General features: G+C 64.1%; 58 protein-coding genes (1 of these 58 cut by a window edge). 29 read left to right on the top strand and 29 right to left on the bottom strand.

The window, feature by feature from the left end; translation table 11 throughout:
• On the top strand, positions 1–548 hold the 3' portion of the coding sequence (locus AB4068_RS08125; RefSeq protein ID WP_441433115.1) for an ArsR/SmtB family transcription factor. The gene continues 37 nt to the left of window position 1, outside the view; 548 of the gene's 585 nt are visible here — the last part of the coding sequence; its start codon lies off the left edge, out of view; the stop codon is at positions 546–548.
• Positions 549–920: 372 nt separating this feature from the next.
• The gene (gdhA, locus tag AB4068_RS08120; RefSeq protein WP_441433114.1) at positions 921–2,258 is read left to right on the top strand and encodes an NADP-specific glutamate dehydrogenase; all 1,338 of its coding nucleotides are present in this window, start codon (positions 921–923) and stop codon (positions 2,256–2,258) included.
• A gap of 41 nt (positions 2,259–2,299) precedes the next feature.
• On the opposite strand, the gene AB4068_RS08115 is transcribed toward gdhA, so the two are convergent.
• Positions 2,300–3,604 (bottom strand): alpha-hydroxy acid oxidase, encoded by a 1,305-nt coding sequence (locus tag AB4068_RS08115; RefSeq protein ID WP_441433113.1) that lies wholly within the window; start codon positions 3,602–3,604, stop codon positions 2,300–2,302.
• A 79-nt stretch (positions 3,605–3,683) separates the two neighbouring features.
• Between AB4068_RS08115 and AB4068_RS08110 the strand changes: the two genes are divergently transcribed.
• Positions 3,684–4,388 (top strand): FadR/GntR family transcriptional regulator, encoded by a 705-nt coding sequence (locus AB4068_RS08110; RefSeq protein ID WP_307054566.1) that lies wholly within the window; start codon positions 3,684–3,686, stop codon positions 4,386–4,388.
• Here AB4068_RS08110 and AB4068_RS08105 read toward each other — a convergent pair.
• Positions 4,378–5,391, bottom strand: a complete 1,014-nt coding sequence (locus AB4068_RS08105; protein WP_284990089.1) for a LacI family DNA-binding transcriptional regulator — start codon at positions 5,389–5,391, stop codon at positions 4,378–4,380. The two genes, AB4068_RS08110 and AB4068_RS08105, sit on opposite strands and share 11 nt — an antisense overlap.
• A 324-nt stretch (positions 5,392–5,715) precedes the next feature.
• On the opposite strand from AB4068_RS08105, the gene AB4068_RS08100 reads away from it, so the two are divergent.
• From AB4068_RS08100 to AB4068_RS08090, 3 genes are all read left to right on the top strand, one after another.
• On the top strand, positions 5,716–6,858 hold the full coding sequence (locus tag AB4068_RS08100; protein ID WP_284990088.1) for a 3-deoxy-7-phosphoheptulonate synthase: 1,143 nt from the start codon (positions 5,716–5,718) through the stop codon (positions 6,856–6,858).
• 158 nt (positions 6,859–7,016) lie between these two features.
• The gene (locus AB4068_RS08095; RefSeq protein ID WP_059389516.1) at positions 7,017–7,229 is read left to right on the top strand and encodes a helix-turn-helix domain-containing protein; all 213 of its coding nucleotides are present in this window, start codon (positions 7,017–7,019) and stop codon (positions 7,227–7,229) included.
• Positions 7,230–7,402: 173 nt separating this feature from the next.
• Positions 7,403–7,501, top strand: a complete 99-nt coding sequence (locus AB4068_RS08090) for a 30S ribosomal protein bS22 (RefSeq protein WP_003792170.1) — start codon at positions 7,403–7,405, stop codon at positions 7,499–7,501.
• A gap of 237 nt (positions 7,502–7,738) precedes the next feature.
• On the opposite strand, the gene AB4068_RS08085 is transcribed toward AB4068_RS08090, so the two are convergent.
• The gene (locus AB4068_RS08085; protein WP_284990086.1) at positions 7,739–8,557 is read right to left on the bottom strand and encodes an HAD family hydrolase; all 819 of its coding nucleotides are present in this window, start codon (positions 8,555–8,557) and stop codon (positions 7,739–7,741) included.
• A gap of 77 nt (positions 8,558–8,634) precedes the next feature.
• Between AB4068_RS08085 and AB4068_RS08080 the strand changes: the two genes are divergently transcribed.
• Both AB4068_RS08080 and AB4068_RS08075 read left to right on the top strand, forming a co-directional pair.
• Complete coding sequence (locus AB4068_RS08080; protein ID WP_059389517.1) at positions 8,635–8,889, top strand: glutaredoxin family protein; 255 nt, start codon at positions 8,635–8,637, stop codon at positions 8,887–8,889.
• Positions 8,890–8,940: 51 nt separating this feature from the next.
• Positions 8,941–9,648: a redox-sensing transcriptional repressor Rex gene (locus AB4068_RS08075; protein ID WP_059389518.1), complete on the top strand. Its 708-nt coding sequence runs from the start codon at positions 8,941–8,943 to the stop codon at positions 9,646–9,648.
• A gap of 46 nt (positions 9,649–9,694) precedes the next feature.
• Here the strand turns inward: AB4068_RS08075 and AB4068_RS08070 are convergent, their stop codons facing one another.
• The 3 genes from AB4068_RS08070 to AB4068_RS08060 form a co-directional block, all read right to left on the bottom strand.
• Positions 9,695–10,504: a hypothetical protein gene (locus tag AB4068_RS08070; RefSeq protein WP_332602656.1), complete on the bottom strand. Its 810-nt coding sequence runs from the start codon at positions 10,502–10,504 to the stop codon at positions 9,695–9,697.
• Between the two features lie 243 nt (positions 10,505–10,747).
• The gene (locus AB4068_RS08065; protein ID WP_441433112.1) at positions 10,748–11,422 is read right to left on the bottom strand and encodes a hypothetical protein; all 675 of its coding nucleotides are present in this window, start codon (positions 11,420–11,422) and stop codon (positions 10,748–10,750) included.
• Positions 11,423–11,621: 199 nt separating this feature from the next.
• A complete protein-coding gene (locus AB4068_RS08060; protein WP_284990081.1) occupies positions 11,622–12,170 on the bottom strand; it encodes a YceI family protein in 549 nt (182 codons plus the stop codon).
• A 203-nt stretch (positions 12,171–12,373) separates the two neighbouring features.
• Between AB4068_RS08060 and AB4068_RS08055 the strand changes: the two genes are divergently transcribed.
• From AB4068_RS08055 to ccsB, 5 genes are read left to right on the top strand one after another with little or no spacing between them, the layout of a single operon-like run.
• Complete coding sequence (locus tag AB4068_RS08055; protein ID WP_332602657.1) at positions 12,374–13,036, top strand: histidine phosphatase family protein; 663 nt, start codon at positions 12,374–12,376, stop codon at positions 13,034–13,036.
• A gap of 2 nt (positions 13,037–13,038) precedes the next feature.
• Positions 13,039–13,689 carry a TlpA family protein disulfide reductase gene (locus AB4068_RS08050; RefSeq protein ID WP_113990710.1) on the top strand — a complete coding sequence of 217 codons (651 nt, stop codon included), beginning with the start codon at positions 13,039–13,041 and terminating at the stop codon, positions 13,687–13,689.
• A gap of 14 nt (positions 13,690–13,703) precedes the next feature.
• A complete protein-coding gene (locus AB4068_RS08045; RefSeq protein ID WP_059389523.1) occupies positions 13,704–14,459 on the top strand; it encodes a cytochrome c biogenesis CcdA family protein in 756 nt (251 codons plus the stop codon).
• Positions 14,459–16,198 carry a cytochrome c biogenesis protein ResB gene (gene resB, locus AB4068_RS08040; RefSeq protein WP_441433111.1) on the top strand — a complete coding sequence of 580 codons (1,740 nt, stop codon included), beginning with the start codon at positions 14,459–14,461 and terminating at the stop codon, positions 16,196–16,198. The genes AB4068_RS08045 and resB overlap by 1 nt, the downstream gene beginning before the upstream one ends.
• Entirely contained in the window at positions 16,198–17,262 is a 1,065-nt protein-coding gene (ccsB, locus tag AB4068_RS08035) for a c-type cytochrome biogenesis protein CcsB (RefSeq protein ID WP_332602659.1), read from the top strand. Before resB ends, ccsB begins: the two co-directional genes overlap by 1 nt.
• 152 nt (positions 17,263–17,414) lie before the next feature.
• On the opposite strand, the gene AB4068_RS08030 is transcribed toward ccsB, so the two are convergent.
• Positions 17,415–17,792: a PLD nuclease N-terminal domain-containing protein gene (locus AB4068_RS08030; protein ID WP_059389527.1), complete on the bottom strand. Its 378-nt coding sequence runs from the start codon at positions 17,790–17,792 to the stop codon at positions 17,415–17,417.
• Positions 17,793–17,873: 81 nt separating this feature from the next.
• On the opposite strand from AB4068_RS08030, the gene AB4068_RS08025 reads away from it, so the two are divergent.
• On the top strand, positions 17,874–18,182 hold the full coding sequence (locus AB4068_RS08025) for a DUF4229 domain-containing protein (RefSeq protein WP_059389528.1): 309 nt from the start codon (positions 17,874–17,876) through the stop codon (positions 18,180–18,182).
• A gap of 196 nt (positions 18,183–18,378) precedes the next feature.
• Here the strand turns inward: AB4068_RS08025 and AB4068_RS08020 are convergent, their stop codons facing one another.
• From AB4068_RS08020 to AB4068_RS08000, 5 genes are all read right to left on the bottom strand, one after another.
• Complete coding sequence (locus AB4068_RS08020) at positions 18,379–19,260, bottom strand: 1,4-dihydroxy-2-naphthoate polyprenyltransferase (protein WP_441433110.1); 882 nt, start codon at positions 19,258–19,260, stop codon at positions 18,379–18,381.
• A gap of 61 nt (positions 19,261–19,321) precedes the next feature.
• A complete protein-coding gene (locus AB4068_RS08015; protein WP_441433109.1) occupies positions 19,322–20,455 on the bottom strand; it encodes an AMP-binding protein in 1,134 nt (377 codons plus the stop codon).
• Positions 20,456–20,464: 9 nt separating this feature from the next.
• Positions 20,465–21,418: a 1,4-dihydroxy-2-naphthoyl-CoA synthase gene (locus tag AB4068_RS08010; RefSeq protein ID WP_059389529.1), complete on the bottom strand. Its 954-nt coding sequence runs from the start codon at positions 21,416–21,418 to the stop codon at positions 20,465–20,467.
• A gap of 21 nt (positions 21,419–21,439) precedes the next feature.
• Positions 21,440–21,877, bottom strand: a complete 438-nt coding sequence (locus tag AB4068_RS08005) for a VOC family protein (RefSeq protein WP_059389530.1) — start codon at positions 21,875–21,877, stop codon at positions 21,440–21,442.
• Between the two features lie 67 nt (positions 21,878–21,944).
• Positions 21,945–22,673 carry a CPBP family intramembrane glutamic endopeptidase gene (locus tag AB4068_RS08000; protein WP_441433108.1) on the bottom strand — a complete coding sequence of 243 codons (729 nt, stop codon included), beginning with the start codon at positions 22,671–22,673 and terminating at the stop codon, positions 21,945–21,947.
• Between the two features lie 201 nt (positions 22,674–22,874).
• On the opposite strand from AB4068_RS08000, the gene AB4068_RS07995 reads away from it, so the two are divergent.
• On the top strand, positions 22,875–24,353 hold the full coding sequence (locus AB4068_RS07995; protein ID WP_284990072.1) for an amino acid permease: 1,479 nt from the start codon (positions 22,875–22,877) through the stop codon (positions 24,351–24,353).
• A gap of 62 nt (positions 24,354–24,415) precedes the next feature.
• Here AB4068_RS07995 and AB4068_RS07990 read toward each other — a convergent pair whose 3' ends face one another.
• Positions 24,416–25,141, bottom strand: a complete 726-nt coding sequence (locus AB4068_RS07990; protein WP_441433107.1) for a dienelactone hydrolase family protein — start codon at positions 25,139–25,141, stop codon at positions 24,416–24,418.
• A gap of 73 nt (positions 25,142–25,214) precedes the next feature.
• On the opposite strand from AB4068_RS07990, the gene AB4068_RS07985 reads away from it, so the two are divergent.
• From AB4068_RS07985 to AB4068_RS07965, 5 genes are all read left to right on the top strand, one after another.
• Positions 25,215–25,673 (top strand): SRPBCC family protein, encoded by a 459-nt coding sequence (locus AB4068_RS07985; protein WP_059389532.1) that lies wholly within the window; start codon positions 25,215–25,217, stop codon positions 25,671–25,673.
• The gene (locus AB4068_RS07980) at positions 25,673–26,332 is read left to right on the top strand and encodes a pentapeptide repeat-containing protein (protein WP_284990070.1); all 660 of its coding nucleotides are present in this window, start codon (positions 25,673–25,675) and stop codon (positions 26,330–26,332) included. The genes AB4068_RS07985 and AB4068_RS07980 overlap by 1 nt, the downstream gene beginning before the upstream one ends.
• 130 nt (positions 26,333–26,462) lie before the next feature.
• Positions 26,463–27,686 (top strand): thiolase family protein, encoded by a 1,224-nt coding sequence (locus tag AB4068_RS07975; RefSeq protein WP_059389534.1) that lies wholly within the window; start codon positions 26,463–26,465, stop codon positions 27,684–27,686.
• Entirely contained in the window at positions 27,686–28,486 is an 801-nt protein-coding gene (locus AB4068_RS07970; protein ID WP_306959175.1) for an enoyl-CoA hydratase/isomerase family protein, read from the top strand. Before AB4068_RS07975 ends, AB4068_RS07970 begins: the two co-directional genes overlap by 1 nt.
• Before the next feature lie 2 nt (positions 28,487–28,488).
• A complete protein-coding gene (locus tag AB4068_RS07965; protein WP_441433106.1) occupies positions 28,489–29,352 on the top strand; it encodes a 3-hydroxyacyl-CoA dehydrogenase family protein in 864 nt (287 codons plus the stop codon).
• A gap of 89 nt (positions 29,353–29,441) precedes the next feature.
• On the opposite strand, the gene AB4068_RS07960 is transcribed toward AB4068_RS07965, so the two are convergent.
• Positions 29,442–30,386 (bottom strand): endonuclease domain-containing protein, encoded by a 945-nt coding sequence (locus AB4068_RS07960; RefSeq protein WP_441433105.1) that lies wholly within the window; start codon positions 30,384–30,386, stop codon positions 29,442–29,444.
• A gap of 146 nt (positions 30,387–30,532) precedes the next feature.
• Between AB4068_RS07960 and AB4068_RS07955 the strand changes: the two genes are divergently transcribed.
• A complete protein-coding gene (locus AB4068_RS07955) occupies positions 30,533–31,126 on the top strand; it encodes a GNAT family N-acetyltransferase (RefSeq protein WP_441433104.1) in 594 nt (197 codons plus the stop codon).
• 49 nt (positions 31,127–31,175) lie between these two features.
• Here AB4068_RS07955 and AB4068_RS07950 read toward each other — a convergent pair whose 3' ends face one another.
• The 7 genes from AB4068_RS07950 to AB4068_RS07920 form a co-directional block, all read right to left on the bottom strand.
• Positions 31,176–32,021, bottom strand: coding sequence for an SGNH/GDSL hydrolase family protein (locus AB4068_RS07950; protein WP_441433103.1), 846 nt, complete (start codon positions 32,019–32,021; stop codon positions 31,176–31,178).
• A 192-nt stretch (positions 32,022–32,213) separates the two neighbouring features.
• Positions 32,214–33,347 (bottom strand): Gfo/Idh/MocA family protein, encoded by a 1,134-nt coding sequence (locus tag AB4068_RS07945; RefSeq protein WP_441433102.1) that lies wholly within the window; start codon positions 33,345–33,347, stop codon positions 32,214–32,216.
• Positions 33,344–34,111 (bottom strand): ThuA domain-containing protein, encoded by a 768-nt coding sequence (locus AB4068_RS07940; protein ID WP_307054594.1) that lies wholly within the window; start codon positions 34,109–34,111, stop codon positions 33,344–33,346. The genes AB4068_RS07945 and AB4068_RS07940 overlap by 4 nt, the downstream gene beginning before the upstream one ends.
• A gap of 101 nt (positions 34,112–34,212) precedes the next feature.
• On the bottom strand, positions 34,213–34,965 hold the full coding sequence (locus AB4068_RS07935) for a carbohydrate ABC transporter permease (RefSeq protein WP_441433143.1): 753 nt from the start codon (positions 34,963–34,965) through the stop codon (positions 34,213–34,215).
• Positions 34,966–35,140: 175 nt separating this feature from the next.
• Entirely contained in the window at positions 35,141–36,175 is a 1,035-nt protein-coding gene (locus tag AB4068_RS07930) for a carbohydrate ABC transporter permease (RefSeq protein WP_441433101.1), read from the bottom strand.
• 10 nt (positions 36,176–36,185) lie between these two features.
• Positions 36,186–37,421, bottom strand: a complete 1,236-nt coding sequence (locus AB4068_RS07925) for a sugar ABC transporter substrate-binding protein (protein WP_441433100.1) — start codon at positions 37,419–37,421, stop codon at positions 36,186–36,188.
• A gap of 159 nt (positions 37,422–37,580) precedes the next feature.
• Positions 37,581–38,594: a LacI family DNA-binding transcriptional regulator gene (locus tag AB4068_RS07920; RefSeq protein WP_059389543.1), complete on the bottom strand. Its 1,014-nt coding sequence runs from the start codon at positions 38,592–38,594 to the stop codon at positions 37,581–37,583.
• Between the two features lie 261 nt (positions 38,595–38,855).
• On the opposite strand from AB4068_RS07920, the gene AB4068_RS07915 reads away from it, so the two are divergent.
• Both AB4068_RS07915 and paaZ read left to right on the top strand, forming a co-directional pair.
• Positions 38,856–39,581 (top strand): tyrosine-protein phosphatase, encoded by a 726-nt coding sequence (locus AB4068_RS07915; RefSeq protein ID WP_441433099.1) that lies wholly within the window; start codon positions 38,856–38,858, stop codon positions 39,579–39,581.
• Positions 39,582–39,727: 146 nt separating this feature from the next.
• Positions 39,728–41,830: a phenylacetic acid degradation bifunctional protein PaaZ gene (paaZ, locus tag AB4068_RS07910; protein ID WP_441433098.1), complete on the top strand. Its 2,103-nt coding sequence runs from the start codon at positions 39,728–39,730 to the stop codon at positions 41,828–41,830.
• A 180-nt stretch (positions 41,831–42,010) separates the two neighbouring features.
• Here the strand turns inward: paaZ and AB4068_RS07905 are convergent, their stop codons facing one another.
• Positions 42,011–42,331, bottom strand: coding sequence for a GYD domain-containing protein (locus AB4068_RS07905; protein WP_284753769.1), 321 nt, complete (start codon positions 42,329–42,331; stop codon positions 42,011–42,013).
• Positions 42,332–42,541: 210 nt separating this feature from the next.
• Here AB4068_RS07905 and AB4068_RS07900 point away from each other — a divergent pair, with 210 nt between their 5' ends.
• Complete coding sequence (locus tag AB4068_RS07900) at positions 42,542–42,949, top strand: VOC family protein (protein ID WP_059389546.1); 408 nt, start codon at positions 42,542–42,544, stop codon at positions 42,947–42,949.
• Between the two features lie 179 nt (positions 42,950–43,128).
• Here AB4068_RS07900 and AB4068_RS07895 read toward each other — a convergent pair whose 3' ends face one another.
• Genes AB4068_RS07895 through AB4068_RS07885 form a run of 3 tightly spaced genes read right to left on the bottom strand, consistent with a single transcriptional unit; the run spans position 43,129 to position 45,627 of the window.
• Entirely contained in the window at positions 43,129–43,731 is a 603-nt protein-coding gene (locus AB4068_RS07895) for a TetR/AcrR family transcriptional regulator (protein WP_078107744.1), read from the bottom strand.
• A 53-nt stretch (positions 43,732–43,784) separates the two neighbouring features.
• Positions 43,785–45,137 (bottom strand): phenylacetate--CoA ligase PaaK, encoded by a 1,353-nt coding sequence (gene paaK, locus AB4068_RS07890; RefSeq protein WP_306959145.1) that lies wholly within the window; start codon positions 45,135–45,137, stop codon positions 43,785–43,787.
• A gap of 7 nt (positions 45,138–45,144) precedes the next feature.
• The gene (locus AB4068_RS07885; protein ID WP_059389548.1) at positions 45,145–45,627 is read right to left on the bottom strand and encodes a hotdog fold thioesterase; all 483 of its coding nucleotides are present in this window, start codon (positions 45,625–45,627) and stop codon (positions 45,145–45,147) included.
• Between the two features lie 130 nt (positions 45,628–45,757).
• Here AB4068_RS07885 and AB4068_RS07880 point away from each other — a divergent pair, with 130 nt between their 5' ends.
• Positions 45,758–46,312: a GNAT family N-acetyltransferase gene (locus AB4068_RS07880; RefSeq protein WP_059389549.1), complete on the top strand. Its 555-nt coding sequence runs from the start codon at positions 45,758–45,760 to the stop codon at positions 46,310–46,312.
• 28 nt (positions 46,313–46,340) lie between these two features.
• Here AB4068_RS07880 and AB4068_RS07875 read toward each other — a convergent pair whose 3' ends face one another.
• Positions 46,341–47,234, bottom strand: a complete 894-nt coding sequence (locus AB4068_RS07875) for a DMT family transporter (RefSeq protein ID WP_441433097.1) — start codon at positions 47,232–47,234, stop codon at positions 46,341–46,343.
• A gap of 201 nt (positions 47,235–47,435) precedes the next feature.
• Here AB4068_RS07875 and AB4068_RS07870 point away from each other — a divergent pair, with 201 nt between their 5' ends.
• The 3 genes from AB4068_RS07870 (at position 47,436) to AB4068_RS07860 (ending at position 49,314) form a co-directional block, all read left to right on the top strand.
• Positions 47,436–48,086 carry a TetR/AcrR family transcriptional regulator gene (locus AB4068_RS07870; protein ID WP_441433096.1) on the top strand — a complete coding sequence of 217 codons (651 nt, stop codon included), beginning with the start codon at positions 47,436–47,438 and terminating at the stop codon, positions 48,084–48,086.
• Positions 48,087–48,257: 171 nt separating this feature from the next.
• Positions 48,258–49,058: a response regulator transcription factor gene (locus tag AB4068_RS07865; RefSeq protein ID WP_284990050.1), complete on the top strand. Its 801-nt coding sequence runs from the start codon at positions 48,258–48,260 to the stop codon at positions 49,056–49,058.
• An 82-nt stretch (positions 49,059–49,140) separates the two neighbouring features.
• On the top strand, positions 49,141–49,314 hold the full coding sequence (locus tag AB4068_RS07860) for a hypothetical protein (protein WP_172465637.1): 174 nt from the start codon (positions 49,141–49,143) through the stop codon (positions 49,312–49,314).
• A 260-nt stretch (positions 49,315–49,574) separates the two neighbouring features.
• Here the strand turns inward: AB4068_RS07860 and AB4068_RS07855 are convergent, their stop codons facing one another.
• Positions 49,575–51,206, bottom strand: a complete 1,632-nt coding sequence (locus tag AB4068_RS07855) for a sensor histidine kinase (RefSeq protein WP_441433095.1) — start codon at positions 51,204–51,206, stop codon at positions 49,575–49,577.
• A gap of 55 nt (positions 51,207–51,261) precedes the next feature.
• Positions 51,262–53,472, bottom strand: a complete 2,211-nt coding sequence (locus AB4068_RS07850) for a S9 family peptidase (protein WP_441433094.1) — start codon at positions 53,470–53,472, stop codon at positions 51,262–51,264.
• A gap of 339 nt (positions 53,473–53,811) precedes the next feature.
• Between AB4068_RS07850 and AB4068_RS07845 the strand changes: the two genes are divergently transcribed.
• Positions 53,812–54,030 (top strand): hypothetical protein, encoded by a 219-nt coding sequence (locus AB4068_RS07845; RefSeq protein ID WP_332602679.1) that lies wholly within the window; start codon positions 53,812–53,814, stop codon positions 54,028–54,030.
• Positions 54,031–54,066: 36 nt separating this feature from the next.
• Here the strand turns inward: AB4068_RS07845 and AB4068_RS07840 are convergent, their stop codons facing one another.
• Positions 54,067–55,050 carry a signal peptidase I gene (locus tag AB4068_RS07840; RefSeq protein WP_441433093.1) on the bottom strand — a complete coding sequence of 328 codons (984 nt, stop codon included), beginning with the start codon at positions 55,048–55,050 and terminating at the stop codon, positions 54,067–54,069.
• Between the last annotated feature and the right edge of the window lie 73 nt (positions 55,051–55,123).

Below are 55,123 nucleotides of genomic sequence, written 5' to 3'. Positions count from 1 at the left end.
CAACCCGGCGTGACATTCTGGTTTCCCTCCGCTCTGGGGATAAGGCTGTGGGGGAACTGGTGGAGGAGCTCGCAGCGAGCCAGCCCACCATCTCAAAGCATTTGAAGGTACTCCGCGAGGCGGATCTCGTCAGCATGCGCGCGCAGGGACAGAAACGCTATTACGCGTTGAACCCGAAGCCGCTCGCCGGTGTTGCCAGCTGGCTGGAGACGTTCGACGTCGGACCCGCGAAGCCCGCGGTCGAAGCCGCCACGCCGGCCCGCAGCCCCCGGCCACGTACGGCAGGCCAAGGCGCCACGGGCCAGCCGGGTGCCGCGCGGAACCAGACCGACGGCGAGCCGATCGTCGCTCCTCCGGCGAGCACCGACGTCGAGCGCTCGCCTGAAGCCGCTTCCGCCACCGGAGCTGTTGCCGCCGCCGCCGGAATCGACGACACCAGGCCGCAGCAGATCGGCCGCACGGTTGGCCGTGCCGCAACCAAGGCTGCGGACCTCTTGGCGAACCTGCCGAACCTGCCCAACCTGCCGAAGTTCGGGCGAAAGAAGTAGCGGCAAGTTGGCGTGATCCCGGTCACGCCGCGATTGGCTTCTGCCCGATGTTGGTCCGGGAAGTCCCTGCAACCTTTGTGGCCGTGCGCGATCCCCGCCACTTTCAGAGTCATGGGCCGGGCCGGAGGCCCGCTGGCGCAGCCCTTCGGATCTAGTGTCGCCTTTCTGAAGTTGTGGGACGGCTGGCTTCGCGAGGATCTGTTCCTGGGTCATTGGTCCTTTTCGACAGCAAAAGATGCCGACTTCGGCGGGAAATTGGTCGACGTGCTGCTTGGTCGTAATCGGTTCGGATGGAGATTGGCGCGCGTCTGATGCGAGCATGGCGGGGTCGTTTCAGATCCGCCGTTCGGCGCAGAAGTTGTAGGGAGTCACATGGATTCGAGGCTGGAAGCAGTCCGGGACACCGTCTTGGCGCGGAACCCGGGCGAGCTGGAATTTCACCAAGCCGTCACCGAGGTCTTCGAAAGCCTTGGCCCGGTACATGACCGGCACCCGGAATTCCTCGAGGGCGCCGTCCTTGAGCGCCTGTGCGAACCGGAGCGCCAAATCATCTTCCGCGTCCCGTGGACCGACGACGCCGGACGTGTTCACGTCAACCGCGGTTTCCGCGTCGAGTTCAATTCAGCCTTGGGCCCCTACAAGGGTGGACTGCGCTTCCACCCCTCGGTCTACCTGGGCATCGTCAAGTTCCTCGGCTTCGAGCAGATCTTCAAGAATGCCCTGACAGGCATGCCGATCGGTGGCGGCAAGGGCGGCTCGGATTTCGATCCCCGTGGCCGCTCCGATGCCGAAATCATGCGCTTTTGCCAGTCATTCATGACCGAGTTGTACCGCCACATCGGTGAATACACGGACGTTCCTGCCGGCGACATCGGTGTGGGAGGCCGCGAGATCGGCTACCTGTTCGGCCAGTACAAACGCATCACCAACCGCTATGAGTCCGGTGTGCTGACTGGCAAGGGTATGTCGTGGGGCGGCTCCCTGGTCCGTCCGGAAGCCACTGGTTTCGGCACGGTTATCTTTGCCCAGGAGATGCTCAAGACCCGGGGCCAGTCCTTCGACGGCCAACGCGTCGTGGTCTCCGGTTCGGGAAACGTAGCCATCTACGCGATCGCGAAGGCCCAGGCCCTTGGCGCCACGGTGGTTGCCTGTTCCGATTCCGCGGGCTATGTGGTTGACGAGGCCGGCATCGATGTCGCGCTGCTTCGCCAGATCAAGGAAGTCGAGCGGGGCCGGCTCACTGAATACGCGGAGCGACGCCGGGGCGCCAGTTATGTGGCCGGTGGCTCGGTCTGGGATGTCAACGGTACCGTTGCCCTGCCGTGCGCGACTCAAAACGAGCTCGACGGCGACGCAGCGGCCAAGCTCGTCAGCAACGGCCTGCTGGCAGTCGCCGAAGGCGCCAACATGCCCTCCACCCGTGAAGCCGTTGCCGTTTTCCAGGACGCAGGCATCCTGTTTGCCCCGGGCAAGGCGGCCAACGCCGGTGGCGTAGCAACGTCGGCCTTGGAGATGCAGCAGAACGCCAGCCGCGATTCCTGGTCCTTCGAACACACGGAAGCCCGCCTGACGGAAATCATGGTGGGCATCCACGATCGCTGTGCCGCAACCGCGGAGGAATATGGCGCCCCGGGCAACTATGTCCTGGGTGCCAACATCGGCGGCTTCGTGAAGGTCGCCGACGCCATGCTGGCGCAAGGCCTGATCTAGCGCGCCGCGCCCACCGGACCCACCCTGCCAACCCGCCGGACCTAGTGCTGCAGCAGACGCACGTGGTCCGGGGTGAGTTCTGAAATCTTCGTCACTCCGAGCAGGGCCATGGTGCGGGCCATGTCCTTTTCCAGGATCCGGATGGTGCGGTCCACGCCTGCGCGCCCGCCTGCCATGAGCCCGTACAGGTAGGCGCGGCCGATCAACGTGAAGTCGGCACCGAGGGCCAGGGCCGCCACGATGTCGGCGCCGCTCATGATGCCCGTGTCCAGGATGACGGCCGCGTCGCTGTTGTCCGCCTTCAGCGCCGCGGAGACCTCCGGAACGAGGTGCAGCGGAATCGGTGCCCGGTCCAGTTGGCGCCCGCCGTGGTTGGAGATCACGACGCCGTCCGCGCCGTGGTCCACCACCTTGCGGGCATCGTCCACCGTCTGGATGCCCTTGACCACCAGCTTGCCCTTCCAGGTTTCGCGGAGCCAGTCGAGATCGTCGAAGGTCAGGGTGGGGTCGAACATGGAGTTGATGAGGTCGGCCACGGTTCCGGTGTAGCGGGAGAGCGAGGCGAAGGTTAGCGGCTCGTGCGTGAGGAAGTTGAACCACCATGCGGGCCTGTACGAAGCATCCAGGACGGTCTTTACGGTGAGCGCCGGCGGAATCGTCATGCCGTTGCGGACGTCCCGCAGCCGGGCACCGGCGACGGCGGTGTCCACCGTGACCATCAGGGTGTCGTTTCCGGCCTTGGCGGCGCGCTCGATCAATTCCAGGGAACGGTCGCGGTCCGTCCAGAGGTAGAGCTGGAACCAGTTGCGGCCGTTCGGAGCCGCAGCGGCCACGTCCTCGATGGACGCCGTGCCCATCGTGGACAGCGTGTATGGAATGCCCGCCGCTTCGGCTGCCTGCGAGCCCGCGTACTCACCCTCGGACTGCATCATGCGGGTAAATCCCGTGGGTGCGATGCCGAACGGAAGCCGGGATTCCTTGCCCAGGATCCCGGTCCTGAGGTCGATGTTGGAGACGTCGCGCAGGATCCCCGGCCGGAACTCGATGTCCTGGAAAGCCTGACGGGCCCGGCGAAGGGTGATCTCCGCCTCCGCTGCACCGTCCGTGTAGTCGAACGGCGCCTGGGGAGTGCGCCGCTTGGCCATGTCCCGCAGTTCCCAGATGGTGGATGCTCGGCGCAGCTTCGCCGCGTTGCTGAACTCGGGCTTCTTGAACTTCATGAGCGGCGCCAGGTCTGAGTACTTGGGAACCCGCCGCTTGAGTGCAGCAGGACGCCCGACGGCGGAGGATACGTTCGCGGGCACCTCAAGGGAAGGGGCGTTGCTTGGCTGGACGGTCTGCGTCATGATGCTGTCTCCCGTGGACTTGTGTGGTTAGACCACACTCTATGCCATGTGGTCCAACCACATCAACTACTATTTATCCATGCGAACGCACGAGCTCGTCCTGAGTTGGATCGAAAAGCAATTGTCCGACGGGCATTTGGTGCTTGGTGGACGGCTCCCCGCCGAGCGGGCGCTGGCCGAACAGTTGGAAGTTTCACGGACCTCGGTCCGCGAAGCAATCCGGATCCTGGAAGCCATGGGCTTGGTGCGGGCAGGCGTCGGCTCCGGCAAGGACGCCGGGACAGTGGTTATCGCGGAACCGGCCACGGCACTCGGGTCAGCGCTCCGCCTCCACGTGGCCACACAGCATTTGCCCGTCGCCGACATCGTGGAAACACGGGTCCTGCTCGAATCATGGGCGGTGTCCCGCGCCAGGGCCGACGCCCCCGAACTCAACGAAGCAGCGAGGCTCGTGGACGAGATGGACCTGAGTGCCGCCGTCGACGACTTCCTCGCACTGGACGTCGCCTTCCACCTGGCGCTGGCGGAAGCCGCAGGAAATGCCGTGGTGAGCACCATCATGGGCTCGCTCCGTGAAGCGATCGAGGGTTACGCCGCGGCGCTCACGGCGAACCTGCCGGATTGGGATCGCACCGCCGGTCGCCTGCGGTCCGAGCACCGCGCCATTTTGGCGGCAGTGAACGACGGCGACGGCGGCCGGGCGGCGACGCTCGTGGCCGCGCACATCGAGGGGTACTACCGGGAAGCCGGGCTGGGGAAGGCCCCTGAGGAAACTAGGCCTTGACGGGTCCGGTGCTTCCCCTGAGCTCAATCCGCGGCGGGAAGTAGTTCGTGGGGGAGGCGGCGTCGTTGGTCTGGATCTGCTCCCGCATGCGGCGCCACGCAAGGTCCCCGAGGTCGGAAATCGGTACAGCCGCAGTGGTTAGCGGAGGCATGGTGTACCGGGCGAACGGCATGTCATCGAAACCCGTGAGGGACAAGTCCTCCGGCACGCGGATCCCGCGCTCGCTGAGTCCGCTCAAGAGGCCCATCGCCGCGACGTCGTTGAAGACAAGGATGCCGGTGGCGCCGCAGGCGGCGACGGCATCGCTCGACTCGAATCCGGCGTCGAACGTGTTCCCTCCGGGAATGAACTGCAGTTCGACATCCGGGAATTCGGCCGTAAACTTCTCGAGCCCACGGAGGCGCTGCACGTTGGACGCACTGCGGTCCGGTCCGGTCAGGTAGGCCAGTTTGCGGTGGCCCAATTCCACCAAGTGGGCGGCAAGCTCCTGGATGCCTTGGCCGTAGTCCACTACGAGGCTGGGAGTCGGCACCGACTCGGTGGTGCGGTTGATGAGGACCAGGGGATAGAGCGTGGGGGCGAGCTCTTCCAGGTCGGCGTCGCTCATGCGGGGGGCGCAAAGAACGACGCCGTCGCATCGCCTCCGGGCTTCCCCGGCGAGGATCGCTTCTTCGCTGGAAACTTCGGACGAGTCGGCGATCAACACGCGGTAGCCGTCGCGGGCGGCGGCAATACTCAGCCCGCGAAGGATGGCCTGGAAGGTGGGGTTGGACAGGTCCGGCACCACGATTCCGATAGTGTCCGTTTTCCCCAGGGCCAGGCTTCGGCCTACCGGGTTCGGTTTGTACTTCAGCTCGGAAGCGGCTGCGCGCACGCGGGCGGCAATGTCCGCGTCCACGGTTGTGTTTCCGTTCATGACGCGGGAAACCGTGGCATGCGAAACGCCGGCCATGGATGCCACATCTGCGATGCCCACCCGCCGGGTGTTCCTTCTGCCTGGCATGCTTTCCTTCCTGGAGCTGATGCCGCCCGGTTCCAATGCTGCGGCGACGTGTGTTCTGAGGTGAAGTTTATAGTGAGTGAGGAAACGGTTTCCCTTGATGTCGTTGCATTTCGATTTGCGGGAATCCGGAGCCTGCCGCTATGGTTTCGCTATGACTAACCGTTGGTATGCGTATTTTTCGTTGGCTCTGGAGGGGCCCGCGTCTAACTGACACGCATCCAACTTTCCTTCAGAGCCAACAGGGCAGAGATCATTCTCTGCCCTTCGCCATTTCCAGGCGGGCTCTGAGTAGGGTCCGCTCCTCTCCGGAACAGGACCCCTTTCATGACCAGCATCGCCGCAGAGCCCACCACACTAAATGCCGACGTCGAAAATCCCGGCGCGCAGTCGACGTCGAACCTGCGCGTCAGCCGCTTCGAGCCGCTCCCCACGCCGCAGGAAATCAGCGCGGAACTGCCGCTGGACGCTAAGGCCTCCGCCGTCGTCGAGCGCGGACGCGACGGAGTCCGCGCCATCATGGACGGCGTGGACGATCGCCTCCTGGTGATCGTGGGACCGTGCTCCATCCACGATCCGAAGGCCGGCCTGGAATACGCGCGCAGGCTGGTCAGCCAGGCGGAGAAGCACAAGGAAGACCTGCTCATCGTCATGCGGGCCTACTTCGAGAAGCCGCGCACCACGGTCGGCTGGAAGGGCCTCATCAACGATCCCCACTTGGACGGCAGCCACGACATCGCGGCCGGACTCCGTGCCGCCCGTGGATTCCTCCAGCAAGTCACGGCCCTGGGCCTGCCGACGGCCACCGAGTTCCTGGAACCCATCAGCCCGCAATACATGGCCGACCTCGTGGCATGGGGCGCCATCGGTGCGCGGACCACCGAGAGCCAGATCCACCGCCAGCTCGCCTCCGGACTGTCCATGCCGATCGGTTTCAAGAACGGGACCGACGGCGACCTCCAAGTCGCGATCGATGCCTGCGGCGCCTCTGCGGCACCCCAGGCGTTCCTGGGGATCGACGGCGAGGGCCGCGCCGCCCTCGTGGCGACCTCGGGCAACCCGGACACCCATGTGATCCTGCGCGGCGGCCGCAAGGGACCGAACTACGCCGCGGACCAGGTTGCCGCTGCCTCGGAGAAGCTCTCGGCAAAGGGCTTGAACCCGCGGCTCATCGTTGACGCGAGCCATGCCAACAGCGGCAAGAGCCACCACCGCCAGGCCGAAGTCGCCTTGGAGATCGGCGCGCAGTTGGAAGATGACGTTGCTTCGCCGATCGCCGGCGTCATGCTGGAGAGCTTCCTTGTCGGTGGGGCGCAGAACCTGGATGTGGAGCGGCAGTCGGCCGGCGAACAAGAGCTGGTGTACGGCCAGAGCGTCACCGACGCCTGCATGGAATGGGACGTCACGGTGTCCGTCCTGAACCAGTTGGCGGCCTCGGCCCGAAAGCGTCGGATAGCTGCTTCCAACTAAGTGAAACCTAGTCTCCACTTGGACGAAAGACTTTCACTTTGGTACCAGCAGCCTCTAGAGTATCTAGCACATGGTTGTTTGATGGCTCAGCATCGGCACACCAGGTAATGAATGCTGGGGTTCGCCGCTAACCGCTGAGAGCAAAGGAATATGGAGAAATGTCCGCAGAGACTAACTTCTCGAACGCGCGTTTCATGACAGTGGCTGAAGTTGCCGAAGTCCTCCGGGTTTCCAAAATGACCGTGTACCGTCTGGTCCACTCGGGAGAATTGCCGGCCGTCCGATTTGGACGATCATTCCGGGTCCCCGAAGATGCCGTGAGCCAGTACCTCAAGGGCGCGGTCGTCGACGGACACTCAGAGACGGCCTGAGCCCGGCTTGGTCCCCTCAAGGGCCAGCGGTCATTGGGTGCCCCCGATAAGCGGTACCCTGTTAAGGAACGTTTTACGTCATTGTAAGAATCTGTCAGTTGTAAAGTCTGTTGCTCAGTTCAAGGACCTCACCCAGCAGACAGAATCTCAATCTAGTTTGGTAAGGAACTTACGTGGGTTCAGTTATTAAGAAGCGCCGCAAGCGTATGGCCAAGAAGAAGCACCGCAAACTGCTTCGCAAGACCCGCCACCAGCGTCGCAATAAGAAGTAGAGATACTTCCTACAGCGTGAATGCCCGTTGCCTCTCAAGGCGGCGGGCATTTTTGCGTCCGTCCCCGGTGACGCTCGCTCACCTATGAGCGCTTTTCCCCGGACCCTCGCTCACGTATGTCGGCCGTTTCGACAACGCTCGCTCCCGTATGTGGGCACATGCCGGAACTGCGGTCGTCACATCATGTGAGCGAGGGTTGCCGGGGAGGCGGGTATATGTGAGCGAGGGTTGCTGGGGTTAGGCCCTCGGGCTGCGGAACTTCGAGAAACCCCGCCACAAGCCGTAGACGGCGCCTCCGACGGTCGCGGCCTTGAGGCCGAGCGTGGCTGCCCGGCGGCCGGAACGGAAGTCGTAAACAGGCCAGTTGTTCTCCCGCGCGTGGCGGCGAAGCCCGGCGTCGGGATTGATGCACACGGGGTGGCCCACCAACGTGAGCAGCGGGATATCGTTATGCGAATCGCTGTACGCCCAGCAGCGCTTCAGGTCCAGGCCTTCTTCGTCCGCTACGCGCTGCACGGCCACGGCCTTGGCTGGCCCGTGGAGGATCTCGCCCACCAACCGGCCGGTGTAAGCGCCATCTTCAACCTCACCCACGGTACCCAGGGCGCCGGTCAGGCCGAGCCGCGTGGAAATGACGGTGGCAACTTCGATGGGCGTGGCGGTGACGAGCCAGACCTTCCGGCCAACACGCAGGTGCTGTTCCGCCAGGGCCTTGGTACCGGGCCAGATCCGCGACTCGATCATCTCGTCGTAGACCTCTTCGCCCAGCTCCTTGATATCGGACACCTTGATGCCGGCCGCGAGGATCAGCGCGGAATCCCGGACGGAATGGACGTCCTCCATCTTTTCGCCCCGGAGCACGAACTTGAACTGCTTCCAGGCAAAGCCCGCGGCTTGGGAGAGCGTGAAGGCCCTGCGTTCATACATCTTCCGGGCAACGTGGAAGAGGCTGGCACCCTTCATGAGGGTGTTGTCGACGTCGAAGAATGCGGCTTCGCCGTGTTGCTGCGTTGCAGCCGGCGCGGTGGCCACAACGGCGTTCTTCTCGACGGGCATGCCTCGAGTCTAGTCAATCGTCCGGCCCCCTGCCGTTCGCGACTGCCGTGACGACGCTGAAGCGATACCGTTGAACCATGCCAAATCCCGACGTCGTACTCCTCACCAAAGCTGACTGCCACCTTTGCGCCGCGGCGCGGGACGCCGTCGAACGCGTGACCTCAAGCCTTGGGCTCACGTGGACCGAACAGTCAATCGACACTGACCCGGCACTGCGCGAGCGCTACGCCGAGGAGATCCCGGTGGTATTCGTGGACGGAATCCAGCGGGATTTCTGGAAAATCGATGAGGCACGATTGGTGCGGGTCCTGAAGAAGGCCATCGCCGCCTGAACATGCGTGCAGAGCTTTGTTGGCAATAGAGTGGGAAAACAAAGCGACGCAATGGAGAAGAACGTGACTGCGCTGGAACCGTCCGCCGAGGCTGTACCCGGGGACAAGGAGTCTGCCGCGAAGCAGATACCGCCCGCGGCTGTGGCCCGGATGACGCTTTACCTGCGCGCTCTGAACTCCCTGCTCGGTGAAGGCGTGGAACGGGTTTCCTCCGAGGCGTTGGCTGAGGCGTCCGGAGTCAGTTCGTCCACCTTGCGCAAAGACCTCTCCTACGTCGGCTCCTACGGAACGCGTGGCGTCGGGTACGAGGTCCAATACCTGAGCCGGCACATCGCGGCGGCGCTCGGCCTGACCCACGACTGGAAAGTGGCCATTGTGGGCGCCGGCAACCTGGGCAAGGCCTTGGCACGATACGGCGGCTTCGAGTCGCGCGGTTTCGACGTGGTGGCGATCCTCGATGCCGATCCCATGATTATCGGGAACGAGGTCGGCTGGCTGCGGGTCAGCGACGCCGCCAATCTTGAAACGGTCCTTCAGCGGACCGGAACCAACATGGTTGTCCTGGCCCTCCCGGCCGCGGTGGCACAAGGCGTCTGCGACCGCGTGATTAGCGCGGGTATCCGCAGCATCCTCAGCTTTGCCCCGGTGCTGCTGCAAGTTCCTCCGTACGTGAATCTGCGCAAAGTGGACATGGCCACTGAGCTCCAGATCCTGGCGTATCACGCACAACGGGCACAGACCCCGGGCCAGGCCATTTAGGCCGGACCGGGTCTGCACCCGTTGTTTTGGTTTTAGCGTCTAGCGCCTAGCGGCCGTACGGCGCCTGGCCGTAAGGGTTCGCGAACGGCTGGGCTTTCCGGAAGTACGGCGCCGAGGCCGGCAAATAGAGCATCACGATCGCGGCGATGCCCAAGAGGATGGTGATGGTGCCCATGCCGATCTGGGTCAGGCCCAGCAGGGAAATTCCAGCGAAGACCGTGCCCAGGATGCGGGCCCAGTTCTTCCCCTTCCGGACATTGAACGCAACCAATGCGTAGAGCCCGGCAAAGATCACCGAGAAGATAACCAGGAACGTGATCGCAATGCCGATGAAGGTGCTTGTGTCTATGCCTGAAGCGTTGCTTCCTTGCGCCGACAGGGCCTGGTTGAACATGTTCTTGCCTGCCGGCGAGTTCAGCGTAGCGATAGTGAAGGGAATGCCGATCAAGGTCAGTACCCCTGCGGCAATCATCAGCCAGAAGGAGATGTTGACCAACTGCGGGACTCCGGACGTCGCAGCGGGCTGCTGGCTCGGCCAAGTGACGGGGCCGCCCTGCCCGTACTGCGGGACGGAAGGCTGCCCGTACTGCGGCTGCTGCCCGTACTGGGGAGCCTGTTGTCCATACTGGGGTGCGGACGGCTGCCCGTACTGGGGAGCCTGTTGCCCGTACTGGGGTGCGGACGGCTGCTGGGGCGCCTGCTGGCCGTACTGCGGAGCCGAAGGCTGCCCGAACTGAGGAGCTTGTTGGCCGTATTGCGGCGGCTGACCCTGCTGGGGTGTCTGCTGGCCGTATTTCGGCTCCTCAGGGGTGGGATTCTCGCCCGGAGTGGACGGCGGGTACGGAGGGGTGCTCATGGCATTCCTTTGCGTGTCGACTGCAGATACGGCTGCCGGGTGCAACGTGCCCCGCCCCCAGCTCGGCTTAATTCCACCGTACCCCGACGGCACAGCGCTGGTGATGATTCACGGGAAGAATTCTCGCTGAACAAGCTTCGGCGGAGCTCCCGTGAATCCTGCATGGACAAACGGAAGGCCGCGGGGTCCTTCCGGGACCGGCCGCGGCCTTCAGCTATGAAATTCCGGCTTGTAACGGGTTGGCTAGACGGCGCCCTTCACTGACTTGAACCACGCCTGCGAATTGGGCAGCCACATCAGGACCGTTGCAATGAGGCTGATGACGAAGCTGAACCAGTTGTTGCTCTGTCCATTTGCCATCGCTCCCCCCACGATCGAGAGGATCAGGGAAATTCCCGCAATGACGGTCAGTGCGAGGCGGGCCCACTCCTTGCCTTCCTTCATCTTCATCGCGAAGACGATTTGGGCGGCCGCCACAACCAGCGCTATCAGTACCAGAAGGAGGACGACGACGGCGATTGCCGGCGCGAGCGTGAAGAGCACAATGGAGCCGAAGAGGCCGAGCAGGCCACCCAAGAGGGCCAGGAGTCCGCCAATAAGCCAGATCCAGTAGGAGACCTTCAACTCTGTGGGCATTCCGGTCACTTTGAACATGCCTGAAAAACCGCCCTTGGGAAGGACATCGTTGAAGTTCTTCGGACCGTCGGTAGGCATCTCGAAGTGGAAACCTTCTCCCTGTCCGGGTTGGCCCTGCTGCTGGTATCCGGGGGTTGGCTGCTGGTAAGAGGGAGGCGCTTGGTAAGAAGGAGGTGCTTGGTATCCCTGCGGAGGCTGGTAACCCGCAGGAGGGACATTGCCGGGCTGCGGTGGCTGGGCTCCGGGCTGCTGAGGCTGAGGAGCTTCGTTTGGGTTACTCATGGCATCACTTTAGACCTGAGGTTTAAGGATTCATAGGAAATTCTTGGCTAATTCGCCGCTAAGTATCGGCTTTCACCCGAACAATAGGCGGGTGATACCGCGAGCAAAAAATGGCGCCTCCGGGGCTGCGCACGTGATCGTGTGCAGCCCCGAAGGCGCCATTCCGCCCTTTAACCCGGGGGATTGGGAACCTGGGGGATTAGGCGGCAGGTGCGATGAAGGCCAGTTCGAGGTTAATGACAACCTTGTCGCTGACCAGGACGCCACCGGCCTCGAGCACTGCGTTCCAGGTCAGGCCGAAGTCCTTGCGGCTGATGGTGGTCTCACCGGAAACGCCTGCGCGGGTGTTGCCGAACGGGTCAACGGCTACGCCGTTGAACTCGGTTTCGATGGTGACCTCTTTGGAGACGCCCTTGATGGTCAGATCGCCCACGAGGTCGAAGCTGTCTCCGTTGGCCTTGACGTGGCGGGAGACGAAAGTGATTTCCGGGAACTTCTCCACATCGAAGAAGTCCTCGCCCTTGACGTGGCCGTCGCGGTTGGCGTCGCCGGAGTCGAAGCTGGCGGTCTGGATGCTTGCGGCGACCTTGGAGTCGGCCAGGCTGCCGCCGAGTTCAAGGGTGGCTTCTGCCTCGGTGAACTGGCCGCGGACCTTGCTGATGCCTGCGTGGCGGACGGTGAAGCCGATCTCGCTGTGCGAGTTGTCGAGGGTCCAGACGCCGGTGGTGACGTTTGCGGGAAGAGTCATGGGGTTCTCCTTGGGAAGGTGTGATCGTAGCTTCATCGGTCGTTCGGCCGTACTTAGTTGAAGTGTCAACCGAACCTTGTGTCAAGTATAAACATGCAAATGCATCTTTTATTCCACCTTCAGGGAACATTCTGAAGAAACTTTCAGTTCTACGAAACGTAGAAGATTTCAGATCGCCCGCCTTCTTTGAGAAACTGGTAAACATGCCCCAAGCAACTGTCCATCTGCTCCGCCATGGCGAGGTCTACAATCCCGACGGCATTCTGTACGGCAGACTGCCCGAATTTCACCTCTCCGAACGCGGCCGCGAGATGGCCAAGATGCTCGCGGACCACTTCGCTGCCCGCGTCGCGCAGGGGGCGAACATCGTCTACCTTGTCGCCTCGCCGTTGACCCGCGCGCAGGAAACCGCCCTTCCCACTTCCCAGGCGTTGGACCTCCAGATCCACACGGAACCGCGGATCATCGAGGCGGAGAACCACTTCGAAGGGCTCAAGGCCCACCTCTCCGAATTCATCAAGCCCAAGCATTGGCGTGAGTACCGCAACCCCTTGCGTCCGTCCTGGGGCGAGTCGTACCAGGACCAGGTCGCCCGGATGCGTGCCGCCGTCGAGGACGCCCGGCTGAAGGCAATCGAACTCGGCGGCGATGGCGCCGAAGCCATCCTCGTCAGCCACCAGCTTCCCATCTACGCCACGCGCCTCAGCGCGGAGGGCCGGCCCCTGTGGCACGATCCGCGCAAACGCGAGTGCACGCTGACGTCGCTGACTTCCCTGGTGTTCGACGGCGGCAAGGTTGCGCGGGTGGAGTACAGCGAACCCGCCGCCGTGCTGCTGCCCGGTGCCGCGAAGACGCCCGGAGCATGACCATGGACCGCGATACCACCAGCCGCAAGACCAGCGGCCAGAAAATCAACGCAGCCTTGACCTCACGCCGCAGCTTCCTCGCTGTCGGTGGTGTGGCACTCTCTGCATTGACCATGGGCTTGTCCGCCTGTGCCCAGGAAGACGCCCTGGCCCAGCAAGCCAAAGCCGGCGACAACAAGAACTACGTCGCCGGGGACGGCTCGGTGACGGAATTCGCCAAAGCCGACCGTAAGGCCGCCGTCGGGATCAAGGGCACGTTGTTCGACGGAACTGCCGTGACTCCGCAGGACCTGGTCGGCAAGGTGACCGTCCTCAACTTCTGGTTCGCCGCGTGCGCGCCGTGCCGGGTTGAAGCGCCGATTCTTGAGGAACTGCACCAGGAGTTCAAGAGCAAAGGTGTCCAGTTCTACGGTGTGAACCTCCGGGACGAGAAGGCTACGGCCGACGCCTTCGACCAGACGTTCAAGCTCACGTACCCCAGCTTCAATGACAAAGACGGCGCAGTGCTCCTGTCTGTCTCCGGCATTGTGCCCCCGGGTGCGGTGCCCACCACGCTCGTCCTGGACAAAGAAGGCAAGGTTGCCGCCCGCGTCCTGGGCGAGATCGAGAAGAGCACCCTCAAGGCCCTCATCACCACCGCGGTTGCCGAGTAGGTGGCCCGGACAGCGTGAACAGCCCTTTCGCCGAGACCATCCTGAGTGGTTCCTTGCTGCTGGCCATCCCCGTGGCCCTGCTGGCCGGACTCGTGTCCTTCCTGTCGCCATGCGTCCTGCCGCTGGTGCCTGGCTACCTTGGCTACGTGACCGGGCTGAGCGGCGTCGACCTCCAGAAGCAAAAGCGCGGACGCATGCTCGCGGGAATCGGCCTGTTCGTCCTCGGATTCTCCGCGATTTTCGTCCTGCTCGGTGGCGCGTTCGGCCAATTGGGGACCCTCATCACCGGCCCGCAGAACGCGTGGATCACGCAATTGCTGGGCGTGCTGGTGATCATCATGGGCGTTGTGTTCCTTGGCGGCTTCGGGTGGTTGCAGCGTGACGCCAAAATCCATGCCAAGCCGCCAGCCGGTCTGTGGGGTGCTCCTTTGTTGGGCATAACGTTCGGACTCGGCTGGGCCCCCTGTATTGGCCCTACCTATTCCGCAGTTCAGCTGCTGAGCCTTTCCGGGGGATCGTCCGCGGCGAAGGGGGCGCTCCTGGCGTTTGTCTATAGTCTTGGCCTTGGCATTCCCTTCCTTTTGATAGCCCTCGCAGTCCGCCGGGGGATGGGTGTCATGTCCTTCTTCCGCAAGCATCGCCTCGCGATCCAGCGGATGGGCGGGGGCATCCTGATCCTCTTGGGAATCCTGATGGCCACGGGAGTGTGGGGCGCCTGGGTTACCGGGCTGCAGTACTGGTTCCAAACCGATGTGAAGTTGCCGATCTGATGAGCGAGCCCGTGCAAGGTAAAACGAAGTCCAACAAGTCCGCCAGCGAATCCGCGGAAGCTGACAACGCCTCTGGCAGCGCAGCTGGCAAGGCCGCCGGCAAGGCGATCGACAAGGCCAAGGCCGAGGCGGCACTGCCGGTCCTGGGGATCGTAGGCATGCTGCGATGGGCCTGGACCCAGCTGACCAGCATGCGTACGGCGCTGTTCCTGCTGCTGCTCCTGGCAGTCGCGGCAGTTCCCGGCTCGCTGTTCCCGCAGCGCCCGGCGAACCCTTCGATCGTGACGCAGTACATCAGCGACCACCCGGACTACGGCAAGCTCCTGGACTCCGTGCAGCTCTACGATGTGTACTCCTCTGCCTGGTTCTCGGCGATCTACATCTTGCTGTTCATCTCCCTGATCGGCTGTGTCACGCCACGGGCCATCGCCCACTACAAGGCAATGCGCTCCCAGCCGCCGCGGACCCCGAAGCGTCTCTCCCGCCTCCCGGAGTACGGGACGCTTGTGCTGCCCGCCGACGCCGGGATCCCGGCGTCGAAGGCTATCTCGGACGCCGCTGCGGTCCTGAAGAAGCGCGGCTACCGCGTGGAGGTGCGCGACGTCGACGCCGCCATGCCGTCCTTGGGTGCCGAGCGCGGCTTCCTCAAGGAAGTGGGAAACCTCGTGTTCCACGCTTCGCTGATCGGAGTGCTGGTTTCGGTGGCGGTCGGCGGCCTGTTCGGCTACAGCGGCCAGCGCATCCTGGTGGAAGGCGATACGTTCGTGAACACCTTGGTGGGCTACGACCAATTCAGCCCCGGCACCAACTTCCAGAGCAGCTGGCTGCAGCCGTACTCCATCCAGCTGAACAAGTTCGACGTCAAATTCGACCGTGAATCGTCGGCACACTTCGGCCAGCCCATCGACTTCACGGCGGACGTCACCACCAGGGACACCCCGGACGCGCCCGCCAAGAAGCAGGTCCTCAAGGTCAACGATCCCGTGTCCCTTGGCGACACCAGCATTTACTTGACGGGCAACGGCTACGCTCCCGTGGTCACGGTCCGGGACGGGGCCGGCAACGTCGCGATGCAGGGGCCTGTCGTGGCCAAGCTGCAGGGTGACAACTACTACTCCTCGGTGGTCATCAAGGTTCCCGATGCCAAGCCCGATCAGCTCGGCTTCGCGGGATTCTTCCTGCCGACGGCCATGGTGACGGACAAGGGTGTCGCCTACAGCGGCGATCCCGAACTCTTCAACCCGCAGTTGAACCTCAACTCGTACTACGGCGACCTCGGCCTGAACAAGGGCGCCCCGCAGAACGTCTTCGAGCTCGATGTAGCCAAGCTGACCCCGCTCAATGGCCGCGGCATGGCGGAGAAGGCCATCGCGCTCGCCCCGGGAGGCACCTACACGCTTCCTAACGGCAAGGGCAGCATCACTTTCGACGGCGTCAAGAAGTACGTCGGCGTCGACATCCACCACAATCCGGGCCAGGCCACCGCGCTCGTGTTCGCCTTGCTTGCGGTCGCCGGACTGATTCTCTCCCTCTACCTGAACCGCCGTCGCGTCTGGGTCCGCACCGGAACCCACGACGACGGGCGCACAATGGTGGAGTACGGTCTCCTTGCCCGCGGCGAGGACCACAGGCTGGCCGGCGAAGCTGCCGCGATCCGCGAACTGCTGCAACGAGAATGGCTGCTCCACACAGATCAGTCCACCGACACCGTTTCTTCCTCAACCTCGAAGGACCAGTAATGCTCCCCATCAACGAAACCATGGGCCAGTACAGCGAGCTTTTCATGCTGCTCGCGGCCGGCACCTACACGGTGGCGTTCATCGCTTTCGCGTGGGACCTCGCCAAGAGCAGCAAGATGCTGAAGGCAGTGGACCTGAAGGCAGCCTCTTCCGTGGCAGCCGAGGTCAAGGTTCCGGTCGCCGCCGGGCGTGCCGGTGGAAACGACGTCGGCGGACCGGCCGGCCGTACCGAGCGCCCGACGTCGGCCATCACCTCCGTCAACCAGACGGCCGGCGGTGACATGAAGTACGCCGCCGAGCGCCGCATTCCCGCCCGCGTGGCGGTGGCGGTCGCGATCATCGGCGTGGCAATCCATGGTGCCGGAGTCATCACCCGCGCGATCGGCGCAGGCCGCGTGCCGTGGGGCAACATGTACGAGTTCCTGACCACCGGCGCTTTCCTGGTGGTTGCGGTCTTCCTGCTCTCGCTCATCCGCCGTGACCTGCGCTTCCTGGGCACCTTTGTGCTGGGCCTCGCCGTGATCATGATGGTGGCCGCGTCCGTGACGTACTGGACCCCGGTGGGCCACTTGGTTCCGGCACTGCAAAGCTACTGGCTGGTCATCCACGTCTCCATCGCCGTGATGTCCGCGTCCCTGTTCACTTTGACGTTCGCCATGTCAGCCCTGCAGTTGCTGCAATCGCACCGGCAGAAGACCCTGGCGGCCGGCGGCGTGGACAAACTGGGCTTCATGCGGCTCGTACCGAACGCGTTGAGCCTGGAAAACCTGTCCTACCGCATCAACACCGTGGGATTCGTGGGCTGGACCTTCACCCTCATGTTCGGCGCCATCTGGGCAGAGAAAGCCTGGGGCCGCTTCTGGGGCTGGGACACCAAGGAAGTCTGGACCTTCGTGATTTGGGTGGTCTACGCCGGCTACCTGCACGCGCGCGCCACCCGCGGCTGGACGGGAACCCGCGCTGCCTGGTTGTCGATTGCAGGCTACCTGTGCGTGATCTTCAACTTCACCGTGGTCAACGTGTTCTTCAACGGCCTGCACTCCTACTCGGGGCTGTCGCAGTAGGACTGCCCAGGACGGGTGCCTTACCGTCCTGACCCTTTTTGAATTAACGACGACGGCGACACTCCGCACTTGCGGGCGTGTCGCCGTCGTTCGTGTTTCAAAAGAGGTCAGGAAGGGAGCCCTTTCGTGCCGCAGGTTCAATGGGCGAGGTGTCAGCTGTTGACGTCGCCGCTGTCGTCGGCCTTGGATTCGCCTTTGAGCTTGCGTTCCTTGGCTTCGAGTTCGGCTTTGAGCTTTTTCAGCCGTTCGGCTTCGGCCTGGTTGCGACGGCGGACCTCCAGGTTGCGGAGAAAGTCGGGGTCGTCGTCGGGAGCGGTGGGGTGGCTCGCAGGCTGCGGGGTGGGCCGGATGTTGTAGGGGCGGCCCAAAATGAACCAAAGAGCGGCTCCGAGGATCGGCAGGAAAATCACGACAAGGAGCCAAGCGGGTTTGGAAATTCCCCGGGTGGCGCGGCGGTCGGTGCGAATGACGTCCACCAGCCCATAGACGTACACGAGCAGGACGGCGACAACTGCAACAACGCGGAGCATACCGTCAAGTCTAGTCGCCGTCGGGTCCGGTGATAGGTGCGCGATCAGGGTGCAATCAGGCTGTGACGCTAAACTTGATCCGTGGCTTTCCTCAAATACTCCCTGATCCGCCTCGCGATCTTCGTACCGCTCTTCGTCCTCTTCGCCCTCCTGCAGACAGGGTTGTTCCTGGCAGCGATTTTCGCGGGCCTCATCGCGTTCGCCATCAGCTACTTGTTTTTCCAGAAGCAGCGCGACGCCGCGACTGCCGCCATGCGCGAACGTTTCTCCGGGCGGGCCAAGCCCATCCGCTCAGCGTTGGAGATTGAGGACGCCTCGATCGAGGACCGGCTGGTCGATGAAAACCCCGCGGTAAAGGTCGAGAACGACCGCCGCCCCAAAGAAGCCTAGAAGCTCAAGGCCCATATGTGAGCGAGGGTTGGCGAAAACCGGCCTAGATGTGAGCGAGGGTTGTGGGGAAGGACGCTCGCTCACATTTGTAGGGTTTCAGGCGGACGCTCGCTCACATATGTGGGGTTTCCTGCGGACGCTCGCTCACATCATGTGAGCGAGGGTTTTCGAAAACTGGCTTATATGTGAGCGGGCATTAGAAGCCGTGGCTCAGGATGAGGCCCAGCGAGAACAGCACGCTGTAGCCAAGGTTGATCATTCCGGTCTGCTTGAGGACGGGGATGAGGCTCTTGCGCTTCCGGCCGTTGACCATGAGCCATGCCGGCATGAGGCAAGCGGGGATCAGCAGCAGCACTATCAGCATCCACGGCTTGGCGGGCGCCAGCACTACTACCAGCAGGATCGCGACGGCCAGCATCAGGACGTAGCTCTCGCGGGCGTGGCGGTCGCCCAGACGCACGGCCAGTGTCCGTTTGCCCGCGGCCATGTCCGTCGGGATGTCGCGCACATTGTTGGCCATCAGCAAGGCGCAGGCGATCAATCCCGTGCCGATGGCGCCGATGACGGCCGGAAGGCTCACTTGCCCGGCCTGGGTGTAGGTGGTGCCGAGCGTTGCCACCAGGCCGAAGAAGACAAACACGAACAGGTCGCCCAGGCCCAGGTAGCCGTACGGGTTCTTGCCGCCGGTGTATCCCCAGGCGGCAAGGACGCAGCCGATACCCACCAGGATCAGCCACCAGCTCTGCGTGATGATCACCAGGACCAGGCCGAAAATCATGGCCAGGCCGAACGCGCCGAACGCAGCCCACTTGACGTGGTCCGGTCGTGCAGCGCCGGAACCGACCAGCCTGAGCGGACCCACGCGGTCCTCATCGGTGCCACGGATGCCGTCCGAGTAGTCGTTGGCATAGTTCACGCCGATCTGCAGCAGCAGGGCCACGAGGGCGGCAAAGATGGCATTCAAGAGCCGGAAAGATTGCAGCTCGTAGGCGGCCGCTGTGCCGATCAGCACCGGCGCGATCGCGGCCGGCAGGGTGCGCAGGCGGGCGCCTTGAATCCATTGTGCAGCTGTTGCCACGTTCAGTACCTCGTGTTGTTTCGCGTTGGGGGAAGGCAAATGACGGTCAGGGAGGACGTGTCTATTCTCCCTGATGCACCTCGGCGAGAAGCTCGATCATCGCCAGCCGGTCCGGCTTTCCGTTGGGGAGCATGATGAGGCCATCCGTGGTCAGCACTGTTTTGGGCGCGAGGGTCCCCAGCGATTCCTGGCAGCGGGCCTTGTAGGCCGCGACAGCTTCCGGGGAGCTGTCCTCGACGGCGACATAGGCCGCCACCGCCTGGCCCCACTCGCGGGAAGGCACCCCGGCCACGAAAGCCGCCGTGACGCCGTCGAACTTTTCAAGCTCCGCCTGGATGAACGCCGCGGAGGCTTTCACGCCGCCGGTGATGATGACGTCGTCGGCCCTTCCCAGCACCGTGAGCGTGCCGTCGTCGCCGAGCTCGCCGAGATCGTTGGTGCGGTACCAACGTGTGCCGTCCTCCTCGAAAAACGCCTCGGCGGTCGCCTCGGGCGCCTTTAGGTAACCGGACGCCACGGTGTCGCCGCCCAGGAGGACCCGGCCGTCGTCGTCGAGCATGACCCTGACCCCGTCGATGGGGCTTCCGTCGTACACGCAGCCGCCGCACGTCTCGGCGGAGCCATAGGTGGTCACCACCTTCAGTCCAGCCTCCCTGGCGGCGTCCAGCAGCGCGGCGGAGGCAGGCGCCCCGCCCAGGAGGATGGCGTTGAAACGGCGAAGTACTGCGTGGGTCCGCGGCGAGGGCGAATCGAGGAGCCGCTGCAGCTGGGTGGGCACCAAGGACGTGAAGCGGATCGTGTCCGTCAGCTCTTCGGCGGCGGCGGTGAAGGCCTCCGGAGTGAAGCCGTTCGAGAGGTCCATGACCCACGGGCGCGTGCCGGCGAAGAGCGAGCGGACCAAAACCTGGACGCCGGCAACGTATTGCAGCGGCAGGGCCAGGAGCCACTGTCCCTCGCCGCGGAGCGCGATGGCCGTGGCCATGGAAGAAGCTGCGAGCTGGTCGACCGTGAGCACCGTGGCCTTGGGCGTGCCTGTGGAACCGGAGGTGCGGACCACTACTGCGGCATCCTCGAAACCAGGCGTTTCAACGGCGACCGCTACCGGGGTGCCGTCCTCCGGGACGACGATTTCGACGGCGGGTCCCTCATCGTGGAGGGCGGCGGCCAAGGCTTTGAGAACGGGGTCGATGTTCACGGGCGAGTCCTAGAAGTAGTACGGAAAGTTGGACCAGTCCGGATCGCGCTTCTCGAGGAAGGCTTCCTTGCCCTCCACGGCTTCGTCCGTCATGTAGGCCAGGCGCGTGGCCTCCCCGGCGAAGACCTGTTGGCCGGCCAAGCCGTCGTCGGCGAGGTTGAAGGCGAACTTGAGCATGCGGATGGCTTGCGGGGACTGGCGCGCGATGTCCGCGGCGTACTCAAGTGCAACTTCCTCGAGGCGCTCGTGGTCCACAGCCTCGTTGACGGCACCCATGCGGACCATGTCCTCCGCGGAATACTCACGGGCCAGGAAGAAGATCTCGCGGGCGGCTTTCTGCCCGATCTGCCGGGCGAGCAGCGCCGAGCCGTAACCGGCGTCGAAACTTCCCACGGTGGCGTCGGTCTGCTTGAACTTGCCGTGCTCGCGGGACGCGATGGTGAGGTCCGAGACAACGTGCAGTGAGTGCCCGCCACCGGCAGCCCAGCCGTTCACGACGGCGATGACCACCTTGGGCATGGTCCGCATGAGCCGCTGGACTTCCAGGATGTGCAGGCGGCCGGCCCGCGCGGGGTCGATGCTCTCCTGCGTCTCACCGTCGGCGTACCGATAACCGTCGCGGCCGCGGATCCGCTGGTCCCCGCCGGAACAGAAGGAGTGGCCACCGTCCTTGGGGGAGGGGCCGTTCCCGGTGAGGAGTACCGTGGCGACATCCGGAGTCATCCGGGCGTGGTCCATGGCGCGGTAGAGCTCGTCAACGGTGCCGGGGCGGAAGGCATTGCGGACCTCCGGGCGGTTGAAAGCGATCCGGACCGTCGGAAGGTCCCTCGTCACCTTTCCGTCTGCGTCCCGCTCGACCTGCCGGTGGTACGTCATGTCCTGGAAATCGTCGAAACCGGACACGGTACGCCAGCGCGACGGGTCAAAGACGTCGGATACCTTGGCGGGGAAGTCGTTGCTCACCCTCAGAGTCTAGTAATCCAGTCAGCTGATGCAGAACTCGTTGCCTTCGGGATCCGCCATGGTGTGCCATTCGTGCGGCCCTTGCTTTGCCGTCCACAGGTATTTCGCGCCCCGCGCTTCCAATGCGGCGCGGACGTCGTCCTTGTCCTGTCCGTTGAGGCGAACGTCCCAGTGGACACGGTTCTTGACGGTCTTATCCTCCGGAACGGTCTGGAACAGGAAGCGGCGGCGGGTGTCCTTGTCCTGGTCTTCTTCCGGGCCGATGGCCGCGCCGTCCTTCCACACGAGCTTGCCGTTGTGGGTGGTGGTCTCTTCCTCCGTGGCGAAGCCTTGATCCACCATGGACCGGATGAACGCCTCGTCCTGGGGCTCCACGATCCACTCGAGCGTCTCGGCCCACCAATCGGCCAGGACGTGAGGATTCTTGCAGTCGATCACTACCTGAAAGTTCAGTGCCATGGACTGAACCTACGACGACGGCGCGTGGCCGGGGAAGTGTCAAGCGGACAGTTCCGGTCCGGGTTGGTTAGCCGCCGAGGAGTTGCGGCGGGATCGCGTAGATCAGCACCACGGCCAACAGGTTCTTGGCGGCGTGAACGAAGTAGGAGAACATCACGTTCTTTCCTGTCCAGACGTACACGGCCACCAGGACGACTCCCATTCCGAGGTACGGGGCCAGGGCCGGAAGCACCAGGCCCTCACGTCCCACCACGTGGATGGCTGCGAAACACATGACGGACAGGGCGCAACATAGCCAAATATTGACGCGACGGGACAGCTTGCCGATGAGCAGGTGCCGGAACAGGTATTCCTCCACGAAGGGTCCCAACACCACCAGCAAGGGCACCACGAACCAGGCCGGCAGTTGCAGGACCAGGGACTGGAGGCCCAGCTGGTTCTGCGACTCCTTGGCCGAGCCGGTAACTGTCACCAGGATGGCGGTGATCACCAGCATCGCCACGATGGACAGCGGAATCATGGCGAGCGTGAACCACGGACGGGTGGCCAGGATCAGGAGATCCCGGGCTATGACGCGCCACGCAGCCGCAACCGCGAACAGCCCCACCGAAGCGTAGAAAGCGAGGTTGATGGCGAAGACGGCGGTGGCGGGGTCGGGGAAGACGTGCTCTACGAAAGCCGTCACCGGGGCCGTGGCGAGGCTGAGGACAGCCGCCAATGACACATAGAGTCCGAAAGCCGCAGCGTCCAAGCCCGTGAAACGGTATAGCCTGCCGGCTGGCGGAATGGTGCCCATATGTCCAGCGTAACGCCCCTGTTTGTTGTCCGCGTCACGCTCCGCCGAAATCACCGGGTAAGATGGTTTTGCCGGATTTACCTTCGACGCTTCCGTGTTTTCGCCACTGATTCGACTTGCCAACAGGCTGAAAGCTCGAATTGCTTGTGCCGATGCGCGTGAAGCCAGGGCCGGTATCTCCTCAACCCACAAGGAACAGCTGTGCCTCAAAACACCACAACCGACCTTCAGCGTGAGCCGGGAACCCTGGCTGCGCCCAGTACCGCTACAACTTCCGAAAACCTCAGCGCCGAGGGCTACCAGAAGACCCTGAGCCGCCGCCACGTCACGATGATCGCGATGGGTGGCGCGATCGGCGTAGGCCTCTTCATGGGCGCGGGCGGACGCCTCGCCTCCACCGGTCCGGCCTTGATTTTCTCGTACGCCATTGCCGGCGTCATCGCCTACCTGCTGATGCGGGCCCTCGGCGAACTGATCATGTACCGCCAGACCTCCGGCTCCTTTGTCAGCTACGCCGGTGAAATGTTCGGCAAGAAGGGCGCCTTCCTCTCCGGTTGGATGTACTTCATCAACTGGGCCATGACCGGCATCGCCGAACTCATTGCCATCGGCCTGTACTTCCAGTTTTTCTTCCCGAACGTTCCCGTTGAACTGTCCGCCATCGCCGCGCTGGTGCTGCTGGTGGCCGTGAACCTGTTCAGCGTCAAGGCCTTCGGCGAGTTCGAATTCTGGGCTTCCTGCCTCAAGGTCGCCGCGATCCTGATCTTCCTCGCCGTGGGCACCTTCATGGTGGTAACGAACGCGCAGGTCGGCACCGGCCACGCGTCCGTCGGGAACCTCTTCGCTGCCGACGGCGGCATGTTCCCCAAGGGCGGCCTGGTGATGATCCTGGTCCTCAACGCCGTGATCTTCGCCTACAACGCCATCGAACTGGTCGGCATCACCGCCGGCGAGATGCAGAACCCGGAACGCGAAGTTCCCAAGGCGATCCGCGCCGTCGTGATCCGCATTGTGGTTTTCTACGTCGGTTCCGTCACCCTGCTGGCGATGCTCCTGCCCTCGGACCAGTACCACGCGGGTACCTCCCCGTTCGTCACGGTGTTCGGCCAGATGGGCCTGCCGTGGATGGGCGACGTCATGAACATGATCGTCATCACCGCCGCGCTGTCCTCGTGCAACTCGGGCCTGTACTCGATCGGCCGCATCTTCCGCACCATGGCCAACAATGGACACGCCCCCAAGTGGCTCACCAAGATGTCCACCCGCCACGTGCCGTACGCGGCCATCCTGGCAATCGGCGCCGTGTACCTCGTGGGCATCCTGCTCAACATCTGGTTGGGTGGTTCGCACGCCTTCGACCTCGCGCTGAACACCGCTTCGATCGGGGTCATCTTCACATGGGGCTCGATCTTCGCCAGCCAGATCGCGCTGCGCAAGAAGAAGGGCAACGTCTCCAGCCTCCCCATGCCGGGTTCGCCGTGGACCAGTTGGGTTGGCCTGATCGCACTCTTGGCCATCACCGTGCTGATCGGCATGGACACCATGACGGACAAGGCAACGGGCGAGGTGTTCCTCCTGGGCCTCTGGACCCTGGCCACCATCCCGTTCTTCGCCCTGGTGCTGTGGCTCGGCTGGCAGAAGGTCAAGAACAACGAACCGAAGAGCGAGCTTTTTAGCTAGCGCGTACTAGCCGACGACGGCGGGCGCCTCCTCTCAAGGGGGTGCCCGCCGTCGTTGTTGGTTCAGCCCTTCAGGTACTTCGCGAAGTGGTCCTCGATCCGCTGCCAGGCTTCCGGAGCGGCGGCCGGATCGGGTTTGATGCCCATCACCCGCATCAAGGGCCGCAGTGGCCGCGGCCCTACCGGGACGTCGTTCATGAAGGCGTGGCCCGCCGTCGGGAATTCCTTGACGTCGTGTTCGATCCCGAGGCTCGTCAGCGCGGCCTCCAACTTCGCGGCCGCTCCCGGCAACGTCCGGTCCTTGCCTCCGTAGTTGCCCACCACCGGGCATGCGCCTTCCAAAGCCTGCTCAAGGTTCCGTGGCAATTGGCCGTAGTTCACGGAGGCGGCTTCGAAGTCGTCATGGGCTGCGAGCAGGGCGAAGGCGCCTCCCATGCAGAAGCCGATGACTCCCACTTTCCCGGTGCAGCGGGCATCGTTGCGGAGCCAGGACCGTGCCGTGGACACGTCCGTGAAGGCTCGGCCCGTGCCCGACCCCAGGGAGCGCATGGTCGCCACGAGGCAGCGCCTCGCGCCGCCGTCGCTGTAGAGGTCGACGGCGAGGGTCAAGTAACCGGCCGCGGCGAGCCGGTCCGCGTGCCGCTTCATCACGTCGTCGAGCCCGAAGGCTTCATGGATAAGGACGACGCCGGGAAACGGCCCCTCGCCGTCGGGCTCGGCAAGGTACCCCCGCAGGGTCCGGGAGCCTCCTGCCGCCGCACTGTCCGCGCTCAAGTCGATGTGCACCATGGTGCAATCCTGCCAGACGGCGCAAGCGTCTTTGTCGGCTGTTTTTGTCAGCAGTCGCCGTTAGGCTCGATGCATGGACCACAGCACCACTCTCAGCCAGCACGTCAATGCCACCCGCGAGAAAGTCTGGGCTGTCATCACGGATATTCCCGGCTCGGCCAAGACCCTGTCCGGTGTCAAAGCCATTCAAATGCTTAGTGAGGGCCCCTACGGCGAGGGCACTCGGTGGAAGGAAACCCGCGCCATGATGGGCCGGGAGGAGACCGTGGAAATGCACGTTGCCCAGATCGATCCGCCGCGTGGCACCACGGTCAAAGCCCAGCAGGGCGGTGCGGACTACACCACCCGATTCACCCTGGAAGAGCGCGACGGCGGGACCGAACTGGTGTTGTTCTTCGGCGCCGAGGTCCTCCAGCCGACGTTCTTCAGCAAGGTCATGATGGCCGCGTTCGGAAAGCTCGGGATGAGCATTACGCGCAAGGCGCTCGCGAAGGATCTCGCGGAGATCGCGGCGAAAGCGGAGGCGCTCTGATGGCGGCGGCTGCCAAAGTGACGGCGCCCCGCATCTCCCCGATCAGGCTTGACGAGCTCCGCGACGATCCCGCGCCGGATTTCCAGCGCGGGGAACGGTACGACGGCGTCCGCCTCACCCGCGCGGTGGCCGACGGCGCGGAGCTGAGCGGGGCGGACTTCATCGAGTGCGAATTCAACGGAGTCTCCTTCAACGAGGCACAACTGCGCGGCGCGACGTTCCGGGACTGCATCCTGAATGAGCCCTACGCGCCGGTATTCACGGCCGCACGCACCTCGTGGCGCGAAGTGGAGATCAGCAACCCGCGGTGGGGTTCAGCGGAGATGTACGAGGGTGCCTGGCATTCGGTAAAGATCGACGGCGGCAAGCTGGACTTCCTGAACTTGCGTGGATCCAAACTCACGGACGTGGTGATCACGGGCTGCATCATCAACGAGCTCGACCTCGGGTCTTGCACTGCGACGCGCATGGTGCTGAAGGATTGCACCATCGGGACGCTGGATGTCTCAGGGGCCAAGCTCAAGGACGTAGACCTGCGGGGCTCGGACTTCCGGATGATCAATGGACTCGGCGGCCTGTCCGGGGTGGTCATTGACGATTACCAGCTCAGCCTGCTGGCACCCTTGTTGGCCGGACACCTGGGTATCCGGGTGGTCTGAGTGACAGTTGACTGCTAGGTGATGGTATGCCGGGCGACGGTTGACCGGCGCCCGGCGCCGTGTAATCTTTATAGAACGAACGGTCGGTAAATTATTCTCCGGCCCCGCTCCCTTCGCGAAGGATGTTCTCATGGTCGAGGCTTTTCTTGTTGGCGGTGCCCGCACCCCTGTAGGCCGTTACGGCGGCGCGCTTTCCGCGGTCCGGCCTGATGACCTGGCAGCCCTCGTGGTCCGCGAAGCCGTGGCCCGTGCCGGCGTCGACCCCGACGCCATCGATGAAGTCATCCTAGGCAACGCCAACGGCGCCGGCGAGGAAAACCGCAACGTCGCCCGCATGGCCACCCTTCTGGCGGGACTGCCCCTCCACATCCCCGGCATCACGGTCAACCGCCTGTGCGCCTCCGGAATGAGCGCCATCATCATGGCCAGCCACATGATTAAGGCCGGTGCTGCGGACATCGTGGTGGCGGGCGGCGTCGAATCGATGAGCCGGGCCCCATGGGTACAGGAGAAGCCCACCACAGCCTTCGCCAAACCGGGCCAGATCTTCGACACGTCCATCGGCTGGCGCTTTGCCAATCCCCTCTTCACCAAGGGAGAGCTGTCCCGCGGCGGCAAGATGACGTATTCCATGCCGGAAACTGCCGAGGAAGTCGCCCGCGTGGACGGCATCTCCCGGGAAGACGCCGATGCCTTCGCCGTCCGCTCCCACGAACGCGCGCTTGCTGCCATCGCCGGCGGCCGCTTCAAGGAAGAGATCGTTCCGGTTGCCGTGAAGACCCGCAAGGGCGAAACCGTGGTGGACACCGACGAAGGCCCACGCGAGGGAACCACCATGGAGGTCCTCGCCGGGCTCCGTCCAGTGGTTGCCGGCGGATCCGTTGTCACGGCGGGCAACTCCTCCTCGCTCAACGACGGCGCCTCCGCCATCATCGTTGCGTCCGAGGCCGCCATCGAAAAGTTCGGCCTCACCCCGCGGGCCCGCATCATCGACGGCGGCTCGGCCGGCTGCGAACCGGAAATCATGGGCATCGGCCCGGTTCCGGCTTCCCAGAAAATCCTGGCCCGTTCGGGACTCACGGTCGGCGACCTTGGCGCCGTCGAACTCAATGAAGCCTTCGCGACGCAATCGCTCGCGAGCATGCGGCGCTTGGGCCTGGATCCGGACATCGTGAACCTCGACGGCGGTGCGATCTCGTTGGGGCACCCGCTCGGTTCCAGCGGCTCGCGCATCGCGATCACCTTGCTGGGCCGCATGGAACGCGAGCTGGGCACCGCGGACCGTAAGATCGGCCTCGCGACGATGTGCATCGGCGTCGGGCAGGGCGCCGCCATTCTCCTGGAAGGCATGTAATGGCGTTGAACCCCGAGGAATTCGGAACGCTGCTCATCGAGGAACGCGAGGACCGCGTAACCGTGCTGCTGAACCGGCCCGAGGTCCGGAACGCGATCGACCAGCAGATGGTGGACGAACTCCATCAGGTGTGCGAGTACCTTGAGCGAGAGCCCAAAATCCTGATCATTGCCGGCGTCGAAGGCGTCTTTGCGTCGGGTGCTGATATCGGCCAGTTGAGGGAACGTCGCCGTGACGACGCCCTGCGCGGCATCAATTCCACCATTTTCGTGCGGATCGCGAAGCTGCCCATGCCCGTCATCGCGGCCCTGGACGGCTATTGTCTGGGTGGCGGAGCCGAACTCGCCTACGCCGCGGACTTCCGCATCGGCACGCCCAGCCTGCGCATCGGCAACCCGGAAACCGGACTGGGCATCATGGCGGCGGCCGGTGCAACCTGGCGCCTGAAGGAACTCGTGGGGGAGCCGATCGCCAAGGAAATCCTCTTGGCCGGGGCGGTCCTCCGTGCCGAGGAAGCCCTTCGCATCAATCTGATCACCCAGATCCATGAAGCTCCCGTGCTGATGGAAGCGGCCCACAACCTTGCCGACCGGATCGGCCGGCAGGACCCCCTGGCCGTGCGGATCACCAAGTCCGTGTTCCACGCTCCGGCCGAGGCACACCCCGTGATCGACACGTTGGCCCAAGGCATGCTTTTCGAATCGCAAGCCAAGTTCGACCGCATGCAGGCGTTCCTGGACAAGAAGAGCGCCAAGCAATCCAGCGACAACCCGTCCAGCGACAACCCAGACAGGACCTGAAAATGACAGCAACGCCCGCTATCCCGCATGTTGTCGGTGTCCTCGGCGGTGGCCGCATGGGCGCCGGCATCGCCCACGCCTTCCTGATCAAGGGCGCCACCGTGATCGTCGTCGAGCGGGACCACGAATCCGCCGCCGGTGCGCAAGCTCGCGTTGCCGAGGCCGTGGCCAAGTCCGCCGCCCGAGGCACCTTGACGGAATCAGCCGAAGAAGCCCTGTCCCGCTTCAGCACCTCAACCGACTACGACTCCTTCGTGCACTGCGGGCTCGTGGTCGAAGCCGTGCCCGAGGATTACGAACTCAAGGTTGCGGCCCTCAATGCTGTGGAGGAGCACCTCTCCGCTGACGCCTTCCTGGCCTCCAACACCTCGTCCCTTTCCGTGACCGGCCTCGCTTCGCAACTTCGGAGGCCTGGCAATTTCGTGGGCCTGCACTTCTTCAACCCGGTCCCGGCTTCCACGCTCATCGAAGTGGTCCTGGCCAAGGAGACCTCACCGGAGCTCGCCGCCACGGCGAAAAGCTGGACCGAGGCACTCGGCAAGACCGCCGTCGTCGTCAATGACGCGCCAGGCTTTGCCTCCTCGCGGCTGGGCGTGGCGATCGCACTCGAGGCGATGCGCATGGTGGAGGAAGGCGTGGCCTCCGCGGAGGACATCGATGCGGCCATGGTGCTCGGCTACAAGCACCCCACGGGACCGCTCAAGACCACGGACATCGTGGGCCTGGACGTGCGCCTGGGCATCGCCGAGTACCTGCATTCGACCCTGGGGGAGCGCTTCGCCCCTCCGCAGATCCTGCGCGACAAGGTTGCCCGCGGCGAGCTGGGCCGCAAGACCGGCAAGGGTTTCTTCGACTGGACTGACTAGCGCTTCCGGGCCACCCAACTGACTCGCATTTGATGTCGTTTTGACGCCCCATAACGGCAACAACTGCGAGCTACTTGGGGGGCGAACCGTCACTTGGGTGTCCAGCCTCGGTCCAGGAGCACGGCACGGACTTTCGCGACGGCGGACCGTGCGTCGTTCTCCATGTGCCGTTTGGAGATCCTCACCAAGTGCCAGCCGGCACGGGCGAAATCCTCTTCGCGGGCGATGTCCCGGACTATCTGGGCCGGCTCGGAATGCGGCTCGCCGTCGTATTCGACCGCCACCCGGTGTTCCGGATAGGCCAGGTCCGGTTGACGTACGACGCCGGCGCCTAGCTCGGCGGCCACGTTCAGTTGCGGTTCGGGCAGTCCGGCGTTTTCGAGGGCCAGCCGGAGCCGGGTTTCGGGTGCCGAGTCCGAGCCGATCCGTGCCTGTTCGAGTGCCAAACGGGCCTTGCGGATTCCAGGCGTGCCTTTGTGCCGGTCCAGCATGTCCGCCAATTGTTCCAATGTTGCGTACGGCTTTGCCCTGCCCTCAAACTCGGGCCGAGGGATCCGGACCAGATGGTCGGCAACGACCGTCAGTTCATCCACACTCATCTTCCGGGACACATCAAGCCAGGTCCGGGTGCGCGTGGTGATCAACAGACCGTCAAGACTGGTGATTTCGTCGTCGAAGAACTGCCCCACATGCCCAACCACCCCGGTTCGTCGAGGAATGGCCATGGTGTCCGGACGCGAAATATGGATGCGCGGATCATCGCTGCCTGGCAGGAACCCCGGGAACGACCACAAACCGAAGGCTGTGGCGTGAGACGCGGCCGAGAACTCGGTCACCGCGGTGAAAGGCCGGATGAAACCGACGTCCGTCGCCTGCCCGGGAACCAATGCGTGGTCCGGAATCCTGATGCCCCGGCTTGGCGAGGGGAGCGATCGGTGCCGCAACCGCCGCCGGCTCACACCGGCGTCGAGCGCTTCTTGAAAGGTGAACGGGGCGCCGGCCAGCAGCGCCGGCAAGGGTTGCGGGGTCCTCATCGCCTTATCGTTGCAAATCCTGGAACGCCATATTTAGTTATCCACAGGCAATTGCCCCGGCAGCCCAACTGACTCGCAGTTGTTGTCGTTTACAGCCGCCAAAACGACAACAAATGCGAGCCAGTTGGGTCGGTTAGGCTGGCTGGGTGACTCACATTGCACCCGTGACCCTGGACGGTCGCTTCGTAACCCTGGAGCCCCTTGGCCCCGAGCACCACGACGGTCTTGTGGATGCCGCGAAAGACGGCGAGCTGTGGAAGCTCTGGTATACCTCGGTCCCGACGCCGGAGGGCATGGCCGCGGAGATCGACCGCCGGCTCGGGCTGCAGGAGCAAGGATCCATGCTTCCGTTCGCGACCCGGTTGAAGGCGACCGGCAAGCTCATCGGCATGACCACCTACATGAACATCGACGGTGCCACTCCGCGTGTCGAGATCGGTTCCACGTGGAACGCAGCCTCGGCACAGGGCAGCGGGAGCAACCCGGATTCCAAACTGTTGCTCTTGCGTCACGCTTTCGAAACCATTGGCTGCCCAGCCGTCGAATTCCGCACGCACTGGCTCAACCACCAGTCCCGCGAGGCCATCGCACGGTTGGGCGCGAAGCAGGACGGCGTCCTCCGGAACCATTCGCGGACTTTGGACGGAGTGCTCCGAGACACGGTGGTGTTCTCCATCCTCGAACACGAGTGGCCCGCGGTGCGCACCGGGCTCGAGTTCAGGCTCGCGAAGCGGTCCTGAGCGCGTGCACCGAACGACCGCGCTCCGGCGCGTTCGCGGCTGACGCCAGCTATTTCTTGAGCGCGCTGTTCACGGCCGTACGGTAGCCCTGGGAGTAGCCGGCGTCGGTGGGATGGAAGTTCTCCAACGCGAGCTCGGGCGGATCCAAAGGCGATGGCTGGGTGTAGTGGATCCACGGATTGTTGGAACCGATGCCGTGCCCGGTGAACCGTTCCGTCACGCTCACATAGCCCACCCCTGCGGCGGAGGCGGCGCCGGCGATGGTCGCATTCAATTGGTCAGCCAATCCGTTCAGGGTGGTGGCCAACTGTTTCTCGGCGGTAGGCATCGTGGGGCCGACGGTGAACAAGCGCGGGTAGCCGGTCAGCACAATGTCGGCGTGGGGTGCCTTTTGCCGGATGGACTGGACCATAGCCACGATGTTGCCGGGTAGCGCGGGCAGGGCGTTCGCCACGCCCTGCACGGCCGAAGCGCAGGCCAGGGCATCGGCACTGGTGCATGCCACCGCCACAACTCCCGTGCCGACGTCGTTGCCGCCCACAGTGACGGAGACTTCGGTAGTGGACCCCAAGGCGATCGCAGCGGGGTCGGAGGTGGACAGGTTGTCCAGGCCCGCCTTGACGGCTAGCGACGTTGCGCCGAAGCAGCCCAGGTTCAGCCCGCCCAAAAGGGCGGCGTAACTGTCCAGGCTCTGATGGCAACCCGGAAATGAGCCCGGAGCGGGACTGCTGCCGCCCGTGCCGGCGGCATAGGAATCGCCGAGTGCCACATAGACATCGGCCGGTTTCGCTGTAGTCGCCTGTGCGGGTCCCGCGCCGAATCCTGCCAGGAGTACGACGACGGCGACGGCGCCCGCCAGGCGGCCATACCGGCGTCGCGAATTAGCTGCTTGCATGATTGATATCCCCCTCGTGTCGATCTGCAGTGCCGCTTGGCGGCGCGGGCTACCCCAGCCCGGCAGTCTTGCGGCCAGACTACGCGAGCTGCGGGCCCACGACTACGGAAACCCAACTGGCTGACAGTTGTTGTCGTTATGAGGGCTCATAACGACAACAACTGCGAGTTAGTTGGGTCGGCTACGGCGGGGTCAGTTGGGTTGGTGGGCTGGAGGGGTGAGGGCGCTGCGGACTGAGGTCCAGGACTCGAGGACCTCCAGTACGTCCGGGTCGCGTTCCGTCAGGACGGCCTGGGAGTACGATTCCTCGAGCAGCGCGTCCACGGAAATGCGGGTGCCGGTGGATGCGCTGAGCATGGCCGCTTCCACCATGGCCAGGCTCATGATGTTCTGGTGGACCTGCCCCATGGGAGTGTTCCCTGTGCGCAGGGCAGTCACGAAGTCACGCAGCGAACCGGCGATCTCCTGCCCGGGATCGTCGCCGCCGGGGCCCGAATCAGCGCCCAACGAGGACACAGGTTCGCTGTCGCCGTCCCACAGGACCGTGCCGTGTTCGCCGCTGATCCGCCATGCCGCGTTCCAGGAGGTCTCCTGACCCGGGCTGCACCAGCTTCCAGTGAACACGAAGCGCTCCCCACCGGTCATTTCGAAGATGGCGGTGGCCCCTGCATCGCCGCGGTACCAGCTCCAGGACGGGTTGTATTCCTCGCAGAACACCGAGACAGGATCCGCGTCGAGCAGGAACCGGGCCATGTCGAACTGATGGATGGCCATGTCCAGCAGCAACGGGTGGTCCATGGCATCCCGGAATCCGCCGAAATGCGGCGCCTTGAAGAACTCGGCGGAGACAATCCCCACGCTGCCTAGAGAAGCAGAAAGCCGTTTGGCCTCGAAAAGATGCCTGTTGTACCGGCGCGACTGGCTGACCATGAACAACTGGCCGCTAAGCTCCGACGCCGCGGCTAGCGACAGCCCCTGGGCCACGGTGGAAGCCACGGGCTTTTCGCCGAGCACCGGGAGCCCTGCAGCCAGCGCCTCCGTGGTCACCGGATGGTGGGCGACCGGAACGGTGACGTTGATGACCGCGTGGGCGCCGACGTCGGACGCCAGCTGCGCGGTCCCGGAGCCCACCGGCAGATCGGGACGCCCGATCGCCGCCGCGCCGGCGCGGGCGGCATCCAAATCCAGGTCGACGATGCCCGCCAGCTCCACGAGCGGCGACTCCTGGACCGTCCGGAGCCACGCGCGGCCCATCCCCCCGGCGCCGACGACGACGACGCGAAGGGGAGTGCCGTCGTCGGGAAGGGTGGCGAAAGGGGTACTCATGCGTTGGCTCCCTGGTAGCTCTTGCCGTTGAAGAAATCGTTGGTCTCGTAGCGCAGCAGTTCGGGGTGGGCGCGCTCGGGCCGATCGGTGACTGCCCATTCGACGGCGTTGGAGATGACCCGGCGGACGTCCTTGTGGTGGTAGACCGGGTAGTCCTGGTCGCCGGGACTGAAGAAGAAGATCTTGCCGTGGCCGCGGCGGAACGTGCAGCCCGAGCGGAAGACCTCGCCGCCGCTGAAGGAACTGATGAACACGAGCTCCTCCGGAGTGGGGATGTCGAAGAACTCGCCGTACATTTCCTGCTGATCGATCACGATGGGGTGCGGCACGCCCTTCGCGATGGGGTGTGTGGGGTCCACAGTCCAGACCAGTTCGCGGTCCTGCTCACTGCGCCAGCGCAACGTGCATGAGGTGCCCATGAGCTTGGTGAAGATCTTGGACCAGTGCCCCGAATGCAGGACGATCAAGCCCATTCCGGACAGGACGTGGCGGTGCACGCGCTCGACGATCTCGTCGTCCACATCACCGTGGGACATGTGCCCCCACCAGGTGAGGACGTCCGTGGTGGCGAGGACTTCCTCGGTAAGGCCGTGCTCGGGCTCGTCGAGGGTGGCGGTGCGGACGCTGGCCTTGTCGCCGAGGTTCTCCTCGATGCCGGCCTTCACGGCTCCGTGCATGCCTTCCGGGTAGAGGCGCGCAACCAGTTCGTCGCGCTTTTCGTGCCGGTTTTCGCTCCAGACGGTGACGCGGATTGGTTCAGACATGGTTTCTCCTTGAAGGTTAGTGGTTTGGTGCCCGACGGCGGTGCGGAGCCGCGGGCGGCGAGCTCGGCACCCGCGGTGGGACCCGCCGTCGGGATCTGGTCCTACTTGACCGCGCCGCCGGCGGTGCCCGCCGCGATGTACTTCTGCGCCGCGACCAGCAGGATGATGGCCGGGATGGAGGCGAGGACGGCCGTGGCCATGACGGAGCTCCAGTCGTTCACGTAGGCGCCGATGTACTGGAATATTCCCAATGTCACGGGTCGCACGGCCTCCGTGGTGGTCAGGGTCAGGGCGAACAGGAAGTCGCTCCAGGTGAACAGGAAAGTGAAGAGCCCCGCGGTGATGAGCGAGTTCCTGCTCAGTGGCACCACGATGGACCAAAACGCCCTCACATGCCCGGCACCGTCTACTCGGGCCGCCTCGATGACCGACGCCGGCATGCCGTCCATGAAGGCCCTGATGATGAGGATCGCGAACGGGATGCCATGCGCGGAGTCGGCCAGGATCAGGCCCGGGATGGAATTGAGCAGGCCAAGATCGTTGTAGGCCGTGTACAGCGCGTTGGCCACCACGATCCCCGGGATCATCTGGCTGATCAGGATCGCGAAGAGCACCACGCCGGCGCCCTTGACCTTGAAATAAGCCAAGGCATAGGCCGCCGGCGCCGCGATAGCCAGGCTGAGCACCACGCTGCCCAGCGAGATCACCAGGCTGGTGGCCAGGTTCCCGCCCTGCTCGCTGATGGCCGTGGCGTAGCCGGTGAAGTCCGGCTTGAGCGGCAGCCACGAGGTTTCCAAGGTGGTGCCGTTGGGCTGCAGCGAAGCGTTCACCATCCAGTAGACCGGGAACAGCATGATGGCCAGGAAGACGATGGCCAGGACGGTGTAGCCCCACCTTTTGCGCTCGGGTCCCGTCCCGGAGCGAACCGGTCCGGCGCCTTTGGAGGCGATCCTATTTCGGGCGCTCGCTTTCCGGGCGCTCGCCGGCGCCGAACGGCGGGTGGTGATTTTCGTCGTCGTCATGGTTTCCTCACTCATCGACGGACCGTCGGCTGGCACGCAAGTACAGGACCGCGAAGACCAGCGAAATGACCACCAGGACGTTGCCCAGCGCGGCGCCCTCGCCGAATTTGAACTCGTGGAAGGACAGATCGTAGGACTGGGTGGCGATGGTCTGGGTCGAATTCGCCGGGCCGCCGTTGGTCAGGCCCAGGATGATGTCCAGCACCTTGAGGGTGTAGACGACGCCGAGCACCAGGACCACGCTCACCACTGGACGCAGCATCGGCCAGGTGATGTGCCGGAACGCCTTCCAACCGGTGGCGCCGTCCAAGGAACCGGCCTCGTAGAGCTCACCTGGTATTTCCTGGAGGCCGCCATAGAGAATGGTCAGATTGAACGGGATGCCGATCCAGATGTTCACCCCCACCACGGCGATCAGCGCCAGCGAGGTACTGGTGAGCCATGGAACGCCCGTATTCACGATGTGCATCTCTCCGAGGAAGCGGTTCAAGGCTCCGCTGTCCTTGTCCAGGATCCATCTCCACACGGCGCTGGACACGATGAGCGGCAGCAACCAGGGGAGCAAGAGCAGCGAACGCAGGATTCCGTTGAGCGGGAACTTGCGCTGGAAGAAGATCGCCAGCGCCAGCCCGATCACGAACTGGCCCAGTATGGATCCCAGCGTGAACAGTGCGGTGTTCACCAAAGATGTTGAAAACAACGACGACGACAGCACCTTCGCGTAGTTCGCCAACCCCACCCAGGGGGCCTCGCCCGTGAAGAACGTGGCCGTGGTGTAGTCCTGGAAGCTCATCACGATGTTCTTGACCACGGGGTAGCCGAAGAACAGCGCCATGTAGGTCACGGCAGGGACCAGGAACAGCCACTGGAAGAGGCGCTCGCGGCGTTTGCGGCTGCGCCGGCGCGGTGACTGGATTGCCTCCTCGGCCCGGGTGTTGTCCGAGCCGGACTTTGCGCGCGCTGTGGCCTGCAGGTTGGCGCGCCACTTGGCCTGCGACTTGGCCTGCGCTCTGGGTTGCGACGAATCAGTTGTGAGGGACATGTCCAGCCGCTTACTGGCCTTGGGCTTGCTTGAGGGCGTCGGCGGGGGAGGCCTTGCCCGTCAGCGCGGTCTGGATTGCGGTGTAGATCTTGGTCGCCTGTGCCGGCCATCCTTCTCCGAGTTCGCCGGTACGGGCCCGGGCTGTCTTGATGAGGTCGGTGAAGGTGGCGAGCTTGGGGTTGTCGGTGGCGAACTTTGCGGCCAGCGAGGTCTTGGACGGGATGGTGTTGCGGACCTTGGCCATGGCCAGCTGGTTTTCGTCGCTGTTCATGCAGGCCACCACTTCCGCGGCCTTGGCCTGATGGGCCTTATTGCCTGTCTGCGGAACGGTCCACACTTCGCCGCCAAGCGGGGCAACGGCTGTCTGGCTGGCGTCACGGACCGGAATCTTCACGACGCCGTATTTCAGCGCGGTGTTCTTGTCGAGCGCCGGGATCTGCCAAGGGCCGTTGACCATCATGGCTGCCTTGCCTGCCATGAACTGGTCCTTGACGTCTGCCTGGGTCCAGTTCAGCGCCGAGGAGGACACGGATCCGTCCTTGACGAGGTCGGTCCAGAGCTGGAGGGCCTGGGCTGTCGCTGGGGTGTCGATGTTCTTCTCGTCGCCTCCGTTGGACCACATGACAGGAAGGAACTGCCATGTGCCCTCGTAGGTCGGGTTGGCGTTGAAGGCCAGGCCATACTGCTCGCCTGAGGTGAGCTTGGTGGCCGCCGTCTTTAGCTCGTCCCACGTGGTGGGCGGGGTGACTCCGGCCTTGGCCAGAATGTCCTTGTTGTAGAAGAGCGCGATCGTGTTCACGGTGGGGGCTAGCCCGTACACCTTGTCTTTGTAGGTGCCTGCACTCAGGACCCCGGGCGCGAAATCGGCGGTGCTGATGTTGAAATCGGACAGTGGAGCCAGCGCTCCGGTAGCGGCAATCTGTTGCAGGTCCGGATTGTCGAGCATGAGTACATCCGGAAGCGTCTTCGAAGAGGACTGCTGGAGCACCTTGGAGATCAAGGACTTGCCCGGCACGGTCTCTCGTTTGATCGTGACGCCTGCCTTGGTGCCGCAGGCGGTCAGGGCGTCGCCGATGAAGGACTTGTCCGGCTCGTTGTTGTAGTAGTCCATCACGGAGATTTCCTTCACGGCATCCGTGGAGGAGGCGGAGGCAGTGGTGCCGCAGCCCGAGATGGCGAGCGGGAGGCCGACGAGAGCGGCCACGGCCAGGGCGAGCGGGCGGCGTGTCCTGATAGCTGACTTCATTGTCTGTTCCTTTGTTGGTGGAGGAAGGGAATGGTGCGTTTGTTGATGGGAAGTGAATTATCGAATCATCGATGCGTATCGACGATGCTGAAACGAACGGAGTAACGGAGTAGCGACCTGCGATGAAAAGCGTTGACGCGGTGGATCAGGGGTGGCGATTCACTGCGGACGGAGGGTGCTTGAACGGTGCGTGATGACCGTGGGTACCAACTCCAGGGATTCGTGTGGTCCGTGGGAGTCGGTTTCGAGGAGTTGGCACATGATTTTGACTGCCCGGCGGGATACTTCAGCCGGGCGCAGATCGATGGTGGAAAGCGGTATGGGTTGGAGCTCGGCGAGGGTGGGGGAGGCGCTTCCGATAACAGAAACGTCCAGCCCCAGGGTCAAACCGCGGCTGCTCAAGTCGCGGCGCAGAATGTCTTGGATGGTGCGGTCGGGAGCGATGAATGCGGGCTTGCCGGTGGTGCCGGCGAGGGCCTTGTCCACCGATTCGGAGATGGTGGCGCGGTCGGTCCCGCCGGGAAGGTGGAGCACGGTCACGCCCAGTGCTTTGGCCGCGACGTCCGTGCCGTGCAAGAACCGGTCGACGTAGTTCACGTGGCGGTCCATCACTGCGGGCTGCCAATCAATAACGGAAATCACGGAGTGGCCTGCGGCCGCAAGATCCCGGACGCAGTGTTCACCGGCCATTTCGAAGTCGGCGTCGATGCAGACCAGCCCGGACGGATCGCGGGGGATGCCGATCAGCACCACCGGGACGTTCAGGCTGCGGGCCACCGGGAGACGCTCGTCCTCGTCCTCAACCTGCATGAGGATCAGGCCGTCGCAAATCTGCTGCCCGACCACGCGGCTCAGTCCGGCGGCGCCTTCGTCGTCGGTGACCAGGAGAATGTCGTGGTCGAATTGCCGGGCCGTGCTGGCAATGACCGAGACGAACTCCATGATCGATCCCATTTCCAGCTCGGGAATGAACGGAATGACCAGGCCGATGACCCGGGTCTTGCGGCTTGCCAAGGCGCGGGCGCCGGCGTTGGGTTGGTAAGTGAGTTGCTCGATGGCGGCCTCGACCTTTTTCCGGGTCTTCTCGGAAATGGGCCGCTTGCCGCTGAGCACGTACGAGACGGTGCTTTGGGCTACGCCGGCAGCCTGGGCGACGTCCTTGCTGGTGGGCACGTTCCAGGCCTCCTTGCCGGGTTCGGTGGGTCTTGGTGATGCGTACTTCGGTGTGCGTCGATACGCATCGTCGATGCGTATCGAGAAAGAGTATGACATGGATCACGTAAGACCCGCAAGACCCAACCCCCGCTCACATATCCCGCCCTTCCTCCCGACCCCCGCTCACATATCCCGCCTTTCCTGCCGACCCTCGCTCACATATAGCGCCTTTCCTCCAAACCCTCGCTCACCTATCCGGCGTGTGGTTAGCTGTCCGGTATGGATGGGATCTCAACCGCAGCCAAGCAGCGGGGCGTCCATTGGGACGGTGCGGTGAACGCCTGGCACATCGCCGGAGGCTTGTACCGGATGGGCCGGCGGGAATGGCTCACCGATCTCGGGTGGCAGCAAATGTACGACGCCGGCATCCGCACCGTGATCGATCTGCGGACCCTTCGCGAGCAGCAGCCCAGGGAGGTTGATCCCGAGGTTTCGGCGGATGCGACTGCTCGCTTCGAGATCGTCCATTGCCCCACCGAAGATCCGGAGGACAAGGAGTTCACCGAGCGCTTTGGCCCGTACCTGAAAGACCCTGCCCACTACGCCGACTATGTGCGGCTCTTCCCGGACAAACTCGCCGCTGTTTTCAAAGCCATCGCCGCGGCACCCGGCGGTGTTGTAGTGCATTGCGCTGCCGGGCGTGACCGTAGCGGGATCATCGCCGTGATGCTGCAGAACCTGTCCGGAGCCGGCGACGAGGAAATCGTGCGGGGTTACCAGCAGGGAATGCGCGGAATCAACGAGCGCCACCGCCACCATCGCGCCCCGCACGCCCATGATCCCTTTCTCGAGGAAGACGCACTCGAGGCCTTGCTGGCATCGCGCAGCGTGAGCCTGTTGGAATTCGCGCATTCCTTGGACACAGCTACCTTCCTGAGAGCGAACGGCGTCTCTAAGGCAGAAATTTCCGCCATCCGAGCGAAACTCAACGCTCCGGCGCGGTAGTACGCGGTAGAAGCAGCGTCCCGGCGGGCATCTAGTGTGCAGATCGGGCCTCTCATGTATTCTGGGTTGTATTACCGAACGGCCGGTCAGTAATTTGCGGCCGTTCAGTCCATTTCGTGCCCGTGCCTTGGAAGGACCCGTCGACGATGACCAGTACCGCAGTCGCTCCGGAAGCCACAACCGTTGAAACCGTGCCCAGTTTCGTCCAGGGCGAGTGGTGGACCCCCAGCGCAGAAGCCTCAGCTGGCGTCCCCGTCCGCGACGCCAGCACAGGCGAGATCCTCGCAACGGTCAACACCGACGGACTGGACCTTGCCGGCGTCGTGAACTACGGGCGCACGGTGGGCCAGCGCGAGCTCGGCAAGCTCACCTTCCACCAGCGCGCCCTCAAGCTCAAGGAACTCGCCCAGTACCTGAACGGCCGCCGCGAAGAGTTCTACACCTCGTCCTTCAAGACCGGCGCCACCAAGATCGACTCGATGGTGGACATCGACGGCGGCATCGGCGTGCTCTTCACCTTTGGTTCCAAGGGCCGCCGCGAACTGCCGAACTCGCAGGTTGTAGTGGACGGCCCCATGGAAGTCCTGTCCAGGGACGGTTCCTTCGCCGGCGAGCACATCTACACCCGCATCCCGGGCGTCGCGGCGCAGATCAACGCCTTCAACTTCCCCGTGTGGGGCATGCTCGAGAAGTTCGCGCCTGCATTCATCGCTGGCGTCCCCACCATCGTCAAGCCAGCCACCCCCACCGGTTACGTTGCCGCCGTCGTGGTCAAGGCGATCGTCGAGTCGGGCATTCTGCCGGAAGGCTCGCTGCAGCTCATCTCGGGATCCGCCCGCAACCTGCTGGACCACCTCGACTACCGCGACATTCTCGCCTTCACCGGTTCCGCCTCCACCGCCAACTCGCTCAAGTCCCACGCCAACGTGGTCCAGGGCGGCGTCCGCTTCACCTCCGAAACCGACTCCCTCAACGCGGCCATCCTCGGACCCGACGCCGTGCCCGGCACCCCCGAGTTCGACGCCTTCATCAAGTCGGTCGTCACCGAAATGACGGTCAAGGCCGGTCAGAAGTGCACCTCGATCCGCCGCACCATCGTGCCCCAGGCGCTGGTGTCCGACGTCGTCTCCGCCATCGGCGCGCGCGTGGACGAGCGCGTCGTCGTCGGCGACCCCAGGGCAGAGGGCGTCACGATGGGCGCCCTCGCGTCGCTCGAGCAGCTCGCCGACGTCCGCGCGGCAGTGCAGTCAATGCTCGACGCCGGTGGCGAGCTCGCGTACGGGACGCTGGATTCGCCGTCGGTCACCTCGCTGGACGGCACCATCGGCGTCGTGGAGGGCGGCGCGTTCATGTCGCCCGTTGTCCTGAGCTGGGCCGACGTGGACTCGGAAGCCGTCCACTCGCTCGAGGCTTTCGGTCCGGTGTCGTCCGTGATCGGCTATTCGGACCTCGACGACGCCGTCCGCCTCGCCGCCCGCGGTGGCGGCTCGCTGGTGGCCTCCGTGTGCACCAACGATCCTGCTGTTGCCCGGGAATTGGTGACGGGAATCGCGGCACACCACGGCCGTGTCCTGATGCTCAACCGCGAGGACGCCCGCTCGTCAACCGGGCATGGTTCGCCTGTGCCGCACCTGGTCCACGGTGGGCCGGGCCGCGCCGGTGGTGGCGAGGAACTCGGTGGTATCCGTTCCGTCATGCACCACATGCAGCGCACCGCGATCCAGGGCTCGCCGAACATGCTCACTGCCGTGACCGGCGTCTGGCACACGGGCGCGGACCGCAACTTCACAGTGGAGACCGAAGGTACGCACCCGTTCCGGAAGTCGCTGGCAACCCTGCGGATCGGCGACGCCGTGCGGTCCGAACTGCGGCAGGTCACCCTGGACGACATCACGGCCTTCGCCAACTCCACCGGCGACACCTTCTACGCCCACACCAACCAGAAAGCAGCCGAAGCCAATCCGTTCTTCCCGGGAATCGTGGCGCACGGGTACCTGCTGCTCAGCTGGGCCGCCGGCCTGTTCGTGGAGCCGGCACCGGGCCCCGTCCTGGCCAACTACGGGCTGGAGAACCTGCGCTTCATCACTCCCGTTGCCGCCGGGGATTCGATCCGGGTCACGCTTACGGCCAAGAAGATCACTCCGCGCGAGACCGACGACTACGGCGAAGTAGCCTGGGACGCCGTCCTGACCAACCAGAACGACGAAATCGTAGCCACCTACGACGTCCTGACCCTCGTGGAGAAGTAGCCTCCCCTACCGACGCTCGCTCACGTATGTGGGTGTTTGGCCGGACGCCCGCTCACTCGTGTGGGTGTTTGGCCGGACGCTCGCTCACGTATGTGGGGGTTTGGCTGGACGCCCGCTCACTTGTGTACTGCATACGGAACGCTCCCCATCACTGGGGAGCGTTCCGGACCGATGTTCGTTTTATTGCCCGGGGGCGCGGTATGTCGGGGTCTTCTTGGCAGCTTCGTCGAGATCCTCCACCGTCATGAGCGGCTTCAAATGCAGGCGCACAGCGCCTGTCGCATTGATCATGAGTGAGAGGGCGGCGGCGCTAGCCGCGTCCGGGATCTCGAAGACTCCGACGACGTCGGTCTCCCCGAAAGCGTAGTAGAAACTCTCGAGCGATCCGTCTACGGATTTGAGTGCATCGACCACAGCATCGCGGCGCTTGGTGCCACCCTCGCGCAACAGCCCCTTGATTCCGTCGCCTACGTAGTTTGCTTCGAATAGATATTTGGTCATTGTCTTCCCGTCCCGTGATGTCCAGGACTCGGGCCTCCTAAGGTGCTCCCATCACCCGTTGAGGGAAGGTCCCGGAGTTGTTCCCCTGCGAGGGGGCTGTGCACATAGTAGGCCGAGGCTGTCGCCCTGACAACGGTCTAGGCGGACGCGCGGCCACAAGGTCTTTCCGATCCCGCTCGGCGTAAGATTTTTTGCGTAGGAGGTGGCGAAATGAACCTAGCACTCAGAACAGCCACAACCGTCTTGCCCGTCGACGACGTGGACCGAGCCCGCAGCTTCTACGCGGAGAAACTCGGCCTCCCTCATCGCGGCATGACCTGGGATGGAAATGATTTGTTCGGCATCGACGGCGGTCCCATGCTGCAGTTGATGCCCATCAAGGACGGCATGCACTCGTCGCACACTGCCCTTTCCTTTGAAGTCAGCGACATCGAGCGGACAGTCGACGAAATGGAGGCGAACGGCGTCGAATTCCGGGATTACGATCTCCCGGATCTCAAGACAGAACACCACATTTGTACCACCGACGCCGACCGTTGCGCCTGGTTCATGGACACGGAAAACAACGTCCTTTGCGTCCATGAAAGCCTGGGTATCCAGGCCGAATACCAGCTCTGAAAAGCATCACAGCACCACGCAGAACGCCCGCTCACTTTTTAGTGAGCGGGCGTTCTGCCAATTGGGGATATATGTGAGCGAGCGTCGGTCGAAAGTGCCGTATATGTGAGCGGGCGTCGGTTGAAAGTGCCGTATATGTGAGCGAGCGTCTGAGGGGGCAGGGGGAAGCCAGGGGCGACCTACGCCGAGGCGTGGAGGCCGTCGAACGCCATGGTGATGACGTCGTCGGCCAGGCGCTGCGGGGAGAGCGAGCCGCCCGGTTTGTACCACTCCACGATCGAGTTGATGGTCCCGAACAGGAGCCGGGTCACGGTGCGGGGGTCGATGTCCTGGCGCAGCGTGCCTTCTTCGCGGGCGGCCGAGATCAACGCGGCCACCTTGTGGTCGAAGGCACGACGCCGTTCCAGGGCATCGCGCTCAATGTCGGTGTTGCCGCGGAGACGCAGGAGCAGCGTGACGAACGGCAGCCGGTCCACCAGCACGGCGATGGTCTGCCGCAGGACGAACTCAAGGCGTGCATCGGCCGCCCCGGTAACAGCCTCGGGCTGTTCCAGGATGGCCTCGAGCCCACCCAGCGCGTGCTCGAGGGCGAGCTTCAGGAGGTCGCCCTTGGACGGCACGTGGTGGTAGATGGCCGATTTTGAGATGCCCAGGTTTTCGGCCAGAATGCCCATGGATGTGGCGTCGTAACCGTGCCGGTTGAAGACGTCGACGGCGATGAGCAGCACTGATTGCTGGTCGTATCCGGGGCGTCCCCGCTTGGTTACTGTTTCACTAGGCATGCTGGCCATTTTCTCATGAACGGTCGGTTGATTCGCGCATGCGCCCGGCCACGTTACCTCTTGGGTCGCATGTCGTAGACGCGGCGCAGCTTGCCGTTGGAGCGCTCAAGCGAACCCGGCTCCACGACGTCCACCACGCACGAAGAACCCACGTGGATCTTGATCTGTTCGCGCAGGGCGTGTGCCGCCGTCGTGCCCGCCTCGACCGAAACGTTCTCGCGGCGCTCAATCTTGACCGTCAGCGAATCCATGCGCTTGCCTTCGGGGCGGGTGAGCTCGAGTTGGAAGTGCGGGCTGAGCTCGGGGATGCGGAGCGCGATTTCCTCGATTTGTGAAGGGAAGAGGTTCACGCCGCGCAGGATGATCATGTCGTCGCTGCGTCCGGTGATGCGGCCCATGCGGCGGTGCGCGGGGCGGGCGGTGCCGGGCAGCAGACGGGTGAGGTCCTTGGTGCGGTACCGGATGATCGGCAGCGCTTCCTTGGTGAGCGAAGTGAAGACGAGTTCGCCCGGCTCGCCGTCGGCCAGCACGGCACTTTCCCCGCGGGAGGGATCGAACGGATCGATGATTTCGGGGCGGAAGTGGTCTTCCCAGATGTGGCAACCGTCCTGGGTCTCCACGGCCTCACCGGCGACGCCCGGGCCCATGACTTCCGAGAGCCCGTAGATGTCGCAGGCCTTGATGTTCATAGTGGTTTCGAGCTCGTGCCGCATTTCCTCGGTCCACGGTTCGGCTCCGAGCACGGCGTACTTGAGCGAGGTCGACGCCGGATCCACACCCATGTGCGCCATCGCGTCGGCGATTGTGAGCAGGTAGGTCGGGGTCGCCAGGATCGCGTCCGGCTTGAAGTCCTGGATCAGCTGGATCTGGCGTTCGGTCTGGCCGCCGGACATCGGGATGACGGTGCAGCCGAGCGCTTCGGCACCGGCGTGGGCGCCCAAACCGCCGGTGAACAGGCCGTAGCCGTAGGCGTTGTGGACCTTCATGCCCGGCCGGACGCCGGAAGCGCGGAGCGAGCGGGCCACCAGCGTGGCCCAGTTGGCGAGGTCGTTCTTGGTGTACCCGACGACGGTTGGCCGGCCAGTGGTTCCGGAGCTCGCGTGGATGCGGGCTACTTCGTCTTGCGGCACGGCGAACATGCCGAAGGGGTATTCCTGGCGGAGGTCTTCCTTGGTGGTGTACGGGAACTTGCCGAGATCGGACAGTTCGCGGAGATCGGAAGGGTGGACGCCGGCGTCGTCGAACTTGCGCTTGTACAGCGGCACGCGATCGTAGGCGTAGGCCACGGTGTGCTGGAGGCGGCTCAGCTGCAAGGCCTCGAGCTCGTCGCGGGAGATGGTTTCTTCGCGATCTAGCTGTGCAGTGTTAAGCGGTGCGTCGGGAGCGGCGACGGTGTTCTGTGTCATGGTCTTCCTACTTCTTGGAGATGGTGCGGCTGCGGCCACGGAACTCGGCGATGAGCTCGCCGTAGCTGCCCGGTTCTTCGGGCGACCCGACGGCGGAAGGTTCGCTTGCGTCGGCCGCGAAGATTTGGATGTCGTACAGGCCGCTGCGGCCGTTGTTGGCGCGACGGTTCGCGACGGCGGTGATCACCTGGCCTTGATAGGCCGGCTTGAGGAAGTTGATGTCGACGCCGGCGGCGACAGTTATGGTGTCGGCTTCCGACGGCGAGGGGTTGGCCGGGTTGCATGCCAGTGCAAAAGCTGAATCGGCGAAGGCGAAGATCATTCCGCCGTGGGCCATTCCGAAGCCGTTGAGCATTTCCTGCCGGAGCTTCATGCGGACGGTGGCGTGGCCGTCGTCGACCTTGAGTACCTCCAGGCCCATCCACTCGGAGGCGTAGTCGTTCTTGAGAATCTGGTGCTGCGCTGCGCCAGAAAGGGTGGTCTCAACCATGCGTCATTGCCTCCAGCTTTATTTACCGAATGTTCATTAGGTAATCCCAGTTTGCTTGAACTGTCAAGAGGAGATCGCTCGGCGGGACGGATCCAGACCCCCAAAAACCCCAACGTAGTAGCCTCGAGTCATGCCGCTCATCGAACTGCCCATCCGGACTCCGAGGCTCGTGCTTCGCAGGTTCGAGGCCACTGACCTGGAGCGATTTCACGCCTACCAGTCTCTGCCCGAGACGGCGCGCTTCCTGCTCCGGCAGGAATTGACCCTCACGCAGTCCATGGAAGCGTTGGGCCGCTACGCCAACTTCTCTTTCGAACAAGAGGGCGACTGGGTGTGCCTCGCCATAGAGCGCGCGGACACGCCGGGCTTGCTTGGCGAAGTGGTGCTCAAGTGGCTGCCGGGCACGGGGCAGGCCGAAATCGGCTGGATCTTGGCGCCGGAAAGCCGAGGCCAGGGCTACGCCGCAGAAGCGGCCGAAGCCGTGCTCCGCCTGGGTTTTGAAACCCTCATGTTCCACCGGATCGAGGCCAAGCTGGATGCCCTGAACACCTCGTCGTCGGGATTGTGCGAACGGCTTGGGATGCGCCGCGAAGCCGAGCTCGTGGACAACTGGCATTACAAGGGCCAATGGTCCACCGAAGTCATCTACGCGATGCTTGACTCGGAGTGGCGCGCGCGGAAATAGCATCCACTGCGAGCTGCTTGGGGGACGGTCATGGTGCGGGCTCCAGTTCTTTCTCGGGTGCGATGGATGCGGTTGCCCGGGAGAGCAAGATGACGCCGGCCAATGCGGCCGCGCCGCCGAGGAGCGAGGCGACACCCGGGACTTCGCCGAGCAAAATCCACCCGAGCAGCAGGGACAGCACCGGCACGACGTACAGGAGAGAACCGCCCTCTGCCACGCTGGTCCGCGAGAGCGAAACGTTCCAGAAACCGTAGCCCACCACGGTGCAAATCACCACGAGCACGGCCAATGCCAGCCAAGCGTTCCACGTGAACTCGGACGGCGTCGCTGCGAACCGGGCGGTCGGCACGGTCGCCACTCCGCCGATGAGGGATCCCCAGAAGACCACTTCGAGCGGAGGGACGCGTGCCAGCAGGGGCTGCTGGACGATGAGGAATGCCGACAGGAGAAGTGCGGCTGCCACGATGTACAAGGCATCGCCGTTGAAGCCGACGGCCGCGGAATCGCCCAGCGTAATGGCTACGACGCCTCCTACGGCAAGCAGCATCCCGCAGTAGCCCAGGCCTGACGTTCTCTCCCGCAACATCAGATGACCGAGGACGAACGCGAAGACGGGCGAGATATTCAGCAGGAGACTCGCTGTTCCGGCCGGAACGGTCGTCTGCCCGAGGTTCAGGAGCAGGCCGAAGCCCGCATACCCCAGTAATCCCGCGACAAGCATCCTCGGAATGTCACCACCCCGCAGCGTAAGCCGCTGCCGCCGGATCAGCAGCACCAAGCCAAGCACGACGGCGGCACCCAAGTAGCGCAGCGGCGTCAGGTCCTGGGGGTCCATCACTTTCAGGGCCTCTCGGGTAGCCACGTATGTGGGCGCGGAAGACAGCACCATCAGCACATCTGGTCTTCGGTACCATCCGGTCACAATTGGGGCCTTCCCGGTGAAATGGCCCTTTGCTACAGGGCGGTTATTCAGGGAACTATTGCTCTCCCGGACGATTTATTCGTACAGTACATGAATTAGATCGTTCGCGGAAGAAATAAAGAGCAACTATTCTTTGAAGAGACCTTTGAGAAGCGCATCAGTCGGACATCGGCCTGAGCAGGGGAAACGGGGACGAGCGACATGACGGCGACCACCAAGGACCACGAAGAGCGGCCCCGCGCCAAGACTGCCGGCGAACGGCAGCGGCACCCTACTGAAGTGCGGCGCCAGCTGGTGGTTGACGCCGCGCGGGACCTGATCGCGGACAAAGGACTGTTCAATGTCCTGATCCGCGACATTTCAAAAGCCTGCGGAGTGTCACCCGGGACCATCACCTACCATTTCAAGAGTCTCGACGAAGTCCTGATGGAAGTAGTCAAGGCGGAGACCGCAGACTTCTACGTTCCCCTGCAGGAGAGCGCCAGAGGGTCCGGCGACCCTACTAGGGAACTGCTGTTTTTCCTCGAGGGGATGTTCGGCTCGGATGCGAGTTCCCGCCGGCACTGGCTGATCTGGTTCGATTTCTGGTCCGCTGCGGCCAGGGACGAAGCCTACGGACGCTGGATGGGCGAACACTACGACGGCTGGCGCAGCGCCTTGCGCGAGATCACCGAGCGCGGCGTCAGCGAGGGATCCTTCGTCTGTGACGATCCCCAAGGTTTCGCCATCGAGACTGCAGCCATGGTGGATGGCCTCGCCGTCCAGTGCTATGCGCGGGGTTCGTCCCTTCCGGTGGAAACATCGCGGAACCTGCTTATCGCGTTCGTGAGGCGAGAGCTCCAGATCAGGTGAGCAGTGCGACCAGGAAGAGTGCCGGAAATAGCCCCGCCGCGACGCCGGCACGGCCGCGGGCGCGCGCGTAAAGCGGACTTACGCCGACATGCGCGAGAATAGCAGGTACCGCTGGTGTTAAGGTGGGCTGAGCATAAGAGAGATGGGGATCTTGAAGTGGGCGCATCGGGCGTGGCTGTAGTAATCGAGGATGACGATGACATCCGTGAGGTAGTCCATGCCGTCCTCGAGGCATCGGGCCTGGAGGTTTACGCGGCCGGAAACGGCGTCGACGGCGTGGATGCGGTCCGCCTTCACAACCCCGACGTGATCACCTTGGACCTTGGCCTGCCCGACATTGACGGGATCGAGGTCACCCGCCGCGTCCGCGAGTTCAGTGACGCCTACATCATCATGCTCACCGCCCGGGCACGTGAAGTGGACACCCTGCAAGGGCTGGCCATCGGCGCCGACGACTTCGTCACCAAGCCCTTCCGGCCGCGCGAACTCCTGGCCCGGGTTGAGACGCTCCTTCGGCGGCCGCGTGGCAGCAAGCTTTTGAGCAGCTCCGGAGGGAGCCCGACGGCGGAGCTGCCGCCGGCCCCGGCGTCGAACTCGCCAACCGGACCCACACCTGCGCTGCCGGCGGCTGAGCCATCGGGACTGGAACACAATGGCCTTTTCCTGGACGTAGCCACGCGGACCACCCGGGTGGGAACCGAAGAGGTGCAATTGACCCGCACCGAGTTCGACCTTCTTCAGGCCCTCATGGAGGCCGGGCGCGTTGTGCGAAGCACCACGGGGCTTGCCCGCTGGCTCCATGCCAGGGAGTACGAAACCGGAGGCTTTGTCAGCGAATCCGAAGAGCGCGCGATCCAGGTGCACATCGCCAATCTGCGGCGGAAGCTCGGCGACTCGGCGCAGTCGCCGCGGTGGGTGGAAACCGTGCGTGGCGTTGGTTACCGCCTAGCCGCAAAGACATCGGAAAACTGACCCAATCTTAAGCGAACCTTTAACAACGCTCTTTACGCTGGGAAAGTCAACTTCGGATTTTCACGGCTCAAAGGAGCATCGCATGAAAAAATTCGCCGCAACACTGCTCATGACGGGCCTGCTGGCTATTGGCGGATTTGTCACCCCTGCCAATGCCGCACCGAAGACCACGCACGACACCACCGGCACAACAGTAACGACGGTTACCACCGGCACTGTTGTGAACTACGCTCAGATCGGTTGGTGGCCCAACTGACTCGCACTAGCTGCCGTTTTGGCGCCTCATAACGGCATCTACTGCTAGCTACTTGGGTAGACGGGCAAGAAGAAGCTCCACGCACCGCCCCGGGCCACCGCCCAGGGGCGGTGTTTTATTTGTCCGACGCCGGGAGCTGCCGTTCCTGACCCTGTTTGACGCGGTTGAGCCCTGGAATGACGCGACTTGCCGTGTCGTAAGCGCTTTCCCAATTCAAAGAAGGTCAGGACGGTACAAGCCCCGCCCAGAGACGCCGCCCCTTAGCTCTCCGTATCCAGCGGGAGCCGGACTGAAACCGTGGTTCCTACGCCCAGGGCGGACTCGACGTCGAGCCGGCCGGAATGGCGTTCCACAATGTCGTGGGCAATCGCCAGGCCAAGCCCGCTCCCGGGGATGGCCGCAGTGGAGGCGTTTGAAGCGCGGAAGAACCGTGTGAACACCTGCTCGATCTCGGTTTCGGGGATCCCGACGCCGGTGTCCTCCACGCGCACCACCACGCTGGGTACCGTCCCCGGGTCCGAGGTGACCCCGCTGCTGACCGCGACGTGGCCGCCGTTGGGCGTGAACTTGATCGCGTTGCTGATGATGTTGGCGAAGACTTGCTCGAGCTTGGCCTCGTCGGCCTGGACGGTCATGGTTCCGGGCGCATGCATCACAGTGAGGGACAGCGAACGGGAGTCGGCGAGCGGCTGCAACGTCGAGACAACAAGCCTGAGCAGGGTGCCCACATTCACGCGGCTCAGTTCGAGGTCGCCGGAAGTGTCCTGGTGCGAGACTGTGAGCATGTCTTCGATCAGCCGTCGGAGCCGCTCGGCATTTCGCGAAATGACATCGACCATCCGCTCGACGCCCGCGGGAAGAGGTCCACCGGCGCCAGCGCGGATCATGTCCAGGTATGCCGTGATGGACGTCAGGGGGGTTCGGAGTTCGTGGTTCACGGTGGTGAGGAAGTCGGTCTTGGCCTGGTCGAGTTCCTGGAGCTTGTACATGACCTGCTGTTGCGCGCCGATCAGGTGGCTCTGCATCAGGCCATACGCCAAGTTCCCCGAGACGTGCTGAATCAGGCCTATTTCGGCCCGGGTCCATTCCTGCGCCGTGTCCGGGCGGGCGATCCAGATGACCCCGAGAACGAGGTCTCCCTCGCCTACCGGCACCACAACAGAGGCCGACGGCGCCCCCGCACCACCGGTATCACCCGCACCACCGGATTCACCCGAGGGAGCCCGTTTGGGCAGCGGCTGCACTTCCGCTTCTGCCCACAACCGTTCCGCCAGTTCGAACGTGGCGATTTCGTCAGTGAGTTCTCCCGGCAGGACTCCCGGCACCAGTCCGGGAGCGTTCCATTCGGCGCTCACCTGCGGCACCCGGGTATCCGGGAACGTCGTGAACCAGACGTGTTCCGCGCCCAAGGCCTCGCCGATTCCGTCGACCAGGTGCCGGGCAATCAGGCCTGGATCAATGGTTGACCGGATCGCCGCGGATACCTTCCGCAGGCTCTCCCTCAGCGACTCGGCTTCCGAACGGCGGCGCGTCCGTTCGGCGGCGCGGGCTATCAGTACCAAGGCCCTGTGTGCACGAATGACGGGAGGCTGGCTCCTGTAGGCAAAATCGGCAATCGTCCAGGCTTCCAGGGCAGCGACATCCAGCTCATCCTCCGGGTCCAACAAGAGCAAAACCGGAACGCTGTTTCGGGGAAGGAACTCCCGGAGGTCGTTGTCCACCACCAGCACGTCCCACGGTTCGCTTTCCAGCGCGGCCGCAAGTGAACCGGCGTCGGGCACTGAACGAACCATGAACCCTGCCGCGGCGAGCGCTGCAACCGTCTCGGCGAGACGGGCCGGGTCAGGGTCGGCCACCAAGGCCCGGTTTGGCAACGATGCATTGTCAGTCAAGCTACGCTCCTACTGTCCGGTCCGTCCCCCAACGGGAAGCCTACTATCGAGAACGTTACTTGAGTCCGGCTCCAGGTAGCAGTTCGACGGCGCCAAGGGAGTCCGCGACGAAGGCATAGTCCCACGCGCGCTCGCGCCACTGCACGTACCGTCCCGATGCTCCGCCGTGTCCACCGTCCATCTCGATCTTCATGACGATGGGCGCCGTGCCCGTGGTCTCGGAACGCAGCACCTGGACCCATTTGGCCGGTTCAACGTAGAGCACGCGGGTGTCGTTGAAGGACGTGACCGCCGCGATCTGCGGGTACGAAACGGCCCGGATGTTCTCGTACGGGGTGTAGGACTTCATGTACTCGTACACCTCGGGATCCGTGATGGGGTTGCCCCATTCTTCCCACTCGAGCGCGGAGAGCGGCAGCTCGGGGTCCAGGATGGTGTTGAGCGCGTCCACGAACGGCACGGCCGCCACGATCGCCGCGTACTTTTCCGGCGCGAGGTTGGCCACGGCGCCCATCAGCAGGCCGCCCGCGGAGCCGCCCATGGCCGCGATCCGCTCCGGCGCCACCCAACCGGAGGACGCGAGCCAGTCCGTTGCCGCGATGAAGTCGGTGAAGGTGTTTTTCTTGTTGAGCTTCTTGCCGTCGTCGTACCAGCGCCTGCCGAGCTCGCCGCCGCCGCGGATGTGGGCGATCACCATGACGATTCCGCGATCGAGGAGGGACAGCCTGGCCACGCCGAAGCCGGGATCCATGCTGACCTCGTACGAGCCATAGCCGTACACCAGGCCGGCGGCGCTTGAGTCCCGCGCAAGGGAGGCGTGCCGCAACACGGACAGCGGGACGCGCGTGCCGTCCGCCGCCGTCGCCCATTCCCGGGTGGCCACGTAGTCGGACGCGGTGTACCCGCCCAGCACCGGGCTTTCCTTCCGCAGCAGCAGTTCGCCGTGCGGCAGCGCGGCGGTGGGCAGCACGAAGTCGTACACGCGCGACGGCGTGAAGTAGGACGTGTACCCGATGCGGATCACCGGCGCTTCATAGTCGGTTCCACCCACGCCGGCCGTGTACAGCTCCTCGTCGAAGGCGGGCTCCACGGCGGCGCCTTGCGCGGCGGTTCCCAGCCCGGCGAGCGGAAGCACCTGCACGCGTTCGATCGTGTCCTGCCGTACCGACACCACCAGATGCGTCGAGGTGACGCCCGCTCCGTTGACGCGAACGGCGTCGGAATGCCCGACGACGGTGCGCCAGTTCTGCTCGGACAGCGGCTTGGCGAACTCGGCCGGGTCCGCGATGGACACCATCGAGTTGATGGCGCCCTTGTTGTGGGTCAGGAGGATGGTCTCAGCTTTTTGTCCATCAACACCATCGAGGAGGAACGGCTCGGCCTCGTAGAGGATGTGTTCGTCGCGGGAAATCACGGTGGACAGGCCGGCGTCGAAATCGTCGAAGCGCAGCAGGCGCGTCTCGCTGAATTCCGAGCAGCCGATGCTCAGCACGAGGTACCTCCGGTCGGAGGAGAGCTCGAATCCGAGCCACATTGCGACGTCGTCCTCCTGGTAGATGACCTCGTCTTCACTGACGGGCGTGCCCAGGACGTGCGACTTTACTTGGTACGGGCGCCAGGAATCGTCAACCACGGTGTAGAAGATCCGGGTGCCGTCGGGGGAGAAGGCCACGCCGTAGAAGATGTTCTCGATGACGTCGGGCAGAAGTTCACCCGTGCGCAGGTCCTTGATGCGGAGCGTGAAGCGTTCCTCGCCGGAGTTGTCCACGGCGTAGGCATAGAGGTGGCCATCCAACGTCACGGCAGTACCGCCAATGGAGAAGAACGGCTTGCCTTCCGCCTCGGCGTTCCCGTCCAGCAGGACTTCTTCGCCTTGGAGTTCGACGCCGGGTTCCACCGCTGGCGGGGTCCAGTCCGCCACCGGGTTGCCCGAGTTCGCGGCCTGGACGCGGCACTGGATGCCATACTCCTTGCCCTCGACAGAGCGGGTGTAGTACCACCAGCCATCCCTGCGGCTGGGGACCGAGAGGTCCGTCTCCTGGGTGCGTCCCTTGATTTCCTGGAAGATCGCCTCCCGCAGCGGTTCCTGGTGTGCGGTGACGGCTTCCTGGTAGGCATTTTCAGCCTTCAAGTGCTCAATGACCTCGGAGGATTCCTTGTCCCGGAGCCATTCGTAGTTGTCCACGAAAACATCGCCGTGGTGCTCGCGGGTGTGCGGCACCTTCTTGGCGACGGGGGGAACTGGAGGCGTGGCAGGCTGGCTCATGGGGCAACTCTATAGAGGCCACCGACACGCGACCACCGATTTCGCTCAGAGCGGCCGTTCCGTCAGCACACCACCGTTCCTTGGAAATATTGACCCGTCCACACGTTGCCGGGAGATACCTGATACAGCCCCCGGATCTGGTAGGTCCACGTGCCCTTGGCTGCTGGGGACTTGGTGTAAGTTCCACTAGGCGCTGAGAAAGTGGATCCGCCGGGGTTTACAACCGAAAACTCGTATGACGTCGCGCGCGGGACTGTTCCATAGTTGTCGACAATGACGATCAGGCTACGGGCTACACAAGTGGCGGTAACACTGGCACCGGTTGGGGCAGGCATTGACATGGTACCTACGCTGGTTGACGCCGAGTCCATTCCAGAGAACGCGGCCTGCGCGATGCCGGGAGCGAAGACCAACACCGCAGCCGCTGCCAGGACCGCGGCGACGCGCCCCAACGCAGGCGTCTGCGCTGCGTCGGCGGTGCTCCGGCTTCTACGCAAGGTCAGCGGCTTTCTGTCAGGCCCGGTGGTCCATTCCATTCTCACCGCTTTCATGCGGTAAGGGCAGGGCATCCGGTTCGGTTCTGTGAAGAGGATTTTACGCGGCGCGCCGGGTGGTGTGACCGCCCAGGGCTTTTTCCAGCTGGGGTTGGTGCTGGCGGACGAGTTCCCCGGCGTGGGCTGCCGCGGTGTGATCGGTTGTGACCAAGGCGTGTTCGAGGCGGACGCAGTGCTGTTCCATCCGGAGCGCACCCACCATCGAGGAGCTGGTTTTCAGGCTGAGCACCGCATCCATCGCGAGGTCGCTGTCGCCGGTACTCAGTGCGTGGCTGATCTTGTCCACACGCTGGGGAAGCATCTTGGCGTAGGCGGCCGCGAACTTCTCGGCGGCCTCCTTGCTTTTCATTTCCCGTGCCAGGCGCTTGAGCGGGCGACGGTCAAAGGCCGGCAGGGCGGCGCTGGTGTCCACCTCGCCGTCGCCTTCGGGCTTTTTCCGCCAGATGGAGACGAGAACCATGACCACCAGGGCGGCCGGAGCGCCATACATCAGGACCTTCAGGACCACGGGATCACGAAGAGCGCGGATCGCGTTGCCCAGGTACGGGACGGTGAACACCTGGCGGTCTACCTGGCCTCCGGCCAACGTTGCTGTCCAGGGGTCGGCGCCGTTGTTCGCGTCGCCCTTGGTGCGGACGGTGGCAGTGCCTTGGTTGTTCACCGTCAGGTCGATGATCCGGTGGGTCTCCACCCGCTGGTCCTCCACCGGAATGTGGTAGGTGATGATGTCCCCGACCTTCAGGTTCTGGACCGCCACGGGAACGGTGACAACCACGTCTCCCGGGTTGATCAGCGGCGACATCGAGCCGGTGAGCATGGTGCTGGTCTGGTAGCCGAGGACGCGGGGCCCGACCGCGAGGAAAAGGAACGCAGCCACTGCCGCGACCATGATCGTGGTGGTGATGACGCTGACCAGCGCCCGGGCAATCTTCGACGCAACACCCGGGTTCTTGCCCGAGCCGGGCGTCGCCGTCGTGGTGGCCGTTCGGGAGACCCGCCGGGGGCGGACCAGTGATGCGGTCATGGCTGGGTCTCCGTTCTTGTGGAAGGCCCTCCGCCGTCGTTTGCATGGGGGGCTCGACGGCGGAGGGCTGGCT

It is taken from the genome of Arthrobacter sp. 2RAF22 (assembly GCF_052115325.1).
GTDB lineage: Bacteria > Actinomycetota > Actinomycetes > Actinomycetales > Micrococcaceae > Arthrobacter.
The sequence above is the reverse complement of the archived record's forward strand: the minus strand, read 5'-3'. Positions and strand labels throughout refer to the sequence as shown.

Coding starts and splice junctions, on each gene's coding strand:
- AB4068_RS07935 (WP_441433143.1), bottom strand. CDS start 34,965: ATGCTGTTCCCGGTCTACTGGATGGTGAACGCTTCGCTGCAGCCCAAC.
- AB4068_RS07960 (WP_441433105.1), bottom strand. CDS start 30,386: ATGAGGACCCCGCAACCCTTGCCGGCGCTGCTGGCCGGCGCCCCGTTC.
- AB4068_RS07860 (WP_172465637.1), top strand. CDS start 49,141: ATGAAAAAATTCGCCGCAACACTGCTCATGACGGGCCTGCTGGCTATT.
- AB4068_RS08110 (WP_307054566.1), top strand. CDS start 3,684: ATGCGAACGCACGAGCTCGTCCTGAGTTGGATCGAAAAGCAATTGTCC.
- AB4068_RS08065 (WP_441433112.1), bottom strand. CDS start 11,422: ATGAGTAACCCAAACGAAGCTCCTCAGCCTCAGCAGCCCGGAGCCCAG.
- AB4068_RS08060 (WP_284990081.1), bottom strand. CDS start 12,170: ATGACTCTTCCCGCAAACGTCACCACCGGCGTCTGGACCCTCGACAAC.
- AB4068_RS08030 (WP_059389527.1), bottom strand. CDS start 17,792: ATGCTCCGCGTTGTTGCAGTTGTCGCCGTCCTGCTCGTGTACGTCTAT.
- AB4068_RS08070 (WP_332602656.1), bottom strand. CDS start 10,504: ATGAGCACCCCTCCGTACCCGCCGTCCACTCCGGGCGAGAATCCCACC.
- AB4068_RS07870 (WP_441433096.1), top strand. CDS start 47,436: ATGACGGCGACCACCAAGGACCACGAAGAGCGGCCCCGCGCCAAGACT.
- AB4068_RS07945 (WP_441433102.1), bottom strand. CDS start 33,347: ATGAGTACCCCTTTCGCCACCCTTCCCGACGACGGCACTCCCCTTCGC.
- AB4068_RS07950 (WP_441433103.1), bottom strand. CDS start 32,021: ATGCAAGCAGCTAATTCGCGACGCCGGTATGGCCGCCTGGCGGGCGCC.
- AB4068_RS08055 (WP_332602657.1), top strand. CDS start 12,374: ATGCCCCAAGCAACTGTCCATCTGCTCCGCCATGGCGAGGTCTACAAT.
- AB4068_RS08075 (WP_059389518.1), top strand. CDS start 8,941: ATGGAGAAGAACGTGACTGCGCTGGAACCGTCCGCCGAGGCTGTACCC.
- paaZ (WP_441433098.1), top strand. CDS start 39,728: ATGACCAGTACCGCAGTCGCTCCGGAAGCCACAACCGTTGAAACCGTG.
- AB4068_RS08095 (WP_059389516.1), top strand. CDS start 7,017: ATGTCCGCAGAGACTAACTTCTCGAACGCGCGTTTCATGACAGTGGCT.
- AB4068_RS07840 (WP_441433093.1), bottom strand. CDS start 55,050: ATGACCGCATCACTGGTCCGCCCCCGGCGGGTCTCCCGAACGGCCACC.
- AB4068_RS07845 (WP_332602679.1), top strand. CDS start 53,812: ATGGTACCTACGCTGGTTGACGCCGAGTCCATTCCAGAGAACGCGGCC.
- AB4068_RS07850 (WP_441433094.1), bottom strand. CDS start 53,472: ATGAGCCAGCCTGCCACGCCTCCAGTTCCCCCCGTCGCCAAGAAGGTG.
- AB4068_RS07975 (WP_059389534.1), top strand. CDS start 26,463: ATGGTCGAGGCTTTTCTTGTTGGCGGTGCCCGCACCCCTGTAGGCCGT.
- AB4068_RS07895 (WP_078107744.1), bottom strand. CDS start 43,731: ATGCCTAGTGAAACAGTAACCAAGCGGGGACGCCCCGGATACGACCAG.
- AB4068_RS07985 (WP_059389532.1), top strand. CDS start 25,215: ATGGACCACAGCACCACTCTCAGCCAGCACGTCAATGCCACCCGCGAG.
- AB4068_RS08080 (WP_059389517.1), top strand. CDS start 8,635: ATGCCAAATCCCGACGTCGTACTCCTCACCAAAGCTGACTGCCACCTT.
- paaK (WP_306959145.1), bottom strand. CDS start 45,137: ATGACACAGAACACCGTCGCCGCTCCCGACGCACCGCTTAACACTGCA.
- AB4068_RS07970 (WP_306959175.1), top strand. CDS start 27,686: ATGGCGTTGAACCCCGAGGAATTCGGAACGCTGCTCATCGAGGAACGC.
- AB4068_RS07965 (WP_441433106.1), top strand. CDS start 28,489: ATGACAGCAACGCCCGCTATCCCGCATGTTGTCGGTGTCCTCGGCGGT.
- ccsB (WP_332602659.1), top strand. CDS start 16,198: ATGCTCCCCATCAACGAAACCATGGGCCAGTACAGCGAGCTTTTCATG.
- AB4068_RS07930 (WP_441433101.1), bottom strand. CDS start 36,175: ATGTCCCTCACAACTGATTCGTCGCAACCCAGAGCGCAGGCCAAGTCG.
- resB (WP_441433111.1), top strand. CDS start 14,459: ATGAGCGAGCCCGTGCAAGGTAAAACGAAGTCCAACAAGTCCGCCAGC.
- AB4068_RS07900 (WP_059389546.1), top strand. CDS start 42,542: ATGAACCTAGCACTCAGAACAGCCACAACCGTCTTGCCCGTCGACGAC.
- AB4068_RS08085 (WP_284990086.1), bottom strand. CDS start 8,557: ATGCCCGTCGAGAAGAACGCCGTTGTGGCCACCGCGCCGGCTGCAACG.
- AB4068_RS07940 (WP_307054594.1), bottom strand. CDS start 34,111: ATGTCTGAACCAATCCGCGTCACCGTCTGGAGCGAAAACCGGCACGAA.
- AB4068_RS07925 (WP_441433100.1), bottom strand. CDS start 37,421: ATGAAGTCAGCTATCAGGACACGCCGCCCGCTCGCCCTGGCCGTGGCC.
- AB4068_RS07880 (WP_059389549.1), top strand. CDS start 45,758: ATGCCGCTCATCGAACTGCCCATCCGGACTCCGAGGCTCGTGCTTCGC.
- gdhA (WP_441433114.1), top strand. CDS start 921: ATGGATTCGAGGCTGGAAGCAGTCCGGGACACCGTCTTGGCGCGGAAC.
- AB4068_RS07990 (WP_441433107.1), bottom strand. CDS start 25,141: ATGGTGCACATCGACTTGAGCGCGGACAGTGCGGCGGCAGGAGGCTCC.
- AB4068_RS08115 (WP_441433113.1), bottom strand. CDS start 3,604: ATGACGCAGACCGTCCAGCCAAGCAACGCCCCTTCCCTTGAGGTGCCC.
- AB4068_RS07885 (WP_059389548.1), bottom strand. CDS start 45,627: ATGGTTGAGACCACCCTTTCTGGCGCAGCGCAGCACCAGATTCTCAAG.
- AB4068_RS07915 (WP_441433099.1), top strand. CDS start 38,856: ATGGATGGGATCTCAACCGCAGCCAAGCAGCGGGGCGTCCATTGGGAC.
- AB4068_RS08100 (WP_284990088.1), top strand. CDS start 5,716: ATGACCAGCATCGCCGCAGAGCCCACCACACTAAATGCCGACGTCGAA.
- AB4068_RS08000 (WP_441433108.1), bottom strand. CDS start 22,673: ATGGGCACCATTCCGCCAGCCGGCAGGCTATACCGTTTCACGGGCTTG.
- AB4068_RS08005 (WP_059389530.1), bottom strand. CDS start 21,877: ATGGCACTGAACTTTCAGGTAGTGATCGACTGCAAGAATCCTCACGTC.
- AB4068_RS08050 (WP_113990710.1), top strand. CDS start 13,039: ATGGACCGCGATACCACCAGCCGCAAGACCAGCGGCCAGAAAATCAAC.
- AB4068_RS07980 (WP_284990070.1), top strand. CDS start 25,673: ATGGCGGCGGCTGCCAAAGTGACGGCGCCCCGCATCTCCCCGATCAGG.
- AB4068_RS08105 (WP_284990089.1), bottom strand. CDS start 5,391: ATGCCAGGCAGAAGGAACACCCGGCGGGTGGGCATCGCAGATGTGGCA.
- AB4068_RS07905 (WP_284753769.1), bottom strand. CDS start 42,331: ATGACCAAATATCTATTCGAAGCAAACTACGTAGGCGACGGAATCAAG.